The sequence below is a fragment of the Psychrobacillus antarcticus genome (genome assembly GCF_029533155.1).
Classification (GTDB): Bacteria; Bacillota; Bacilli; order Bacillales_A; family Planococcaceae; genus Psychrobacillus; species Psychrobacillus antarcticus.
In genome coordinates this window covers 1-57,671 of the sequence record NZ_JAIZDB010000018.1, presented here as the reverse complement: position 1 = coordinate 57,671, position 57,671 = coordinate 1, and the positions used below count along the sequence as shown (strand labels likewise).

Genomic DNA, 57,671 nt, shown 5'->3' with positions numbered 1-57,671 from the left:
TCCAACACAAAACATGCGATAGGTATTCGTACAAAAGATGATACCGAGGTGCTTATTCATGTCGGATTGGAAACGGTTACATTAAAAGGGGAAGGGTTTACTGTATTTGTAAACGAAGGTGACGTAGTTTCTGTGGGACAGAAGTTAATGGCCGTGGATTGGGACTTTATAAAAGATAAAGTGCCAAGTATTATTACACCAGTAGTAATTACGAATAGTGCAGATAAATCTGTAGAATATGTTGATGCAACAGATAGTGTTGCAGGGGACACATTAGTAATGTCTGTTTCTTCGAAGTAAGTGCAGGTTGGTAAGTAAGTGAAGGAGGCTGACTTTCCATTAAAATTACAAAGATACTTAATAATAACGCTGTGATTGTTCTACAAGATGGACGCGAGAAAATAGCAATTGGCTCGGGAATTGCTTTTCAAAAAAAACGCAATGACATTATCATTGCTTCCAAAATTGAAAAGATTTTTGTCATGCAAGAAAATGACAAGCTAGTGCAGTTATTAAGTCGAATTCCAGAAGAGCATTTTACTATCTCAGAAGAAATAATCACCTATGCAGAAGCATATTTAAATACAAGATTAAATGAGCATATTCATATAGCTTTGACAGATCATATCTCTTTTGCCATTGAACGAGCGAAGGATGGTATTAAACTTAACAATAGGTTACTTCATGAGATTCGTGTTCTATATAGAGCAGAGTTTGAAATCGGTCTTTGGGCAATTCAACATATAAATAATACGTGTAAGGTAGAAATGCCTGTTGATGAAGCGGCTTACATAGCGCTTCACATCCACACGATGAAAATTCAAGGGGGGGATTTACATCAGACGATAAGACAAACGAATATTATCAAGAGCATGGTTCTATCGATTAAAGCGTACTTGAACATTGAAATCGAGGAAAATGATATTTCCTATCACCGATTAATTACCCATTTACGTTTTGCATTAACAAGGTTAAATCAGTCTGAGCTTCATATGATGGATGAAGAAATGTTAGTAATGATTCAAAAGAAATTTCCAGTTGGCTATAGCTGTGCTAGCCAAGTAGCAAAAGAACTTAGGGCGGCACATGCTATTGAGTTTCCCGAAGAAGAGTTAGGTTATATTGCTCTGCATATTGAACGTTTAAGAAAACAAGTTTCATAATTCGGCATTATTTTATACTATTATCTTTTTTAAAGAATCAGAGAAAAGGAGATGAATAAATTATGATGAAATTTTTACAAAGGCTAGGGCGTTCGTTAATGCTTCCAGTAGCTGTATTACCTGCAGCTGCTATATTAATGGGTATTGGATACTGGATTGACCCGACTGGCTGGGGATCTGGAAACGTACTTGCTGCATTTTTGATAAAAGCTGGGAGTTCGATTATTGATAATATTCCTATTCTATTTGCAGTAGGGGTAGCGATAGGAATGTCTAAGGCAAAGGATGGTGCGTCCGCTTTAAGTGGATTAGTTGCTTTCCTAGTTGTGACAACGATGCTTTCAAGTGGGACTGTTTCATTGTTACAAGGAATAGATGTAGAGAATGTGGATCCTGCATTTGGCAAAATTAACAATGCGTTTATCGGTATTCTTTCAGGTATTATCGCTGCATTGATGTATAACCGCTTCAGTCACGTAAAATTACCAGACTTCTTAGCATTCTTTAGTGGAAAACGTTTAGTACCTATTATGTCAGCAGTTGCCATGTTAGTTGCTTCAGCAGCATTATTTTATATATGGCCAATTGTTTTTGGTGCTCTAGTTAACTTTGGTGAAACAATTAGTAGTATGGGAGCTGCAGGTGCGGGTCTTTATGGATTCTTTAATAGACTTCTAATACCAACTGGCTTACATCATGCACTAAATGCAGTATTTTGGTTTGATACTATTGGTATTAATGATATTGGTAAATTCTGGGCAAGTGAAGGTGTGAAAGGTGTAACTGGTATGTACCAGGCTGGATTCTTCCCAATCATGATGTTTGGATTACCGGCAGCAGCTCTTGCCATGTATCACACAGCTAAAACGAAACGGAAAAAACAAGCAGCCTCTCTTATGCTAGCAGCAGGTTTTGCATCATTCTTTACAGGTGTTACAGAACCGCTTGAATTTTCGTTCATGTTCTTAGCTCCAGCACTTTATGTAGTTCATGCGGCATTAACAGGTTTATCTTTATTCATCGCCGCATCCTTTAACTGGACAGCAGGCTTTGGATTTAGTGCAGGGCTTGTCGATTATCTGTTGAGTTTACGTATACCTATCGCTAATTTCCCTCTTATGTTATTGCTTCAAGGGTTAGTTTTTGGAGCTATTTACTATTTCTTATTCCGTTTCTTAATCGTGAAGTTTAACTTAAAAACTCCAGGTAGAGAAGATGATGAAGATGTGAATGAAGAAACTGATGTTGTTTCATCTGATGATAAGTATTCAAATATGGCATCTAGAATTTATGATGGTCTAGGTGGAGATGAGAATGTTGCATCTGTCGATCACTGTACAACTCGTTTGCGTGTAGAAGTATTAGATATGGATAAGGTCGATCAAAAGAAAATTAAGGCAACTGGTGTACCAGGTATTAATGTAGTTGGACCGAAAAGTATTCAAGTTATTGTTGGAACAAGTGTACAATTTGTTGCAGACGAAATTGAAAAAATTCGTAAATAGTTATTAATTGAAAAGCTGTTTAATTTGGGATTCCACATTAAACGGCTTTTCTTTATTTTGATGTTGATTCCTTATCATTTTAAGCTTTATTAATCTATACTGTTATTAAGCAAACTGCGGAGGTGTAGTAGTAAATGAACAAATCGATACTTATTTCGAATGTGACTATTGTGAATTATGACCAAGAGCATGTTGGAGATCTATTTATCCAAGAGGGTAAGATTGAGAAAATTGGACAAAGTCTACAAATAGAAGCAGATAGTTATATAGATGGAACTTCAAAGAATTGGGTAGTTATGCCAGGTTTCATCGATATGCATATTCATGGTTCTGCTGGTTTTGACATGATGGACGCCACGGAAGAAGCACTTAGAGGAATGGCACGTTCATTAGTAAAAGAAGGAACTACTAGCTATTTACCTACTACAATCACGCAACGGGTCGGTGCGATTGAAGCGGCACTCGAAAATGTAAATGGATTTGTAAATAATGCAGATGAAGCAGAGATTTTAGGAGTTCACGTTGAAGGACCATATATTTCGTCTAAATGGGCTGGAGCACAGCCAGTCGAACATATTACCGAGCCCTCTATTGAACAGTTTCAAAAGTGGCAGCAACTAAGTGGTAATCGTATTAAACAAGTTACAGTTGCCCCTGAAGTAGCTGGTGGTTTTGAATTTGTACAAAGTATGAGTAAGGAAGGTATTGTCGTGTCTATCGGACATTCAGATGCCAATTCAGAAGAAGTAGAAAAGGCAGTTCAATTAGGAGCTAAACAGGCTACTCATTTATATAACCAAATGCGCCCGTTTCATCATCGTGAACCAGGTGTAGTTGGATCGGTTCTGATGGAGGATCGAATGCAAGTGGAAATTATTGTAGATTATATACATAGTCATACGAAGGCGGTAAATTTTGCATACCGTTTGAAAGGTGCAGAAGGAATTATATTAATCACTGATGCGATGCGTGCCAAAGGATTAGAGTATGGGGAATATGATCTTGGTGGACAGACTGTTCATGTTACAGAAAAAGGTGCTCATCTGTCTAGTGGCGCGTTAGCGGGAAGTATTCTCACGATGGATCAGGCCGTTCGTAATATGAAGAAGTCGACTAATTGTTCGTTGAAGGAACTCGTGTCGATGTCCTCTACAAATGCTGCGAAGCAAATGAATTTATCTCATAAAGGATATATTGGTGAAGGCTTTGATGCAGATTTGGTTATATTGGATATGGAATTGAATGTTCAAAAAACGATCTGTCGGGGAAATATTGTATTTGAAAATTAAATGAAAACTGAGGTGATCAAATGCAGTCCTATTGGAAGGAAGTAAATAGTTTACTGGAGCAGGTTGCAGAACAAGAAAATGAGAGTCTAAAGAATGCTTCTAAGTTAATTGCTGAGCGTATTAAAAGTGGTGGGATTTTACAATTGTTTGGATGTGGACATTCTCATCTTTTGGCTCAGGAAGCCTATTACCGTGCAGGTGGGTTAGTGCCAGTCGCTCCCATTACATTAGAGCCTTTAATGCTGCATAAAGGTGCATTGACTTCTTCACGGAACGAGAAAGATCCTGCATTCATCGGGCGAAATAAGGATCAAATAAGCTTTGAACCAAATGACATTCTAATCGTTATTTCTACTTCTGGTCGCAATCCAGCGCCAATTGATATGGCTTTCTTGGGGAATAAAGCTGGAATTTTGGTCATTTCACTTCAGTCTTTATTGTACAAGGAACAGGAAGGCCGTCATGCGAGCGGTAAACGACTAGAGGAAGTAGTGGATATTGTATTAAATACACATGTCCCTGTTGGTGATGGTCTCTTAAGTAATAAGGGACTGCAATATGGACCAGCATCTACGGTTGTTGGTGCTGCACTTCTCAATGCACTCATAAGCCAAGTGATCGAGGAGATAAGTAAGGAGACTGAACAATTACCTGTTTTTAAAAGCGCAAATCTTTCGGATAGCAACCTTCATAATGAAGCGATGATGGAGAAATATAAAAATCGTATTGATTTTGAATAATTGTTAGAAACATCGCCTTCTTACATTGCATTAAAGATCGAAATTGAATTATAATAAAAGTTTACTAACTTAAAATGTAAATTCACGAAATATGCTAGGAAATAGTGAGTGTAGAAAATTTAGAATAAGGTGGTTTAGTATGACATTAAATTTAGAAGTATGGGAAGATCGGGATGCTTTATATAACCGTGCACTAGAAATATTTTCATCAGAGTTAAAGAATGGTGCAACTACATTTGGATTAGCAACGGGTGGAACTACGATACCTCTATATGAAAAAATGAGAAATAGTTCGTTGGATTTTTCTCATTGTACGAGTGTGAATTTGGACGAATATGTTGGAATTCCACAAGGCCATTCCCAAAGCTATTATACGTTTATGCAACAACATCTCTTTGAAGCAAAACCATTTAATACTACATATATTCCAAATGGAGAAGCAGAAAATGTAGATGCCGAAGCAAAACGATATGAGGACTTGTTGAAATCATTAACTGTTGATATGCAGCTACTTGGTGTAGGAGTGAATGGTCATATAGGTTTCAATGAACCAGGTACATCCTTTCAAAGTGAAACAGATGTGGTCGAATTAACTGTTTCCACAAGATCTGCAAACGCAAGATTTTTTGACACAATGGATGAGGTTCCCAAGCAAGCTATTACGATGGGCATTGCCTCTATAATGAGAGCAAACTACATTCTTTTAATAGCAGTTGGAGAAGAAAAAAGACCTGCCATTGAAGCATTGATAAAAGGCGATATAACGGAGGATATTCCAGTTACTAGACTTTGCAATCATCCGAATGTCATTGTTTTGACTGATTTGAAAATTAGCAAAGACCAATAGGAGTTTTATTTGAATATTTTCAACTCTGTGTGTAATATGATTTAAATGAATATCAAAATGTTTTCTAGGGTTCCGTAGCTATCGACACTGGTCTGGTCTGAGAGAAAACTCACAGCTCTGCTGTGTCACGGAAGGATAAAGGCCTGGGAGAAACTGTTTAACAGTTTTCTTCCAGGCTTTTTATTATCTTGAATTTACAATTTAAGTATAAAAAACTACCGATAAGTCAATTTATATGATGCTAAATTCACTTCATTATTGGCTTATTAGCTATTAAATAAAATAATTGTAAAGGATAAAATAAATTTGTTGGTGGTTCACCATTAAATTTGATATTTTCTATAAAGGCTTTTATATTAGCTGGAAATAGTACAATACATAACAAAATGCCAATAATACTTATTAAATGTTGTAGTGGATTTATTAATATACCAATGGCAATTAGTAATTCAACAAATCCTGTTAAATATACGACTTCTTTAGGGAAAGGGAATTTTGACGGTACCATTTTTATAAGACTATATCTGCTCGGATTCATTTTATCACCCACTATATCAATTTGATATAGTGAGTATAACTAAATTCCTAATTTCTAATAAATACTTGAAGCCTCTAAATATGAGCAACGAGATGTTAAGTGCAAGATAACGTTTAAGATCATTACAAAGCAACAATGAAAGTTACATAAATAAATAGCAAAATTCTTAGGAAAGGTTTTATATCACCCTTCTGAAAAAGAATATAAGTAAATACAGATGTGCAAAATAGTACTAAAAGTAGGTCAAATTATCTCCTTAATTGACATGTTTTCAAACCGTTCGTAAAAGTGTTCTTTTACGAACGGTTTCTATCCATTATAAGTTTAATACTTAAATTAATATAAAAAGTTCTGATTCTTTTAAAAATTTTAACTTTGACGTATAATAGAAAATTATGATTTTAAGGAGATAGTGAAAATGCCATTTACAACAATTGGTGAATTAAGATTTTACATAGAAGAGGTCGGAGAAGGTATCCCAGTTTTAATGATTCACGGATTTTCTCCAGATCATCGATTGATGAAAGGTTGTATGGAACCAATTTTTAATCAGAAAATAGGCTATCGAAGAATTTATTTTGATTTACCAGGGATGGGAAAAACTGAAAACTATCAAAAAATATCAAGTTCAGACGATATACTTGAAGCCGTATTGAATCTAATAGAGCACCATATACCCAACGAGCCCTTTCTGATAGTAGGGGAATCTTTCGGCGGTTATCTTGCACGAGGGGTTATCGAAAAGTTAAATCATCGAATATTGGGTGCAGCTTTTATTTGCCCTTTAATTAAGCCAAATCATAAGGAAAGAGAACTTCCACCTCATGAAGTCATAGAAGCGGATTATGAATTTCTAGATAGTTTAAATAGTGAAGAGCGCGAGGATTTTTATAATAATAACGTTGTTTTAAATGCCAGTGTCTGGGAGAGGTATCAAAAAGAAATTGTTGCAGGAGTAAAACTAGCGAATATTCCATTTCTAAATAAATTACAAAAACAGTATCCTTTGAAAACTCTTATTGATACAAGACCTTTTAGAATGCCAAGCATATTTATTTTGGGGAAACAAGATAGCGTAGTGGGTTTTAAAGATGCAATGAAATTAGATGATATTTATACCCATGCTAGTTTTGCTATTTTAGATAAAGCTGGTCATAATTTACAAATAGAGCAACCTTACTTATTCTCGTGTTTAATCGAAGAGTGGCTTACACGAACCAGCAGAATATAAATTCTATATTATTTCTTGAAAATAAAAGGTGAAAAGAAAAGAGTGAAAAATTATTTTGGTTAAATTAAAGTTCTTCGAACGTTCGGATTTTCAACAACTAATAAATTGGGTTGAAACTCCAGAATTCTTACTTCAATGGGGAGGACCCAATTTTAGCTTCCCTTTAAATGAAGAACAATTAGAAAACTACTTTAAGGATGTAAACAAGGTAAATTCAAGTACATGGGTTTACAGTGTCCTAGAGAATGAAACTGGTAATGTAATTGGACATATTTCATTAGGCAATATTGATAGAAAAAATAAATCTGCAAGAGTAGGAAAAGTGCTAGTGGGAGATAAAAATGTGAGAGGGAATGGTATTGGTCAACTAATGATGAAAGAAATTCTCAAAGTTGCATTTGAAGAACTTGCCTTGCATAAAGTTAGTCTAGGGGTGTTTGATTTTAACTCTATAGCAATTATTTCTTATGAAAAAGTAGGGTTTAAAAAAGATGGACTACTTAGAGATTCAAGAAAAATTGGTGATGAATACTGGAGTTTATGGGAAATGAGTATTTTGGAGAATGAGTGGATAGAAATAAATAAGAATTAGTATGCTCTGCTAGAAAATATACAATTTTGTTTGACATAACACCACATATCGGTAGCTGCCGTAGACTGAATATATAATTTTCAAGAACCCCTGTAACCTTAGTATTAAAAGGTTACAGGGGTTCTTGAGATTTAACGAAAAATAAAGCTCAAAATTGATGCAACCAATCTCTTATAGTTACAGCTATAAGTTTAAGTACAAAATGCATTCAACACATGTATGTAATGAATTTGTTAATTTATGTTAGAATTTTGGTAATAGATATTTGAAAGGCGGTTGAGTATGAATAATAAAGAGGTAAATACGACAAAGGTTTACAACACTTCTGTAGAAGCCACGTTAGAAGTGATCGGCGGCAAGTGGAAACCGGTTATCTTATTTTATTTAACCTTCGGCAAAAAGAGGAACAATGAGTTAAAGCGAATGCTGCCTAAGATAACGCAAAAGGTGTTGACAGAACAACTTAGAGAACTAGAGGAGGCAGGAGTCTTACTTCGGACTGTCTATAATCAAGTGCCGCCGAAAGTTGAGTATGAGCTGACCGATTATGGATGGACGCTTAAGGAAATCCTTCATTTGATGTGCCGCTGGGGAGATGACCACATTTCCAAAACCTATGGAGACAACGCAAAAGTGCTTGATTATCCACTTAAAGAAGAAAAGAGAAGAGCTGAGTAGTTATTCAGCATCTTCTCTTAAAATGATTAGTAGGGAAGAATCTTCCGTTCTTTAAAATTATCAAAAATCGTATAAAACATCTTCTCCGTATCCACGTATTCATGAAAACCTAATCTGCGAGCTTTGGAGCTGTCCGCAAAGAAATCATAATCCCACGCAAATACAAAGTCTCCAAATTTCCAAGAAGACACATCTGAATAGGGAAGCTCTTTTAAGTCATGCTTCTTCACCATAGAGTTCCAAAGCTCTTCTTTATCTGTCATGACGACATCAAGCGACATGGGTAATGGCGGCGCTGTTTCCAATCCGAAATAGTCCGCTATTTTTGGCCAAAGCTCTTCCCATCGGAATAAATCGCCGTTGGTAATATTGAAGGCCTGATTTTCGCATTTTTCGCTAGTGGCTGCCCATACGGTTGCTTTTGCCAGAAGACCGGCATCCGTCATCTCAAGAAGGCTAGAATAAGCGCCAGGCTTTCCAGGAAAGCGCAAAGGAAGACCTAATTCTTTGGAAATAGAAGCATAAATACCGATGACCATCGCCAAGTTCATTGGGTTTCCTAAAGCAAAACCGCAAACAACGGAAGGACGGAGTGCAGACCATGTCCAGGTTTTGCCTTTCTGGCGTTGTTCTAAAAAGTCTTGCTGATCAATGTTGAATTCAGGCGGCATATGGTTCGCATCTGTTTCCCGAGCTGGCGTCTTGAACGGCCCAAGATGTGCGCCATAAACTTTATATCCTTGCATGAGGCTGACATGTGTTAGTTGGGGAGTGATGCTTTCCATGGCTTCTACCACATTCACCAGCATAGAAAGGTTCGGTTGAACAAGCTCCGCCCAAGTCGGACGATCTTGGAAAGCGGCATAGAATATATGGGTCACTTCCGTATAGTCATGCAGCTTTTCACGTGTATTGGCTGCATCTAGCAAATCAACCGCTACATAGCGAACCCTTTTTGTATCTACTCCACCGCGTCGGGAAATTCCGATAATATCCCACTCCTCAAGTGAGACCAAGTGATTGATCAAGTTGCTTCCTATTACCCCATTCGCACCAACAACTAAAGCGACTTTACGAGTTTCTATAGTTTGATTGCTCAATGTGCTTCAACTCCTCTATGATTCTGTGTACATTCCTAGTTTGCATCCAGAAATGACATTTGAGAAGTACGCACCTTGAAGTGCCTAAGTCACTTTGAGGTAACGTAGCGTTTCATTACTCTGTGCGGTGTGAGAGATTATTTGCCAATTGAATGCCATCTAGCTCCTTTTCGTGAAAACAGATTTTTTCATCTAACTCTAATCCTCTAGTAACGGCAAAGGTGTTTCCCCAGTCACACATAACATTCAACACGGGCACAAAAGATTTCCCTAAATCCGTTAGGCTATACTCTACGCGTGGCGTTACCTCTCTAAATACTTTCCTCTGCACAATCCCGTCTTTTTCCAGTTGCTTTAATTGTTCAGTTAATACTTTTTGGGTGATGGTCGGTATGTGTTGATAAAACTCTTTTGTTCTCATCTCTTTCTGACTAAGCAGAAAGAGAATTAAGCATTTCCACTTTCCTCCCAAGGTGTTCATGAAAATATTGATTCCTGTATTTTGATTGCCCATTCTATATACCTCCTCAATAGGCACTAAGAAGTGGCTAAGCCACATTAAAGTGCGCTATTTTTTCTTTTGGCAAAGGTGCTTATACTTGCATAGGTAAGAGTAAAAATGTAGAACTGGAGTGAAAAAAATGAGTGTAAGAGAAATGTTGCTAAAAAGACGTTCTGTCCGGCACTACGATGTGGACTACCAAGTTAGTATCGAAACTTTATCTTCTTTGATCGAAGCCGCTGCTAAGTCCCCTAATGGAAATAACATTCAAGCGACGCGTTATCTGGTAATCAATGATCCTATTTTGCGAAACCAGATGCTGCCGGTAGCTTTCAATCAGCAGCAAGTAACAGAAGCTTCAGCCCTAATCCTTATCCTGGGTGATTACAAAGCATTTGAAAAGGAGAATATAATTCGTATACACGAGCAAGGGTATCAAGCAGGCTACTTTACTGACCAGCTTAGGGATTATTTAGCGAGTGCTGCCATCGATTACTACGCCAACAAATCACTGGAAGAATTAAAAATCGAACTGGTTCGTGACGCTAGTTTAGCTGCGATGTCTTTTATTTTATTGGCAAATGAAGCTGGTCTTGAAACCATTACCATGTCAGGATACAATTCATATCTTTTAAAGAAAGTATTAAAGATCCCAGATGGATTCCTAGACATCATGCTTATTGCAGTTGGAAAAGGCGTTAAATCAGGTCACCAAACAGTTAGGCATGAAGTGAATGAGATAGTCTACTTAAATACCATTTAATAAATAGCTGAATACTAGATAGATATTGCTTCAAAAATTATTTCTAATTCAGGGTATACAGATTAGAGCTAAGACAAATTCAAGAGAATTGTTCTGGCTCTTTTCCTATTTTATTCTCCACTCGGCAGGGAAGGGATGATAGGCCGGTTCTCCAACGGTGTTGACAAAACAACCAGAGTCGTCGAATCTCCAAAACGTCCCAAATCATTGATTTTTAACTCCAGCATTTCCAATGTCTCCGCAATCACTTTAACTAAAAAGTTATATTGGCCACTAATACGGTGGATTTCCAATACATCTTCAACCGTTTCACAATAAGCGACAAAATCATTACAGTGACGGGCTTGAAACAACAGAAAAGCGGAAACTGCCTTATTCACTTTTCTACGGTCAATGAGCGCTTGGTATCCAGTGATCACGCCCTTTTCCTCTAATTTTTTCACGCGCTCTGTCACTGCCGGCTGCGAAAGGGAAATTTGCTTCCCTAACTTCGTCATGGAAGATTTACTGTCCTGCTGAAGGGCAAGCAGAAGTTGCTGGTCAATTTTATCCATTTTAAGCTCCTTATGAATTATTTGTATTTTTAGTTAAATGCAAATGATTTCAAGTTTTTAATGCGATTATAAGAATAAAATCCCATTCTTTCAAGCGCTTATTCTTATTAAACTAAAATTAAGAAAGAAAGGGAAGAGGGATGGCAATGAAACTTTTAGAAACGGTAAAAATTAATCAATGGAATCTACAGTCAAGAGTGGTTATGGCGCCTATGACTCGCAGTTTTGCGGATCAGGAAACAGGTATTATTCATCCAGATACAGTTGCCTATTATGCCAAGCGTGTAAAACATGGTGTGGGCATGATTATTACAGAAGGTATTGCGATTAGTCCGGAAGCCCGCGGGACCATTGGAATCCCTGGGCTTTATATGGATGCACAGACAGAAGCATGGAAAGAAGTGACGGAACAAGTTCACCAAGAAGGGGGTATCATCATTGCGCAGCTTTGGCATGTCGGTCGCCTGAGCCATTCAGCGATTACTGGCGGTATTCAACCGGTTGCGCCTTCAGCTGTACAAGCGAATGGCTTGACCCATCGGGTGGGGCTTCCATATGAGATGCCGAAAGCCATGACCGTGGAAGATATTCGAAAAGTGGTTCAAGATTTCACTACGGCTGCAATAAATGCGCGACTGGCTGGATTCGATGGAGTCGAAATCCATGCGGCGCATGGTTATTTAATCGATCAATTTCATTTTCCCTGGGTGAATTTCAGAAAAGATGAGTATGGTCGAAATAGGTATCTCTTTCTTGAAGAAATTCTGCAGGCAGTCAGCGACTCGATAGGGTCTGAGCAAGTCATCGTCCGGTTTTCAGAGCATAAGGACGATGCGCCTTTGTTCTTCTGGGAAAAGCCAGAAGAGGAGATTAAAGAAATTTTGGAGGTGTTCCGAAGTACAGGGATTCGTATCATTCACCCTTCTGCCCGATCCTATCAAAAGGCGTTGGCTAAGCACGAATTGACTCTTCATGCCTTAGTCCGAAAATACTGGGATGGAGTGGTAATCGGGGTGGGAGAGCTAACGCCTGAAATCGCGGAAGAGTCGTTGGCGAATGGTGAAATCCAATTAGCGGCTTTTGGACGACCATTGTTGTCGAACGTCGATTTTGTAAGGCGGATAAAGGATAAGAAAGGAATCAAGGATTACAATTCAAAAGTGGATTTACAATATTTAAAGTAAAAACCATAAATACAGCTATAAAGTCAAAAATTCCTGCTTGTGCAGAGTCAACTCCAATCTGTTTATCGCAAACATGCCATTTTCCTGTTGGTTTCTTTTCCTCACAAAATACAAATAAGTTTTTAACAACTTTATCCGATTATGGTATTATAAGAGTATTCTAGAGTTTGTATTGAAGATACTGAATCCTAATTTAGTTACAAACAAGGAGGCTATCCTAATGAGTAAAAAAGAAATCTTGCAAAATGGAATCAATCAAGTTTTTTACGAAGAAGAATGGTACCCACCGATATCAGAAGCGTTAAAGAATCTTACCGCTGCACAAGCATGTTGGAAACCTAATGGAAAGGCCACTAATACGATTTGGGAAAATGTAAACCATTTACTAACCTTTAAAGAGCGCTTACTATCCCGCTTACATCAAGATGACACATTTGTTGTTCCACAAAATAATGATGATACGTTTGTCCAAGGTGGAGCTAATGATGAGGATGCTTGGCAAGAAACAGTGAAGCGAACGCTTCAAGTACATGATGCCTTATTATCTTCATTAACATCCCTTCAAGAAGCAGAATTAGATCAACCTTGTCCTTCTCTGCCAGTTTGGCAACAATATTTAAATCTCCTTTTGCACGATGCTTATCATACAGGACAAATTGTACAACTTCGTAAACTACAAGGTTCATGGCCAGCTAAGCGCTCATATTTATAAACGATTATTAAAATTGCTTGAGTTCGCACACAACAAAACGATTTTAAAAGCAAATCTAACTGTTATATCAAATAAAAGCCCAATTTCTCATTATTAAAAATTGAGAAATTGGGCTTTATTATTACCTTGAATTAACAATTTAAGTGCTAGTGTTTACGACGACAACTATTGTAAGGAATGAAAGCAATGTGCCTCTATAAACATCTTACCGGATCCGAAAGAGAACAGATATTTCTTCTTCATAATCAAGGTGAATCTATTCGAGAATTTGCGACAGTGTTAAACGTAACCCTTCTACAATCAGTCGTGAATTGGCGAGAAACACTGAAAAAGAAAATTACTCACCTACGATTGTTCAATCAAAATATACAAAAAGGAAATCGAATTGCGGACGAAATTTATTGTTTGATAATCCGCTTCAATACGATTTATAGAGCCATTTATCGTGGGATTTCAATGAAAAGAATTTAAAACACGATCATCGTGGGGCAATTAGGAAACTTTGACTTAAAGGAAAAACACGTCACACGAAGAACCATATCGAAAAACGGTTTACTTAGAGAATATTTTCCTAAAACGGAAGATATGACATCATGTTCTAAGCAATACATTAATACCTGTATCGAGAATTTGAATAAACGTCCGCGTAAATGTTTAGGTTGGAAAGCTTATGAGCTCTTCTTTGGCAAGGTATTGCGTTTAATTTGACAATTCAAGTTTTACTTTTCATAGGATTTGGAGCAAGTTTATATTGTCTAGCTTATGCGACGAAGACGTTACCCATGGGGATGACTTATGCGATTTGGACTGGAATTGGGGCTTCTGGTGGTGCCATAATAGGAATGCTTTTTTACAATGAATCAAAAGATGGAAACGTATTATTTTTATAGCAATGGTACTAGGGGCAGCAGTAGGATTAAAACTGCTTTCTTAGAATTTACTAAACGGAAGACCGAGTCTACTTCTTTTCATTCATTGACACTTGTTCTCTTAAAACATATTATTTATGTAAATAGATAGAAAATTTCGAATTAAAAGAGGCGGTGCCGTTTTGTATGAGAGTACTATATTAGACTATGCAAAAAAATTGGATGCCCAAGATGAATTGAGGATGTATCGACAGGAATTCTATATCCAACCAAATACTATTTATATGGATGGTAATTCCCTTGGACTGCTATCAAAGCGAGCAGAAAAGTCCGTATTAATATTACTAGATTCATGGAAACAATATGGAATAGACGGATGGACAAAAGGGCAGCATCCATGGTTTTATTTCCCTGAAACATTAAGTGAGATGTGTGCTCCTCTAGTAGGGGCTTCCAAGGATGAAGTAATCATAACTGGCTCTACAACGGTAAATTTACATCAGTTGGTCGCTAGCTTTTATCGACCGGAGGGAAAGCGTACGAAAATAGTAGCGGATGAACTTAACTTTCCATCCGATTTATATGCGATTAGTAGTCAGCTGTCTTTGCACGGATTTGATGCTGAGGAACATATGATATTGGTAAAAAATCAAGATGGTTATACATTACAGGAAGAAGATATTATAAAGGCGATGACAGATGATGTGGCCTTAATAGTACTACCGAGCGTGCTATATCGAAGTGGTCAGGTATTAGACATCCAGTTGCTGACTGAAGCAGCACATGAGCGTAATATTGTTATTGGCTTTGATTTATGTCATTCGATTGGGTCTGTGCCACATGAGCTAGATAAGTGGGATGTGGATTTTGCTTTTTGGTGTAACTACAAGCATGTGAACGGTGGACCTGGAGCAACGGGAGGCTTATATATAAACCGTAAGCATTTTGGGAGAATGCCTGGACTTGCAGGTTGGTTCGGCTCCGATAAAGAGAAACAGTTCGATTTGTCTACTCAAATGATTCCATCAGCTAATGCTGGTGCCTATCAAATTGGAACGCCGCATATATTAAGTAGTGCACCGTTACTTGGTTCCTTGGAAATGTTTGGGGAAGTTGGGATTGATGCTATTCGTGAAAAGTCATTAAAGCTTACTGATTATATGATGCTGTTAATAGATCAGGAATTGAGTGAGTATAACTTTATAATCGCAAATCCTCGTGAATCGGTAAAGCGAGGTGGTCATATCTTTTTAGTACATGAAGAAGCGGCTCGTATATGCAAAGCGTTAAAAGAGCATCATGTAATTCCCGATTTTCGTTCACCGAATGGCATTCGTCTAGCACCAGTTGCGCTGTATAACTCATTTGAGGATGTTTGGAAGACTGTGCAGATTTTAAAAAGAATTATGAAGGAAGAACTTTATAAAAAACATGAAAATAAACGTGATGTAGTTGCTTAAATAAGGAGGGATCGCATGCCAAATGAAAAAAAGGAAAGTGGAATCCATACAGATTTTAGCAATGATATGACATATGGAGAATACCTTAATTTGGATAGTTTATTGTCTTGTCAGAACAGATTATCGGGACATCATGATGAAATGCTATTCATTATTATCCATCAAGTTAGTGAACTTTGGATGAAGCTTATTCTGCATGAATTAACTAGTGCAATTCAGGCGATTCAAGCGGATAAAATGCAATCAGCCTTTAAAATGTTAGCACGAGTAACGAAAATACAGACACAGATTATTCAGGCTTGGGATGTTCTTTCTACACTAACACCTGCCGAGTATTTAGAGTTTCGAGATAAACTAGGAAAGTCATCTGGCTTCCAATCCTTTCAGTATCGAAAAATTGAATTTGCGCTTGGTTATAAGACGAAGCATATACTGAAGATTTACGAACAGGAGCAAGTACTATACGAGGAACTAGAAAGTGCTTTTCATGCACCGAGTATTTATGATGTTTCGATTCAAGCATTAGCTCGTGTGGGGTTTGATATAAATCCTCAGTTATTAAACCGGGATTATTCCATTACGTATGTTGGAGATGAATCGGTTGCAAATGCGTGGAAGGAAGTTTATCAAAACGTCGATCAACATTGGAATTTATATCAATTAGCGGAAAAGCTAGTAGACGTAGAGGACTGGCTCCAACAGTGGCGTTTCCGTCATATGAAAACAGTGGAAAGAATAATAGGGTTTAAAAAGGGCACTGGAGGATCATCTGGAGTGAATTATTTACGGCATGTGTTAGATCATCGTTTTTTCCCAGAGCTTTGGGATTTACGTACAAACTTATAAGGGGTTTTAGATATGAACAAACAATGGATTGATATTACACAAACTATCTCGACTAGAATAGCTACATGGCCAGGAGATACACTATTTGAATTTGAACTAACCGCTACAAAGGAAGAGGGTAGTGCTGCAAATGTTGGGACGATAACAGCAAGCTTGCATACCGGAACACATGCAGATGCACCATTTCATTATGAGAGTGAAGGAAAAACTCTAGATATGCTTGACGTTAATATGTATATTGGACGTGCAAAAGTGGTGAGTGTCGTTGGGGCTTCTGAAATTGGCAGGGAGGAGTTAGAAGGTTTTGATTTAACGGGTGTAGAGCGCTTGCTATTAAAAACGACGAATACAGCATCCCCCGAGAAATTTCCTGAAAGGATTAATAACTTGAAGGAAAATATTGGCCCATTTTTAAAAGAAAAGGGTATCTTCCTAATTGGCACCGACCAACCTTCAGTAGATGGCATAGAAAGTAAGGAGCTATTAGCACATCATTCGCTATTTAATAATGATGTATATATTTTAGAAAATCTTTTGCTAGAAAATGTGGAACCGGGTGATTATGATTTAATCGCTCTTCCATTGAAAATTGAAGGAGCAGATGGAAGTCCTATACGTGCTGTGCTAAGAAAAATATAAAAATAGAAATAAGTACAAAATGGAGGAGCAGAATGAAAAGGTTTTTATTTATTTTCCTTTCCACCGTAGTTATTGGTACTATTTTTTATCTTGGAATGAATTATCAAATGAGGTTAAGAGAACAATCCGCAATTAAATTTGATCTTAAACCTTATATAATATTTGCAAATATTTTTCCTATTTTCATTGGAATGTTATTACGATTACCTAAATTGATTATAGAAATTAAAGATAAAAAGAAATGGTCAATTGATTTGGTTAAGGCTCTCACAATCGGAATTCCATCTCTCTGTGTAGCAATGATTCCACTTCTCGCTATTCTTTTCGAAACAAACTTATTGTCTTCAAAAATGTTTATGTTTTTAGGAGCTACCACATTCACACCCATAGCGGGGCTTGTTTTTGGATACGTTTTGTTAGATAGCTTAAAAAGTAACATCTCCTCAACTGAAACAGGGCTTTAGAAAAGCCCTGTTTCTCAAGTTAATTATGATCAAAGAATTTAGGAACTAGTAATCTAATTGACGCAAATACAATAGTAGTTCATTTTCATTAATTCGTTTAATTTTATAGCTACGGATTTGATTTTCAATTTTCTTTTGATCAGCATCTTTACTACTGAATAGGCTTGCTAATTGAAAAGTAGCTTCTGCTAAAATAGCTACTATTCCTGCAGAACCTAATTGGAATCCTAAGGTTTCCATTTCTGAAAGTTGACCTCCTGCAAATTCCTCTATCTCCTTTTTATATTCACCCTTGATTACAATATGAGTTTCTTTATTTTTAAAAGCTAATAGTAAATCATCTACATTAAATGCTTCGAAGTATGCATTTTCTTTTTCCAACTGTACTAAGTCTTCTAAAACAGTACCTTCACTCTTCTCAACTGTTTTAGCAATTGCCTGTATCGTTTTAACAGAATAACTGCTTATACTTTTTTTGTTTACACTTCCGAGCATTTGCTGACTCATTCCAGTTTCTTTAAATACATCGTACCGTTTCTTCCCGTTTTTTTGTAAGTAAATATCTAAAAGACCCATTTTATATACCCTCCAATTACTAATTTTTTTTTTACTAAATTATATTTTAGTATATGTGAAGGATTAGTATAAATGCAAGATATTTAAATTGAATATTTAGAATAATTTTCTGTACAATAAAAAGGACCTTATAATTGGTCCTTTTTATTGTTTATTAACAAGATAGTTTAATACCTTTTTACAAGAATGCCCAAATAGCTAGTAGCGTACAAATAGCCGCTAAGATAAATAAGACGTTAGAAGTTTGTCGATTTCTTCGAGTGTTATATCCCCAGAGCCAAAAGAATATTGCTCCGGCCAGTTTGGAAATGCCCTCATAATTGTCATTTCCCGAAAAGTAGGTACTGCTGAAAATAATTGACACAAGAAAAGTAATAATGATCACCAATTTAAACCAGCCTGGCTGTTTTAAAAATTGTCTCCACATAAACTTAATCCTCTGCATTCGTGTTATCTCCTCCTACTCATTTTACTACTGAGCGACTTCTTTAGAACTACCTTCTCTATTTGTTCATAATTACCTTCTAACCGTGAGGTAAATCATATCCGATATTTTCAAAAACACTTATACTAGTTGTATGAATGGATATAAGGAGTGGTTACGTTGAAAAAAGTAGTTGTCATAGGTGGGGGAATTACAGGGCTTTCTACTATGCATTATTTGCAAAAACTTAAAAACGAAAAGTCTTTAGATATAGAGTTAGTATTAGTGGAAGCGAATGAGTATTTAGGTGGGAAAATCCATACGGTGCAGGAAAAGGACTTCATCATGGAGGTTGGTGCTGATTCGATCGTTGCGAGAAACGAATCCATCACACAATTAATAGAAGAGCTTCAGCTGGAAGAGGAAAAGGTGTATAACTCTACTGGCATTTCATATATTTACACAAACAATGAGTTACATGCGATTCCAGCAGATAGTGTCTTCGGTATTCCTGCAAGCATCGAATCGCTAAATAGTAGTACGTTAGTTTCGGAAGCAGGGAAAAAAGAAGCACTAAAAGATCTAGTATTACCGAATGAAACCTTTACGAAAGAAAGCTCGGTTGGGTCATTTTTAGAATATTTCTTAGGGAAAGAATTAGTTGAAAAACAAATTGTACCTGTATTATCAGGTGTATATTCTGGTGATATAAATAAGCTCTCTATCGCTACAACACTGCCATATTTAATCGACTACAAAAATAAGTATGGCAGTATTATTAAAGGATTTGAGGAAAATAGCGCGCAATTCCAGGCAGCGGCAAATAAGAAGTTTATCTCCTTTCAAAGCGGACTTTCTACTGTTATCAATCGCTTGGAGGAAGTGCTAGGAAAATCAACGATTATTAAAGGTGTGGCTACAAAGAAAGTAGAGAAGAATGGTGAGCGATATTCGGTTTTATTGGCTAATGGAGAAACGATTGAAGCAGACAGTGTAGTGCTAGCTACTCCTCATAACGTGGCGCAGTCAATTCTTCAAGATGAACAGTTAAATACTGATTTCGATAAGCTAAAAAACTCCTCGCTTATTAGCGTTTATCTTGGCTTTGATATTCCAGATGAGCAGCTTCCAGCAGAGGGCACAGGTTTTATCGTATCTGAAAATAGTGATGTGAAATGTAATGCGTGCACATGGACAAGTCGTAAATGGACACACACGTCAAAAGATAATAAATTACTAGTCCGAATGTTCTATAAGAGCTCTAATCCAGCTTTTGAAAGTTTGAAGGAAATGACGGAGGAAGAGCTAGTAGAAGTTGCACTCAAAGATATTGAAATGAGCCTGAAGTTAACGGGCAAGCCCACAGCGATAGAAGTAACAAAGTGGAACGAGCAAATGCCAAACTATCATTTAGAACATGGCGAGGCGATTCAATCATTAACAGCTAAAATGGCTGCTGATATGCCAAATGTTTTGTTGGCCGGTTGTTCTTATTACGGAGTTGGAATAGCCGCTTGCATAAAGAACGGTAGAGAAACTGCGGAAATTATTATAAATTCAATAGTGGAGTAAGTTTTCGGACCAAAATTCAATTTTGGTCCTTTTTTTGTGGGGAAAATGGAGTAGTTGCATATTTAGTGAAATTTACATTTTCTTTTGTTGTGCTACGATGCGGATGGAGGTGATTTATTGATAATGAAAGTGCGTTCGGAAGAGTATAGCTATGTTGGTTTGCAGTTGTTGGATCTGCGATTACCAGAGGCGCATGAAATGAAGGAATTGATTCGTTCGAAAATGAATATGGCCAAGGCTGGAATTAGTGGAGAAGTTAGAGTGGACCGAGTGTTTAATAAGTATTCATTTCCGTTTGAGTATGTGGTATTGCATGATGTAAGTTTGGAGTTGTATGGTAAGTTTCAGATGGATACATTGTTTTTGACGCCGTATTTTGCGGTAATTTTAGAGAGTAAAAATATAGGAGGTAAGTTGAGTTTTAAAGAGAATCCTTCTCTACTAGAAAGAGCAAATGAGGAAGGAAAAGTGGATGTATTTGAGAGTCCCGAGGTGCAGATTGAACGGAATACCTATTTACTCGACGAATGGCTGAAACAAAAAGGAGTGACGATTCCTATTTACGGGGTAATTGTGTTGACCAACTCCAAAGTTAGAGTCATAGAACCTCCCACAAAATATAATGCTATTCTTCATCAAACAATTCCTGTCTATCTACGTAATATTCCTCGAGAAAAACAGTGCATATCTAGTAAGGATATGAATGCATTGAGCAAAGAAATTATTACAAATAACAAACCTTATTTCCCATACCCCATGTGTAGCAGATGGGGCATCCATCCGAATGATTTATATACTGGAGTGTTATGTGAAAAATGTGAAACGTTTGGAATGGGGAAAAGGAAGAATGGCTGGAACTGTATGCGCTGTGGTCATGTGGATCGGCTTGCCCATGAGAAAGCGATTCGAGAGTGGTTTGTTTTGGTTGGGGAGACCATTAATAATAGGCAATGTAGAAAGTTTCTTCACATAAATTCTCATCATGTAGCATCCAGACTTCTCCAATCTATGGATTTAATAAGAACAGGTACATCCCAAAGTAATATAGAGTATAAATGGAAATGGTGACACTTACTATTGATGAATCGATCGATTGGGTGGAATTATCGATCGATCACCATCGAAAATCCATCGACCAAAAGCAATAATCGATCCATCGTCGTCTATAATCGATCGATCATCACGATTAATCGATCAATGGAATCGGTCGAATCATTCGACTCGTTCAATAAAGATAACGGAAAATTCAAAACATTTCTTGACGCTTTAGTGCAATAAAGGTACGATAAGTTTAATTAGAAAATTGAATAGTGAAATTCTTATCTAGAGAAGTCGAGGGACTGGCCCTATGACACTTCAGCAACCACCAATTTGGTCAGGTGCTAAATCCAGCAGACTTTGCAAAAGTTTGACAGATGAGAAGGTGGTATCTTGCATACTCGTAAAGCCTTCTTTTCATGGAAGGCTTTTTTATATGGGAGAGGATGGATTAAAATGGGTTTATTAGAGGAATTACAGAAGTCTATACTGACAGCAGATGGGGCAATGGGCACGCTTCTTTATTCGTATGGAATTAATTATTGCAATGAGGAATTGAATATTCAGAAGCCGGAAATTATTGAGAAGATACATCAGGATTATATTGCGGCCGGAGCAGATATCATTCAAACGAATACATATGGAGCGAATGCCATTAAGCTCGCGCGCTACGGATTAGAAAATCAAGTAAAAGAAATAAACGAAGCGGCAATCCAAATTGCGAAAAGAGCTGCTGCACCGGGCAATCAATTTGTCCTCGGTACCATAGGAGGTATTCGTGGAATACGAAAAAGTGATGCCACCCTCCAGGAAATTATCGATTCACTCGATCAGCAGGCAATCCAATTATTAGCGGGAGATCCAGATGGCTTATTACTCGAAACCTATTATGATTTGGAAGAATTAAAGACTACGGTGACTTATCTTCGTACACTAACGGATATTCCGATTATTGCCCAGGTTTCTATGCATGAACCAGGTATTTTGCAAAATGGACTGCCACTAAATGATGCGCTAAATCAGCTTGAAGCAATTGGAGCAAATGTTGTGGGAGTCAACTGTCGATTAGGTCCCCATCATACAATTCAAGCATTTGAAGGAGTAAAGTTGCCGGAAAAAGCATTCCTATCTGCATATCCAAATGCAAGTCTGCTTGATATAGATGAAAGCGAATTGTCTACGAGTCAGATGCAGATTATTTTGGAAAAGCAGCATTATATCTAAGGGATGCAGGAGTGCGATTAATAGGGGGCTGCTGTGGGACGACACCAAAGCATATTGAAGCAGTGAAGAAATATATTGCTCATCTACCTCCAATTACGAGTAAGGTAGTCGCGTTGGAAAAGCCAATTATTATTCAAGATGCCAAGCCGACCAACACGCAAGCTCTCCATGAAAAAGCGAGAACAAAACGAACAATTATAGTTGAATTAGACACTCCTCGTCATTTAGATACGTCTACTTTCATGGAAGGTGCGGAAAAGCTATATGCTGCTGGAATTGATGCAGTGACGATGGCAGATAACTCATTAGCATCCCCGAGAATTAGCAATATGGCTATGGGCTCGATGTTAAAGCACCAAAAAGATATTAGACCACTTACTCATATTACATGCCGTGACCGTAATTTAATCGGCCTCCAATCTCATTTAATGGGGCTGGATGCACTTGGCATTCATGATATTCTTGCAGTAACTGGAGACCCAACGAAAATTGGTGATTTCCCTGGTGCGACGAGTGTTTATGATGTATCCAGTTTAGAATTGATACAATTAATCAAACAATTAAATGAAGGTATTTCTTTCTCCGGAAAGTCACTTCGTAAAAAAGCTAACTTCTCTGTGGCTGCCGCATTTAATCCAAATGTTCGTGTGCTTGACCGTGCAGTGAAGCGACTTGAGAAGAAAATTGAATGTGGAGCAGATTATTTTATCACGCAGCCGGTTTATTCCAAAGAAAAAATGCATGAAATATATGAAGCAACTAAACATTTATCAACGCCTATTTTCATCGGAATTATGCCACTGACTAATAGTCGAAATTCTGAATTCCTTCACAATGAAGTGCCAGGTATCAAACTGTCCGAGGAAGTGCTGGAACGTATGCGTTTATGTGGGGAAGATAGAGAGCGTGCTACGGCAGAGGGTATTCAAATTTCGAAGGAATTAATCGATACAGCAGCGGAATTATTCAATGGCATTTATATTATTACACCATTTTTCCGCTACGATATGTCTCTTGAATTAATTCATTATATTAAAGAGATTGATCGAAAGAAAGAGAGAGGTTTCAGCTATGTCCAAACATCTAATTGAGCAGCAACTCCAACAGAGAATACTAATTATTGATGGTGCAATGGGAACGATGATTCAAAACGCGGATCTTAGTCCCGAAGATTTCGGAGGGGAAGAATACGACGGCTGTAATGAGTATTTAAATATCGTCAAACCGGATGTCATTGAGCATATTCATCGTGAATATTTAGCTGCTGGAGCTGATATTATATGTACGAATACATTTGGTGGAACGCCAGTCGTGTTAAATGAATATGATCTTGGTTATCAAGCACATGATATCAACTTTCTTGCAGCTCAGTTTGCTAAAACTTGTGCAGAGGAATTTTCTACATCTGATTGGCCACGGTTTGTAGCGGGAGCGATTGGACCGACGACAAAAACATTATCTATCACTGGTGGTATTACGTTTGATGAACTTACGAACGACTTTTATGTGCAGGCAAAGGCTTTAGTAGAAGGTGGAGTAGATGTTATCTTACTGGAAACAAGCCAGGATATGCTGAACGTAAAAGCTGCAACAATTGGAATCAAGCAAGCATTTGAGGAATTGAAGATAGAGCTACCTATTATGATTTCAGGAACCATTGAACCAATGGGAACGACGCTTGCCGGGCAAAGTATCGAAGCATTCTATATTTCAATTGAACATATAAAACCACTTTCTGTTGGCTTAAACTGTGCGACAGGACCAGAATTTATGACGGATCATATCCGCTCACTATCTGAGTTATCGGACGGCTATGTTAGCTGTTATCCAAATGCTGGCTTACCAGATGAGGAAGGACATTACCATGAATCCCCAGAGTCACTTTCTAAAAAACTTCGTGGCTTTGCAGAAAAAGGATGGTTGAATGTTGTTGGTGGATGCTGTGGGACGACACCTGCTCATATTCAGGCTGTACGCGAAGCAGTAAAGGATCTTGCTCCACGTAAACCAGTTGAGGCAGGTCACGGGCATGTAGTGTCTGGTATTGAACCTCTTCAATATGATGAATCCATGCGTCCGCTATTCATAGGAGAGCGAACAAATGTGATAGGCTCTCGGAAGTTTAAGCGTTTAATAGTAGATGAAAAGTTTGAAGAAGCATCTGAAATTGCACGTGCACAGGTTAAAGGTGGAGCTCATGTGATTGATATTTGTCTAGCAAATCCTGACCGTGATGAACTAGAGGACATGACCAACTTCATGAAAGAAGTAGTAAAAAAAGTGAAAGTACCTCTCGTTATTGATTCGACGGATGAAAAAGTAATAGAAGTAGCACTGAAGTATTCCCAAGGCAAAACAATCATCAATTCTATTAACTTAGAGGATGGCGAAGAGCGGTTTGATGCAGTAATGCCTTTAGTGAAAAAATACGGTGCGGCAGTAGTGGTTGGAACAATTGATGAGATAGGAATGGCAGTTACTCGAGAGCGGAAGTTAGAAATTGCGGAACGATCTTATGATTTATTAGTAAATAAATGGGGAATCGCGCCGGAGGATATAATTTTTGACCCACTAGTATTCCCTGTCGGAACAGGGGACCAGCAATATATCGGTTCTGCAGTAGAAACGATTGAAGGCATTCGTCTAATAAAAGAAAAATTGCCACGTGCACTGACTGTTTTAGGAGTAAGTAATGTATCATTTGGTCTTCCACCAGTTGGTCGCGAAGTATTGAATGCTGTCTATTTATACAACTGTACACAGGCCGGTCTAGACTACGCCATTGTAAATACGGAAAAGCTTGAAAGATACGCTTCCATTCCTAAATCAGAAATCGATATGGCAAATGAACTTTTATTTACAACGACTGACAAAACACTTGCTGATTTTACCGACTTTTACCGCGATAAAAAGAAAGAAAAGACGGAAGATGATATACCGAAAACTGTACCAGAGCGGCTTGCCTATTATGTTATTGAAGGCACTAAGGAAGGACTTATCCCTGACTTAGAAGCGGCACTTCAATTGTATGATGCACCACTAGATATCATAAATGGTCCATTGATGAAGGGCATGGCTGAGGTAGGGAAACTGTTTAATGAAAACCAGCTAATAGTTGCAGAGGTTCTTCAAAGCGCAGGAGTTATGAAGGCGTCTGTGTCCTATTTGGAGCAGTATATGGAGAAAAAAGAGGACGATTCTGGTAAGGGTAAAATCGTACTGGCGACTGTTAAAGGCGATGTGCATGATATCGGAAAAAACCTAGTTGATATTATATTGAGTAACAATGGATATAAAGTAATAGATGTTGGAATTAAAGTAACGCCAGCCACTTTAATAGAGGTTATTCGGAAGGAAAAGCCCGATATGATTGGACTTTCTGGACTACTTGTAAAATCAGCACAGCAAATGGTTATCACTGCGCAGGATTTTAAAGAAGCAGGTATTGATGTGCCTATATTAGTAGGTGGAGCAGCGCTTTCTCGTCGTTTCACAGAAACAAAAATTTCGGCTCAATATGATGGACCTGTCCTATATGCGAAAGATGCCATGCAGGGACTTGATCTTGCCAATCGATTGCAAAATGCAGAGGATAAAGAGACTTTATTAGTCGAGCTTGGTATTCAACAGGAGAAACGGAAAATTGCAGAAGCTAATCGCTCAGCTAAGCAGGCGGTGGCCGTTTTAGAAAAACCAGTGAAAACAGTTCGCGAGGATGTGCAGATATACGTACCAAAGGATGTTCGTAGACATGTACTAAAGGATTATTCGGTCGCACATTTGCACCCATATGTGAATATGCGCACATTGATCGGTCATCATTTAGGATTAAAAGGATATAACGAAAAACTATTAGTAGAAGGTGACGAGCGTGCTACTGAGTTGCATGAGTTAGTCACAGGATATTTAAAGTCAGATATATTGAAACCACAAGGTGTCTATCAATTTTTCCCTGCGCAAGCGGATGGAAATGATGTAATTATCTATGACCCAGCCGATGCGAAAATAGAAATCGAGCGATTCACATTCCCGCGCCAATCCGTGGAGCCATTCCTTTGTTTAGCAGATTATATCAAATCTGTGGACAGTGGAGAAATGGATTATGTAGCGTTTATGCTAGTAACTGCAGGACATGGTGTTCGTGGGCAAGCAACTTTACTTAAAGAACAAGGGAAATTCCTAGATAGCCATGCACTACAGGCAACTGCACTTGAAGTGGCAGAAGGATTCGCCGAACGCATTCACCAAGAAATCCGCGACCAATGGGGATTCCCAGACGCAACGGACTTTACAATGCGCGACCGTTTTGCTGCAAAATACCAAGGCCAACGCTTCTCCTTTGGCTATCCAGCCTGCCCGAATTTAGATGACCAAGCAAAACTGTTTGGATTGTTAAAACCTGAAGTAATTGGAGTAGAACTAACCGAAGAATTTATGATGGAACCGGAAGCGTCTGTCTCCGCGATCGTATTTGCACATCCAGATGCACGATATTTTGTCGTAGACTAAAATGAAACACTGCCGTTCTGGGCAGTGTTTTTTATGTTGAAGATGGCGAATCGGTCGAATAAGGGAAGAAATCGGTTGAATGTGAGTGATAATCGGTCGAATAACACACAACATCGGTCGAATCAATCAATCAATCAATCAATCACTTGATAACAAAGATGAACGATTCTTAACTCGTTTCAATTGTGCAACGATAATTACACTTATAATGACTAGTAAAAACCACGAGCTAATTTTCCCAATGTGGACAAGAGACCAAGTTTCCTCTTGGTTAGGGTATTGCCACGCTCCTAAAAAGGTTACGATATTTTCAGCAATCCAAATAAAAAATCCAATCAAAATAAAAGCAAGAATCATAGGCATTTTAAAAACCTTTTCCTTCAATTCAAAAGTCACTAACGTGCGGAAAAAAATAAAAAAGAGCAAGCATTTCAGAATCCAACGAATATCATAAGTGAAATGATGGGTAAAGAAATTGAAATAAATAAGCATGCTAATTCCCACTGCCCAAATTGGTTTCGGCCAATTATACAGATGTAGATTCATTCTCCGCCAACTTTGACAAATATAGCTCGCAACACTTGCGTACATAAACCCGCTGTATAAAGGCACTCCCCCAATCTTACTAAATGCTTCCTCTGGATATGACCAAGAACCCATATGTACTTTATATAATTCTAAACCGAGACCAATAATGTGGAATAAACATATAACCTTGAACTCATCCCATGTTTCTAATTTGGAAACGAGCATAAATGCTTGCCCAACTATACAAATAAGTAATATAAAATCGTATCTGGGAATAAATGGTATACTCGAAAATTTAGAAATGGCTAGTGCTCCAAATATGATTACAGGAAATATACAAGAAAGTGCCTGTAAATAAGTAAATAGTAGAAGGTTTCGCATACTAGTACTCCTTTTAAATAGATATAGGAATATGGACGAACTTAAAAGATTTTGGTTCAAGTGTGACGTATAATTTTCACTATGTATAAAACTAAGGGGGAATTGCTCATGAATTCGGAAAATCAGCTTTTTCTTCATCATTTATAATATCTTTGTCGAGGCTTTAAATTCTTATAATATTTGTCCAATTGCACTACCTAATTGAAGAGGCTTTGATGGACAAAAGATATAATAAGGAACACCTAGTTTAATAGCACCTGCGCCATTTTCATCTTCAGGAAATATAACTTCTGTAGCCGCACCTAGCGTTTGAAGTCTTCTTGACGCGTGAAAAACTGAAGAGCTTCAGTTACTTTTGTATTTGATCATATTTATGAACAATAGGACCATTTTTTTCTGGATAACAAACAACCTATTCTTTGAGATAGCTCAAGGAATAGGTTGTTTCAATTTTACTAGAAATCACTTTCTAATTCATTAAAGTGGATTTGATAAACTTTTGTTGGTCGCCCCCGAAGTTTCTTCTGTTGTAGCGTGGAGACGGTTGCTGCTCCGTGTTCCTCTAATTTTTTCAGAATACGATTGGCAGCTCTTGAGGTAATCCCTAAATGGGTGCTTAAGTCTTCTGACGTGATTGTGTTAGATTGCATTTTATCCATAACAGCGAGTATCTTTTGAATTTGTAAGGTAGTCGTGTTGAATTTAGTGCTTAATTGGTCAATCACTGAATCGTATTGTGTAACAACTTGTATTGAGTCTTTGTCTCCTAGAGGTCCAATTAATGCCTCCTCTTTCGACAAAATGTATGCCTGTGTTTCTTGGTTTGTACACATTTGTGCAGCTTTCTCAGCATTACTCTGCGCTTCTTGAATAGAATGCCCAATTCCCCAACCAATTTTCACAGGGAAATGTAATTCTTGAGATAGAAATGCAGCTATCTGACAGCTTTTCATCTCATTTGTAATCACTTTGAAGTCGCTGTAATTTGTAATGATTTCATAAAGAAAAACGTTTTTATGGATAATAAAGGTCATCTGATTTTGTTTACTAAAATCTAGAATAGCTTTATATAAGGACATCTGTCGATATTCTAAGTCGAAAACATTGTTCTTGTTAATACTCATCTCTAAATGAGCAATAACTACTTGGTTTTCAATCAATTGAATGAGTTGAATCTCTTTTAAAATTGCCTCAATTTTCAATTTCATACTGCGCTCAGAAGGGACAATTAATAAGGGCGTAATACCATATGGTTTTAGAACTTCTGGTAAATGACTTAGTCGTGTAATGCCTATATCTATTTTTTTTTCTTGCCACAATTGTATATGAAGATCCTGTATTTTGTCATATATTTCAAAGTCATCAAATGCTTGAATACTTCGCTCAAAAATATATGGAAAATCATCTTTAGTAGTCCATTCATATACACCTAAAAAATTATTTTCTTTATACAAAAAATCTACTAAACAACGTTTCATCTGAAATTCTTTGTGATTGTAAATATATTCAGATAGAGTTCTATAAAAGTCATCTTGCGTGACATCAAAATGTAACATTGGTATAAGAATATCCGGGAAATGTTGCTTGATGAAAAAATAAGGGATTTCCCCACTAAATAATATGCCATCCACAAACTGGATTTTATCTAAAAATATTTGTTGTAAATGCGTTAATGAATCATAGATTGTAAAGATAAACTCACATTGCTCTAAGTCTAAACTTTCTACCTTCTTTGCCCATGGTAATGAGTTTTCTGTCGTGACAATTAAAATACGCACCATTATCTTACTTTTCCCCCTTTTCAAAAAATATGTTGATATTTATATTAATTTAGTTTACCTTAGTTTAAAGACATGTAATAAATAGGTCTTTTAATTAGTTAGAAGAGGGGGCTTAAAATGAAGACAAACCAGAATTCCAACGTAATTGAAGAGAACAGGTTCTCCAAGTTTTTAAGTATTGTTGAGAGAGTAGGGAATAAACTTCCCCATCCATTTATTTTATTTTTTTATCTAACAATTGCTCTAGTCTTAATATCTTTTGTTTTAAGCTTGTTCAATGCCGCTGTTGTCCATCCAAGTACTGCTGAAACAGTGGTAGTTAAAAGTATTTTATCCTACGAAGGAATACAATTTATATTACTTAATACTTTAACAAATTTTACTAGTTTTGCACCACTTGGTCTAGTGTTAACAATTATGTTAGGGGTCGGACTAGCGGAAAAAGTTGGGTTATTAGAAACACTGATGAAAAGTGCAATTGTTAGTGCACCCAAGAAGTATCTTACGTTTGTAGTGTTTTTTATTGGTATTTTAGGAAATGTCGCTTCAGATGCTGCATTTGTTGTTATTCCACCACTTGCTGCACTTATGTTCTTGTTGGTTGGTCGTCATCCACTAGCTGGTTTGGCTGTTGGTTTAGCTAGTACGGGAATTGGTTTCTCAGCAAATATTTTGATTGCGGGTACTGATGCTCTACTATCTGGTATTTCTACTGAAGTTGCAAAAGGATATATGGAGGGAATAGTTGTAACACCACTTGATAACTGGTACTTCATGAGTGCTTCCACATTTGTTTTAGCTTTGGTGGGTACTATTGTTACAGAGAAATACGTTGAGCCTCGTTTAGGTGTTTATAAAGGCGAGCAATCTTTAGAAAATATTAATACTAGCCCACTTGAAAAACGCGGCTTACGAAATACATTAATTGCGACTATTATTTTTATTGCCATTATATTAGTGGGGGTGCTAATTCCTAACTCACCATTATTGAATGAGGATGGTTCTATTTTACGCTCCCCATTTCTATCAGGTATTGTCCCTGTAATTTTTGCATTCTTCTTAACTATAGGTGTTGTCTATGGTATAACAACGAAAAAAATCACTTCTACAGCTGATATTCCAAAGGTTATGACAGAATCAGTTGGTAGTTTATCTGGTTATATTGTTTTAATATTTATGATTTCACAATTTATTGCTTATTTTAACTGGACTAATATAGCAACATATTTAGCTGTTAATCTAGCTAGTATTTTAAATACACTAAACATGACAAATATATTTGTCATAGTGTTATTTGTTTTATTAGTAGCGGTATTAAGCTTATTTATCTTAAGTGGTTCAGCATTATGGGCATTGGTAGCACCAGTATTCATACCGGTCTTTATGGAACTTGGCTACCATCCAGCGTTTATTCAATTAGCTTATCGTATAGGTGAATCTTCAACAAATATGGTAACACCTTTAAATCCTTACTTTGCGATAATTTTGTCCTTCATGCATGTGTATGATAAAAAAGCAGGTATAGGGACATTAATGTCGCTTATGATCCCATACACAATTGTGTTAGGAACTGTGTGGGTTATTTTAATGTTAATCTTTGGATTCTTCAATCTACCAATTGGACCTGGAATTTTTATGAAAATGTAACTACTAACTTTTAAAGAGGTGGAAAAATGGGTAAATTTACGATTGCTTCTAATTCATTGGAACAAATGATTACCTGGAGAAGAGATTTTCATCGTTTTCCTGAAGTTGGTTGGACGGAGTTTCGCACAGCCTCTATTATTGCTCATGAATTAGATCAATTAGGTTTTGAGGTCCAAGTCGGAAAAGATGTTGTATCTGAGGAGAGAATGGGAGTTCCCTCAGAAGAGCGAATAGCGGCTTGCTATGAAAAAGCAAAAGGTAATGGTGGATACAAAGCATATATGGAAAAAATGGTTGGAGGATATACAGGTGTGGTTGGCACAATTAATGGGAAGAGGAAAGGTCCAACTATAGCTTTCCGTTTTGATATGGACGCTTTAGATATTTTAGAAACACTCGAGTCTTCACATTTTCCGCAAGAAATTGGGTTTCGATCAGAAAATGAGGGAGTAATGCATGCTTGTGGACATGATGCTCATAGTGCCGTTGGTTTAGGTTTAGCGACAATATTGGCAAATAATTTGGACCAAATTGAGGGAACTATTAAAATCATTTTTCAGCCAGCTGAAGAAGGTGTACGCGGTGCGAAATCAATGGTTGAAGCTGGAGTAGTAGACGATGTGGATTACTTTTTGGGCATGCATGTAGGAACAGGTGCCCCATTGGGAACTGTTGTTGCAGGAACGGATGGATTTTTAGCAACAACTAAAATAGATGCAACATTTAAAGGAATAGCGGCACATGCGGGGGCGGAGCCTGAAAAGGGAAGAAATGCTTTACTTGCTGCTGCTTCTGCCATTCTTAGTCTCCACGCTATTCCACGTCATAGTGCAGGCACATCACGCATAAATGTGGGTACTTGCAAAGCGGGAGACGGTCGTAATATTGTGCCAGCACACGCTTTCTTACAGCTTGAAACGCGTGGTGAAAATAGCGAGGTGCATTCGTATGTTCATCAGCAAGCTATTTCTGTATTAGAGGGAGCAGCCCTAATGTATGGGACGGAACTTTCATACAAAATAGTGGGGGCAGCTAAAACTGCAACATCTTCTGAAAAATTAATAGAAATGGTTGCTCATTCAGCTAAGATAGCTAACGGGGTCGAGGAAGTTATCCCACGTAGCAAGTTTGCAGCTGGATCAGAGGATGCCACTTATATGATGAGTCATGTACAACAGCAAGGAGGACTTGCAACATATGCTATTTTTGGCACAACTTTAGCTGCAGGACATCATCATGAAAAATTTGATATCGACGAGGCTGTTTTTTCAATCATTGTGGACACATGGCTAGGCACAATCGAAGAAATCTATAAAGAAGAAAGTAGAGAGATCTAAATGGATAATATATCAGATTTAATCGCTACATTAATAGATGGATATAGTAAAGAAATTATTGAACTAAGTGATAAAATTTGGGAAACACCGGAAACGCGATTTAAGGAATTCCAATCATCCAAGATATTAAGCGATTTTCTAGAACAGAAGGGTTTTTTAGTAGAACGAGGAGTGGGCGGTATTGAGACTGCCTTTACAGCTTCATTTGGACAAGAAAAACCAGTTATCGGAATACTTGGGGAGTTTGATGCACTTTCCGGGCTTAGCCAAAAAGAAGCTTCTGAAATTCGAGAGCCATTACAAGAAAATGGAAATGGACATGGATGTGGCCATAATTTACTAGGAACGGCTGGAGTTGCTGCTGTTCTTGCTTTAAAGGAACTCATTCAGCAAAAGAAAATTACGGGTTCTATTAAATACTTTGGCTGTCCGGGTGAAGAAGGTGGATCTGGAAAAACCTATATGGTTCGCGACGGTGTTTTTAAAGACATTGATGCTGCACTTACTTGGCATCCAAATTCATATACAGGTATTTTTTCATTCTCATCCCTTGCAAACTATCAAGTATATTTTGCATTCGAGGGAAAGGCATCTCATGCTGCGAATTCTCCTCATCTAGGACGAAGTGCACTTGATGCAGTCGAGTTGATGAATGTTGGTGTTAATTATTTGCGAGAGCATATTATCTCAGAAGCAAAAGTTCACTATGCTGTTACTAATTCTGGAGGGACTTCTCCAAATGTTGTACAGTCAGACGCAGAAGTGCTGTATCTAATACGTGCACCACATATCAAAGATGTAGAGGAAATCTATCAACGTGTCATCAAAATTGCTAATGGAGCAGCTTTAATGACAGAAACGAAAGTCACTGTCCGCTTTGATAAGGCTTGCTCTAATTACATACCAAATCACACATTAAATGTTTTAGTGAATGAAAAACTACAACATTACGGGTTGCCAGATTATGATGAAAAAGAATTAGCGTATGCAAAAAAAATGGCCAAAACCATAACAGCTGAAGAAGTAAATTCGGCAATATTAGATGCAGAAAAACTATCTAACTATCAATTAACAGACCAATTTTATAGAGAAGATAATCCGTTTTTCGGGGAAGTTATCCCTTACGCTAAAGGTCGTGAGGTAATGCAAGGATCTACAGATGTAGGGGATGTAAGTTGGATAGTACCGACAGCTCAGTTTTTTACAACATGTTTTGTAGCCGGAACACCACTTCATACATGGCAATTAGTCTCACAAGGGAAAACATCACTGGCTCATAAGGGGCTTTTGTCTGCCGGAAAAGTCCTTGCTGCTAGTGCAGTAGGAATTTTTGAGCAGCCTACTATAATAGAAAAAGCGAAGGAAGAACTAGCTTTATTAACAAAAAATAATTATCGGAACCCATTACCAGCAGACCTTAAGCCAAGTATGTAATAGAAGATTAGAATTATTTCATGCAAATACGAAAAAATAACCTATCCTGGAGTTACTTGAGGATAGGTCGTTTTTCGTTATAAAATATTAGGGACCTAAATAAATGTAACTACCTAGCAATAAGGGTAGAAGGTTGCGCATACTAGTACTCCTTTATATAGATATAGGAATATGGACGAACTAAAATAGTTTGGTTCAATTTAATGGACTTTAATTGATTTTTCCCTATAAAAAAGGTTGGTCGTGACTGAAGTCAGGACCAACCAAAATATCATTTATTTCTTGTCTAGATCTACTTCAGATGCTTCGACTTTATTTTCATCTTTTTCTTCATCATTTATAATATCTCGAGTCGAGGTTTTGAATTCTTTTAACGTTTGTCCAACTGCTTTGCCTAGCTGAGGTAATTTAGATGGACCAAAGATAATCAAGGCAATAATTAATACAAGTATTAAACCGGGTACTCCTATGTTTGGCATGGAATCTCCTCCTTCTATATGTAGAATCGATTTAAATATAACACATTCCGCAGTAAAATGAAAAATGAAGGTTCTGACCTTGTAGCTAGTTATTTAGAAACAAGTGGACCGCCGCCATTTTCCAAGTATTCAATTATGCCTTCAGCCCACCAGCAGTTAGTTGGAGTTGGATTCGTATTCATAGGACCGAAGTGAGGGAATGCCGAAGCTCACAAACGAATAATTTCTCTAAATCCCACATTTCTATGTAATTATTGACTGCATAGTTTTCCCACCTACAAATTAAGAATGCATTATATCAGTCATCTACGCCTTAGGTCTTAGTCATTTTCCACCTTAAGTACGTATGTAATAATCACCGGAAAGAGGATGATTAGAATAATAGATTCGAGGCAAACATGTCTCTTATGAACGAGGTGGAAAAATGGGCAAAAGGATTTACATCATTCTTAGTAATACAGGTACATTATTATCGAAGGCCATTGGCATGTATACAAAAAAAGAGTTAAACCATGCCTCCATTGCTTTTGATGAGGAGTTAAATGAGATGTATAGCTTCGGACGGAAAAGTATTCATAATCCATTCAATGCAGGTCTCATTAAGGAAAATCCTATGGAAGGACTGTTCCAAAGAGCAACCTGTGCCATTTATGCGTGCGAGGTGACTGATTCCGAATATATGCGGATGAAAAGTAAAATTAGCCAAATGGAACAGCAAAAACAACTATATAAATATAATTTAATAGGTTTGGTGTTGGTTGCAATAAATATTGAAATAGAGCGTGAGAATGCATTCTTTTGTTCTCAATTTGTCGCAACGATTATGAAAGAATGTCCATCTTCGCAACTACAGGTTGCACCCCCTTTGGTGCAACCGCATCATTTTGAACAACTTTCTGCATTAACCTTAAAATACAAAGGAAACTTACAAACATATGTAAGTAGTAGAAGGGAAATAGAGCAACCCATTCATATATCTGATTGGAGAAAGAATGTATTTTCAATAGCTAACTTTATGTAATACTGGAATATTTACTCTCTGTTCTGGACAGTATAGAGAGGAATGCAAATTCTATCTTGTGCTAAGGAGGATGAAGAGTGAAAGAAGAACAACCAAACTACGATTCCAATGTGGAAAATGAGGAGACACTCACGAATAGGCAGGGGCATCCTGTAACGAATAATCAGCATATGAGGACGGTCGGAAATAGAGGACCTGCAACTTTAGAAAACTATGACTTCATTGAAAAAATAAGTCACTTTGACAGAGAACGAATACCTGAGCGAGTAGTACATGCAAGAGGTGCCGGAGCTCACGGTTATTTTGAAGCATACGGTGCTGCTGGAGACGAGGCAATCTCTAAATATACTCGAGCTAAATTGTTTCAGGAAAAGGGGAAGAAAACTCCAGTATTTGTTCGATTTTCTTCCGTTATTCATGGAGGACATTCTCCAGAAACATTGCGTGATCCTCGTGGATTTGCCGTTAAATTTTATACAGAGGATGGAAACTGGGATTTAGTAGGAAACAATTTGAAAATATTCTTTATTCGTGATGCGATAAAGTTCCCGGATATGATTCATGCGTTTAAGCCGGATCCTGTCACGAATATTCAGGATTCTGAGCGTTTCTTTGATTTCTGTGCGAGCTCTCCTGAGTCATTCCATATGGTGACATTCGTCTATTCGCCATGGGGGATACCTGCAAATTATCGGATGATGCAAGGATCTGGTGTGAATACGTATAAATGGGTAAACAAAGAAGGAAAAGCAGTACTCGTAAAATATCACTGGGAGCCGAAGCAAGGTATTCGTAATTTAACTCAAAAGGAAGCAGAGGAAATCCAGGGGAAAAACTTTAATCATGCAACGCAGGATTTATATGACGCAATTGAAAAAGGCGACTTCCCTGAATGGGAGTTACTAGTGCAAACGATGAGTGATGATGATCATCCAGAGCTAAATTTTGATCCGTTAGATGATACAAAGTTATGGCCAGAGGATTTATTCCCCTGGAAGGCCGTTGGAAAAATGGTGTTAGATCGAAACCCTGAGGACTATTTTACGGAAGTAGAGCAGGTGGCATTTGGTACGGGTGTGTTAGTAGATGGGTTGGACTTTTCAGACGATAAAATGCTACAAGGTCGGACATTTTCGTACTCCGATACGCAAAGACATCGTGTTGGAGCGAACTATTTACAGCTTCCGATCAATGCGCCAAAAAAACGTGTCGCAACCAATCAAAGCGGTGGGCAAATGGCATACCGTCTAGATAGAGGCCCTTTCCAAAATCCACATATCAACTATGAACCTTCTATATTAGATGGCTTAAAGGAAGCAACACAGTTAGGTAAAGAGTACACGCCAATGATCAAAGGAAACTTAGTTCGCGAGTCCATCGATCGCCAAAATAATACAAAGCAAGCAGGAGAAACCTACCGCCAATTTGAACAATGGGAAAAAACAGAGCTCATCGCTAATCTTGTCAATGACCTCTCCGCCTGTGATCCACGGATTCAGGAAAAGATGATTGCCCTAGCAGAGGAAGCAGATGAAGACTATGGTCGACATTTAAGAGAAGGACTTGCTCACGCTAAAAATAACGGCTCTTCTCAAAAACCATTGGGAAATAAAGACGGAGATAAAGCACCAGAACAAGCAATCAATAAAAGTAATGAAGCAGATCCATATTAATAGCAATCACCCTGCCCAACCTGGAGCAGGGTTTTAAATTGTGGTCTCAAACTTTGCTAGTATATAATAATACATAGTAGTTTAATAGGAATAGTAAGCAGAGGAGCGGATGATTTGTCTAAAATATATATAATCCATGAAAATGATGAGTGGACAGTACATTTAACAAAACGATTAGAAGAATTGAATCTTCCCTATGAGTCGTGGCATCTAGATCAAGGAATTGTGGATTTAACAACAGCTCCCCCGAGAGGTGTTTTTTATAACCGAATGAGTGCATCTTCTCATACTAGAGGGCATAGATACGCACCAGAGTTAGCTGGTGGAGTACTGTCTTGGTTAGAGCTTCATGGAAGAACAGTATTTAATGGAACAAAAGCTTTAAGTTTAGAGCTAAGTAAGATCAATCAATATACAGCGCTTGAAGCAAGCGGGATTAGAACACCAAAAACTATTGCGGCTGTTGGCAGTGAACAAATTATATTAGCTGCTCAAAAACTTGAGAAAACGCCATTTATCACGAAGCATAATCGTGCTGGTAAGGGACTAGGTGTACAATTATTTCAAACGGTAGTAGCATTGGAAGCTTATGTGAATGGGCCGGCCTTTGAAGAACCTGTAGATGGAATAACCCTTATCCAAGAATATATCCAATCACCAGAGTCCTATATTACGAGAGCGGAGTTTGTTGGTGGAAAATATATTTACGCTGTTCGAGTAGATACGTCGGAAGGTTTTGAATTATGTCCTGCAGATTCTTGCCAAATTGGAGATGCTTTCTGTCCAGTAGGTGAAGAACCTGCAATGAAATTTGAGATTAAGGAAGATATAAGCGCATCTTGGATTGAGCGCTATGAAGCGTTTTTGAAAGCAAGTAAAATTGATGTTGCAGGTATTGAATTTATTAGCGATGCAAATGGAGAAGTATATACGTATGATGTGAACACAAATACGAACTACAATGCAGATGCGGAAGCTAAAGTAGAGAAATACGGCATGCTTGAGCTTGCGAAGGTTTTAGGTACTACTTTAGAAAATTCTAAAATAAACGTTTAATAGCATGGACTGTCTTTTTGGTTGTTGTCTAACCAAAAGGACAGTCCTATATTTGTTTATCAATGAATTCGTTGAGTTTACATAGTATCGAAAAAGGAAATAGATTAGGTTAGGAGGTTTTATAATGAATAAATTTGATGCAGTTATTATTGGCTTTGGCAAAGGTGGAAAAACGTTAGCTTCTGAGCTCGCAAAAAATGGTAAAAAGGTTGCCGTGATCGAGAAGTCTTCTGAAATGTATGGGGGAACATGTATAAACATTGCGTGCATCCCAACAAAATCGCTAGTTCATTCTGCGGACAACAGAAAATATTCCAACATAGCTAGAAAGGAGTTTTATACAAATGCTGTTCATCAAAAAGATGAGCTAACTTCTTTATTGCGAAATAAAAACTTTCATATGCTGGATGACCAGAATAATATAACGGTAATTACAGGGGAAGCAACTTTCTTAAGTGATGAAAAAATAGAAGTGAAAACTTCAGAGGAGCAATTTGAAGTTACAGCCGAACAGATTTTCATTAACACTGGTGCCACACCAATTGTGCCACCAATCGACGGCTTGGAAAATACTAATTTCGTTTATAATTCCACAACTTTACAAGAGTTGGAGCAGCTTCCTGAAAAACTAATTATTATTGGTGGTGGGTATATCGGATTAGAGTTTGCTTCCATGTACGCAAATTTTGGATCAGAAGTGACAGTCATAGATGGCAATGAAGAGTTCCTACCGAATGAAGACAGGGATATTGCGGCAGAAGTGAAAAAAGTATTAGAAGCAAAAAGTATGAAAATTGTACAAAATAGTAAAGTAGAATCCGTAAAAAATCAAGACGGAGGAGTTCTTGTCACTTACAAAGAGGGAGATTCGCTTCGTGAAGAATATGGCAATGCTACCCTTCTTGCGACAGGGAGAGTGCCAAACACAGAAAACCTAGGATTAGAAAATACTTCCGTAGAAGTGAATGATCGTGGAGCTGTTGTAGTGGATGACGCATTAAAAACGAAAGCGAAAAATATTTGGGCATTAGGTGACGTCAATGGAGGTCCACAGTTTACATATATCTCATTAGATGACTTTCGTATTGTAAAGGATCAGCTTTTTGGAGATGGCTCCTATACAAAAAAAGAAAGGACTAACATTCCATACTCTGTTTTCATCGACCCTATATTGTCTCATGTCGGGCTCAATGAAAAAATGGCAAAGGAAAAAGGAATTGAATATAAGGTATTATCCATGCCAGCAGCTGGAATTCCAAGAGCTCGAATATTGGAGAAAACAGATGGCTTGTTAAAGGCATTAATTGACCCACAAACGAATGAAATATTAGGTTGCACACTTTTTTGTGCTGACTCCAGTGAAATGATTAATATAGTAAAAGTGGCAATAGAGGCTAGGTTACCCTCCACATTTCTACGTGACAACATATTTACCCATCCAACGATGAGTGAATCCTTGAATGATTTATTTAAGGAATGATATAGGACGATGACAAAGTGAAACGGTCGTATAAAGGGAAGAGTGGGCGCATAATCGATTGCGGGCGGATAGGGCAAACTGTCGGGCGTTCAGCATACACTCCTGGTGCTCGTACCTTTTGTCCATTAACATGTGGCCTCCTTGTGTAATTCCAATAAAGAAATATAATAGAGGAATAGAAGCAACTAAGGGGGTATACATATGAGCTTATTTGCATTTGGAGCTATCTCATTGGTTATTTTGTTTGGGTTATTTGCACTGGCTATCGCAATATTTGTGTTATTGAAGATGTCTAAAAAATAAAAGAGTGATTTATCCATATTAAAATGACTATCTGATCGTAAATCGATTGGATAGTCATTTTTTATGGATAGCTTGCTTCGATTATATTTTGTGGGGTTCATACTAATATCGAAATGTTTAACGTTTTTTAGTAGTAGATTTATTCTAACCCAAATTCATACGTTGATAGCGTCCGCGGATAATCTGATAGACACCATATAAAATTAGTCCAATTGCTACTATAGCTAGCAAAAACTTTCCGAAGGGCTGGTTTGCTAACTCTGTCAAAGCACCCCCAAACCCTTTAGATTCTTCGGAATTATTAGTATATGCTGTGCGAATAAAGAAAAATCCGATCATACTTATAACAGTCCCTCTTGAAATAAGACCAATTTTCCCTGTTATTCTAGCAACATTTCGTTCCATACCATTCATTTCATAGGTTTTGAATTCAGACATGAATTTCTCTTTAATACCACTATAAAGTTCGAAAGCACCACATCCAATAATTATTGCACCAACTATTCCAACTAACCATATACCAAATGGTTGTTCCAGTAACTTAATGGAAACGTTTTTCTCTGATTCACTATTACCAGCATTTCCCGTATGGCTCGCCAGTTTTATAGCTCCATATGATAAATTTGCATAAATGACTCCACTAATGAAGTAACTCGTTCTTTTTATTAGACCTTGTACATCAGTTCCTATATTATTAGGATCTTTAATTGCTAATATAAAAACCCAGAGGATATAACCGAATAAACCTATTCCAATAATCCATAAAGCAATTTCCCCGAATGGTATTTCAGAGATTGATTGTAGTACACCAGACGTTCCGGTCATCTCTCCTCGGGGTCCAAATGCAGCTAAAGCTGCGAGAATGCCGATCATTCCATACACAATACCTATAGTCATATAACCGAAGCGACCAAAGCGTCGTACCCAAGGTTTCGCTTCTCTCATTTTATGTTTTGGCCCGGATGATTTTAATGATACATCCATATATTCGACACTTCCTCTACTATTCTCTTATTTATAAAGTACCCTTTTTCTCACTAAATAGAAACCCAATCTAGCAACCAATATATGCTAGATTGACAGAATTCTTAACCAAAAGAGGATTGATATATTAATCAGCATAACTCTGGAGTTATAAAAGTTCCCATTGCTTGCCTACTCATTGTTTTTAAAAGAGATAACACTTTGTTATAATTAACATAAAACTAGTTACATAAGTTTCTATCTTGGAGGATATAAAATGAAGTTGGTTTCATGGAATGTGAATGGCATAAGAGCCTGCGTGAAAAAAGGATTTCTCGAATATTTTAATGAAGTAAACGCTGATATTTTTTGTTTGCAAGAAACAAAGCTGCAAGCTGGCCAAATTGAGCTACCCCTAGACGGCTATGAACAGTATTGGAATTATGCCTTGAAAAAGGGCTATTCTGGTACTGCAATTTTTACGAAGATAAAACCGATTTCTGTTAAATATGGTGTTGGTGATAACGTTTCAGATGACGAAGGTAGAATTATTACGCTGGAGTATGATCAATTTTACTTGGTGAATGTATACACTCCGAATGCTAAACGAGATCTAACAAGACTTCCATATCGACTGGAATGGGAAGATGAAATGCGTACTTACTTAATAACACTTAATGCTATAAAGCCTGTAATTATGTGTGGGGATTTAAACGTGGCTCATGGCGAATTAGATTTGAAAAACGCTAAATCTAATAGAGGTAACTCAGGGTTTACAGAACAAGAACGTGGCAAAATGACAGATTTACTTGCAGAAGGATTTGTAGATACATTTCGTTATTTTTATCCGGATACAGAAGGTGCCTATAGTTGGTGGTCCTATATGAATACGGTAAGAGAGCGTAATATTGGCTGGAGAATTGATTATTTTATTGCGTCAGAAAAACTTGCGGCTTTATTAAAGGATGCTTCTATCGATTCTCTTGTACTTGGAAGTGATCATTGCCCTATCATTTTAGAGTTGAAGCAGGGATGAGGGTAGAACAATATATTTCTTCAAAGGGTATAATACTTTAGTTAAATAGAGTACAATACTTTTAAATCAAATATTATGGAGGTACTAATAGATGAATGCTTTAGCAACGCAATTAAACGAGAAAATACAAAAAGAAAATCCTGCAATTTACGATATGTTATCGGATTTAGGTAAAAATTTGTACTATCCAAAAGGAATTTTAAGTCAAAGTGCGGAAGCAGGAAAAAAAGCACATCGATTTAATGCTACAATAGGTATTGCAACGGAGAATGGCGAACCGATGCATTTCCGTCATATTCAAAAGAAATTAGATTATAAACCAAGTGATATATATCCATATGCAGCTCCTCAAGGTAAAGAGGCTTTACGTTCGTTATGGAAAGATAAGCTATTGGTAGAGAACCCATCGATGAAAGGCAAATCGATTGGTAGACCGATTGTAACTAGTGCACTAACACATGGCTTAAGTATCGCAGCAGATTTGTTTATGGATGCTGGAGATGTGTTAGTAACACCACAGCAATACTGGGGTAATTATAATACGGTATTCCAAATAAGAAGAGGCGGCCGTGTCGAAACGTTCCCTTTATTCAATGAAGCTGGTGGTTTCCATGTAGATGCTTTCCGTGAAACACTTGCGAAGCAAACGGAAAAAGCGATTGTTTTGTTAAACTTCCCTAACAATCCTACCGGTTTTACCCCTTCTGTAGAAGAAGCAGAAGCAACCGTTCAGGTGTTGAAGGATGCTGCTGAAGGTGGCTTGAAATTAGTTGTTTTACTAGATGATGCATATTTCGGATTATTTTATGAGGATTCTATTAAAGAATCTTTGTTCGGTTTATTAGCTGATAGCCATGTAAATATCCTGCCAGTAAAAATTGATGGTGCCACGAAAGAAAATTATGTTTGGGGTTTACGCGTTGGGTTCATCACGTATGCAGCGGCTCCCGAGACATTAGATGCTTTAGAGCAAAAAACGAAGGGTATTATTCGTGGAACTGTTTCCAGTGGATCTCATATTTCTCAAACGATTATTTTGGAGTCACTTCAATCCGAAGAGTTTTTACAAGAAAAAGAAGAGAAATTCCAAATCATGCTTGGTCGAGCTGTAAAAACGAAGCAAGTCCTTGCGGATGAAAAATTCGCACAGCATTGGACTTATTATCCATTTAACTCAGGATACTTCATGTGCTTGAAGTTAAATACCATCGATGCTGAAACGTTACGACTGCATTTACTCGATCAATATGGTGTAGGTGTAATCGCAAGCAATAAAACAGACATCCGTGTAGCGTTCTCCAGTGTAGAAGAAAACGACATTCAAGCGTTATTTGATCTGATTTATGAAGGCTGCAAGGATTTAACTAAATAAGATTTGATAAGCAAACTGTTCAAGAGCCTAAACTCTTGAGCAGTTTTTTTTGTCTCAGAATATAAAAGGGACGGCATTTCTTCAAAATTTGAAACATAAACTATTTAACTAGGATTTATTAATAGATTGGAAGGAGAGTCAGATGAAAATTAAAGGGTTATCGGTATCCGCACTAATATTTATAGGTACATTAATTACACTTGTAGCTTTGTTTATGATATATCTAGTAGTAAGTTTTGAAAACTTGGGTGGAGGGAACGAAGAAGTTCCATATGCAAGCATAATAGTAAAAGAAGTAGCAGAGAAAGAAGAAACAGAGAAAGAAGAACCAGAGAAAGAAGAACCGGAGAAAGAAGAACCAGAGAAAGAAGAACCAGAAAAAGAAACCAAAGTTGTACCTAGTCCATCTAATCCAGATGAAAAAGTAAAGTATGCTTCAACAGAATGGACAACACATGGTGGAGATTACTACAACAGACGTTATTCCATGCTAAACCAAGTTACTACAGAAAATATTGGAGATCTAAAACCTACTTGGGTTAGTAGCTTAGGAGGATCCGGAGCAGAAGGTAAATACTCAGGTGAAGCAACTCCACTAGTAGTGGATGGTGTCATGTATATTGCAACGGGAGCAAATGACGTATTTGCAATAGACGCAAAAACAGGGGAACAAATCTGGGCATATAAACCAGATATTCCACAAGAGATGGATACAGTATGTTGCGGATGGACAACACGAGGTGTTGCCGTTGGTGATGGTAGAGTATACGTGGGATTACTTGATGCTCGCTTAATCGCACTTGACCAAAAAACTGGTGAATTACTATGGGAAACAGTGGTAGCAGAGTGGGAAGAGGGTTATACCATTACTAGTGCACCACTTTATTACAATGGAAAAGTCTATACAGGGGTGTCTGGTGGAGAGTATGGAATTCGAGGCCGAGTGATGGCATATGATGCTGATTTAGGCTTTGAGGTGTGGCGTTTTTATACAATACCAGGTCCAGGAGATATTAATGGGGATACTTGGCCTTCTGATAACGATGCTTGGTTAACTGGTGGAGGACCAGTATGGAACACACCGGCAGTCGATCCAGAGCTTGGGTACATTTACTTTGCAACTGGAAATACTGCTCCAGATTTAGACGGTAGTAACCGAGAGGGAGATAATCTATATGCGAACTCTATCGTTGCGGTGAATGCGGAAAATGGGGATTATGTATGGCATTTCCAAGAAGTACATCATGATATTTGGGATATGGATCCTACTAGCCCAGTTATTTTATTTGATGTAGAAATGGACGGAGATATGCGTAAAGGTCTTGGGCAAGCGGGTAAAACTGGTTGGGTTTATCTCCTAGATCGTGCAGATGGAACACCATTAGTTGGGATTGAAGAAAAACCAGTGCCACAAGATGAGCGTCAAAAAACAGCTGCTACTCAACCGTTTCCAGTCGGGGATTCATTTGTCCCACAAGGTGTAACGGAAGAAGACGTGAAAAACGATTTAGACCCTGCATTTACAGGTGAAATTGGTAGTATTTTTACTCCGTTTTGGGATGTACCAGTAACACTTAAACCCGGACCGTTTGGAGGAGCAAACTGGCCACCTTCCGCATACAATCCTGATACTGAGTATTATTATGTATTAGGTAATGATCACTACATGTCATTTGAAAGAAGTGAATTAAGTGAGTTTAAGGAAGGTGACGCTTATTTTGGAAGCGTTTTTGGACCAGTTCAAAATGCACCAACAAGAGGGACAGTTACTGCAATTGATGTAAAAACTAATAAAATTGCTTGGCAACAAAATTGGGATGCCCTAGCTTATAGTGGAGTCTTAACTACGGCTGGAAATCTAGTATTTGTTGGTCATAACGACGGACGTTTAATCGCATTTGATGCGAAAACAGGGGAGCAAGTTTGGGAATATATGATGGATGCAGGTGCAAATGCTCCATCTGTCACTTATGAAATAGATGGTGAACAGTATATTTCAATCTATGCTGCAGGTAATGCCCTTGCTGGAACAACGCACGGCGACAAAATTTACACATTTAAATTGGGAGGAACTTTACCTGAAGGGCAAGTGATTGATGCTTCAGCTAAAGGTAAAGCTCCAGTTCCTGAAAAAGAGACAGGTGAAACAGTTAGTGCCGATGCTGGGCTTACTGCATACAAAAATAGTTGTATTGCTTGTCATGGAGACCAAGGCGCAAATGGTCACAATGGCCCAAACTTACAAAATAGTAAAGTAGCAGAAAATAAAGAAGACGTTCTTGACCGAATTACAAATGGTAAAGGTGCAATGCCATCATTTAAGGATACACTTACAGCAGAAGAGATAGATGCAATAGCAGAATACGTTGCAACTATCGTTTCTAAGCTAGACGATAAAAAATAAATCAAAAGAGAAGGGACAATACAGGCAAGAGGAAAAGCCCATGTCCATATTATAATAAAATGAAGAAAGTGAAATTGCCTTTGCGATTTCACTTTTTTCATTGATTGAGGCTACTTCCGTCCCAGCCACTTTTTTATTTCCCTACAGAAATGTAATCGTTAACAACTATTGTAAAAATAATCTGATTTATATTGCCATTAGTAAATTAGTAGGAGTATAATAGGTTTGTAAATTATGTCTAAAATGTGAACTATGGGGGTACTTAGTATGAGGAAAGAAAGTTCAGTCTGGAAACAAATCTTTATTGGTTCGATTATTACTTTTGTAATAATCTTTGGTCTATATTTTTTAGCTAGTGAAGACGAAGAGGAAGTAGCAGACCAAGGGGTTTCAGATGTAGAAAAAGTTGTTGTCGAGGATGACAAAGATGGTTCAAAAACTGATGGTAAAGAAGCACCTAGTCCATCTCGACCAGATATAGAGGTAGAATATGCGACTAATGAATGGACTACGAATGGTGGAGATTACTTCAACAGACGTTATTCCATGCTAAACGAAATCACTACTGAAAATATTGGGGATTTAAAACCAACTTGGGTTTCAAGTTTAGGATCTGGTGCAGAAAATAAACATTCTGGCGAAGCCACTCCACTTGTAGTGGACGGAATTATGTATATTAATACTGGGGCTAACGATGTTTTCGCAATTGATGCTAAAACAGGTGAACAAATTTGGGCCTATACACCAGATATTCCACAAGAAATGGATACAGTATGCTGTGGATGGACAACTCGTGGGGTGGCAGTCGGTGATGGTAAAGTATATACGGGTTTACTTGATGCTCGTTTAGTAGCACTTGATCAAAAAACAGGTGAAGTCTTATGGGAATCTAAAGTAGCTGAATGGGAAGAAGGCTACACGATTACTAGTGCACCACTTTACTATAACGGTAAAGTTTATACAGGTGTTGCGGGTGGAGAATATGGGATACGTGGTCGTGTTATGGCATATGATTCAGACCTAGGTTCAGAAATATGGAGATTTTATACAATTCCGGGACCAGGTGATATAGATGGAGATACTTGGCCATCTGATAATGATGCTTGGTTAACCGGGGGTGGACCTGTTTGGAACACTCCTTCAGTCGATCCAGAGCTTGGGTACATTTACTTTGCAACTGGAAATACTGCTCCAGATTTAGATGGAAGTAACCGTGAAGGGGATAACCTTTACGCCAACTCTGTAGTCGCAGTAAATGCCGAAAATGGGGACTATGTATGGCATTTCCAAGAAGTGCATCATGACATATGGGATATGGATCCGGCAAATCCAGTTGTTCTATTTGATGTTGAAAAAGATGGAGAAATGCGTAAAGGTCTAGGACAAGCTGGTAAAACTGGTTGGGTTTATTTCTTAGATCGTACTGATGGGACTCCACTTGTAGGAATTGAAGAAAAACCAGTTCCACAACTAGCTGAACAAAAAACAGCCGCTACACAACCAATTCCTATTGGGGATGCATTTGTTCCACAAGGTGTTACTCAAGAAGATATTGATCGTGATTTAGGGGATGAATTTGAAGGGCAAGTAGGAGATATCTATACTCCATTTTGGGAGGAACCAATTACACTTAAACCAGGACCTGCCGGTGGTGCTAACTGGCCGCCATCTGCTTATAACCCAGACACGGAGCTATTCTATGTTTTAGGAAACGATACTTACTTTTCTTTTGCTAGGCAAGAAGAGGAAGCATATGAGGAAGGGTCTATGTATATTGGTAGTATAATGCAACCAGTATCGAATGCCCCACAACGTGGAACAGTAACTGCTTTGGACGTAAAAACAAATAAAATTGTGTGGCAACAAAATTGGGATTCTCAAGCATACAGCGGTATCTTAACAACGGCTGGAAATCTAGTATTTGTTGGTCATAACGATGGGCGCTTAATCGCGTTCGATGCAAAAACAGGCGAGCAAGTTTGGGAATATATGATGGATGCAGGTGCAAATGCGCCATCAGTCACTTATGAAATCGATGGTGAACAGTATATTTCTATTTATGCTGCAGGTAATGCGCTTGCAGGTAGTAAACACGGAGATAAAATATACACATTTAAATTAGGTGGAACTTTACCTGAAGGACAAGTGATTGATGCTTCAGTTAAAGGTAAAGCTCCAGTTCCTGAAAAAGAGACAGGTGAAACAGTTAGTGCCGATGCTGGGCTTACTGCATACAAAAATAGTTGTATTGCTTGTCATGGAGACCAGGGCGCAAATGGTCACAATGGTCCAAACTTACAAAATAGTAAAGTAGCAGAAAATAAAGAAGACGTCCTTGATCGAATTACAAATGGTAAAGGTGCAATGCCATCATTTAAGGATACACTTACAGCCGAAGAGATAGATGCAATAGCGGAATACGTTGTAACTATCGTTTCTCCGTTGGGAGATTAATAATAAAGGTTTGACCAGTCATCCTCGGATGGCTGGTTTTCTTTTGTGATAGAGGATTCCTCCGTAGGACGTGTATGCGCAACTTACATCGTACTATCCGCAGCATCTAGCCGTGTATGCGCAACATTGGAAGGATTACGTACAACATTCAACGCTATATGCGCAACATTACCGGAGTCGTTACTGCACTTCAAAGTAAGCCTTTTCAGGTTGATTGAGTCACACTTTGAGAGTAGGGTTACTTGGCAAGAAAAAGGGTAAATAGTGTATACTTAGTTCAATAGTTATGAAAAAGGGGATTTTTATGAAAAAAATTTATCCGGATGACGGTTTAGCATTACATACTGATTTATATCAAATAAATATGATGGAAGCCTATTGGGCAGATAATATGCATGAACGCAAAGCGGTGTTTGAATTATTTTTCCGCAAGCTACCATTCGGTAATGGTTACGGTATTTTTGCGGGACTAGAGAGATGTCTTGATTATTTACAGAATTTTCACTTTACCGACAGTGATTTAGAATATTTGCAGGAAGAGCTTGGGTACAAAGAAGACTTTATTGCGTATTTGCGTACTATTCGTTTTACTGGAAATGTATATTCGATGGTGGAAGGGGAGCTAGTATTCCCAAATGAACCGATTATGCGAATTGAATCTACTCTTGCGGAAGCACAGCTAGTAGAAACAGCCTTACTTAATATCGTCAACTATCAAACGCTAATAGCGACTAAAGGTTCTCGTATTAAACAGGTGATAAAGGATGAAGTTGCAATGGAATTTGGTTCTAGACGTGCCCAAGAGATGGATGCGGCGATTTGGGGAACTAGAGCTGCATACATAGGCGGAATAGATGGAACTAGTAATGTTCGTGCAGGGAAAATGTTTGGAATTCCTGTTACCGGGACGCATGCCCATTCATTAGTACAATCGTATAAAGATGAATATGCAGCTTTTCATTCCTATGCGAAGCGCCATAAAGATTGCATATTTTTAGTGGATACATATAATACACTGAAAACGGGAGTGCCTACAGCTATAAAAGTAGCGAAAGAGCTTGGTGACAAGATTAACTTCATCGGTATCCGTCTCGATTCAGGTGATATTTCATTTTTGTCGAAAGAAGCAAGGAAAATGTTGGATGAAGCAGGTTTCCATAATGCGAAAATTATTGTTTCCAATGATTTGGATGAATATACAATTCTAAACTTAAAAGCACAGGGGGCCAAGGTAGATAGCTGGGGTATCGGAACGAAGCTAATCACCGCGTATGATCAGCCTGCACTTGGCGCTGTTTATAAAATTGTTTCGATTGAAAATGAAGCAGGGGTAATGGAAGATACGATTAAGATTTCCTCCACTACTGAAAAAGTTACAACTCCTGGTCAGAAAAAACTTTATCGAATTATCGATAAAGAAAATGGTAAGGCAGAAGGTGACTATATCACGATGCACGATGAAGATCCAACGCATGAGGAACGTTTAAAAATGTTCCATCCAGTGCATACATTTGTCTCCAAATTTGTGACGAATTTTGAAGCAAGGGATTTACATGAAAAAGTGATAGAAAATGGCCAAGTAATTTATGAAATTCCTGCGTTAACTAAGGTTCGTGAATACGCATATGATAACCTTGATTTATTATGGGATGAGTACAAACGCTCTTTAAATCCAGAGGAGTACCCAGTGGATTTAAGCCAAAAATGTTGGAATAACAAAATGCGTAATATACAAGAGATCAAGGAAATGGAACATAATATTATTGATCAAAATGGAGGAAGGTACTAATGTCAGCTAAACAACAAGAAATTATAGCAGCGTTAAAAGTGAAACCGACCATTGATGTACAAAAAGAAATACGTATTAGTATTGATTTTATGAAGGACTATTTAAAAAAACATCCATTTTTGACAAGTATGATTCTAGGTATTTCAGGTGGTCAGGATTCTACCTTAGTAGGTAAACTTGCACAACTTTCAATAGAAGAATTAAATAAAGAGCTTGGAGAGGAAAAATATTCCTTTATAGCAGTAAGTTTACCTTATGGTGTTCAATTTGATGAAACCGATCGGCAGGATGCACTGGATTTTATAAAGCCGAGTAAGCGTGTCACGATAAATATAAAAGAAGCAGTAGATGCTAGCAATAAGGCTTTAGAAGAGGCTGGTATTATCCTATCAGATTTTGCTAAAGGGAATGAAAAAGCTCGAGAGCGTATGAAAGCACAATACTCTATCGCAGCAATGTACAATGGAGTTGTTCTTGGAACGGATCATGCAGCAGAAGCTGTAACTGGTTTCTATACAAAATTCGGAGATGGCGGAGTAGATATTACCCCAATCTTCCGCTTAAACAAGCGCCAGGGTAAGCAGTTATTGAAGGAATTAGGATGTCCTGAGCATCTTTATACTAAAATTCCTACGGCTGATTTGGAAGAAAATAGACCCGCTCTACCTGATGAAGTTGCGCTTGGAGTAACATATGAAGAAATTGATGATTATTTAGAAGGTAAAAAAGTATCGAAGGAAGCTCAAGAAAAAATGGAAGGCTTCTATAATCGATCCATGCATAAGCGTCATTTACCAATCACCGTTTTTGATGATTTTTGGAAATAACACCTAAGCCAGAATAATAAAAGTCGAGCTGTCGATTATAAAGACAGCTCGATTTTTTGTTTTCTATTTGTACTGAAGGCAAATTTTGGTTATGCTTATACTGTATTGTATAAATTTTCACGCAAGTCTATTTATAAGAGATCTGAGGGGGAAAATGGATGAGAGAACGAGCGCAGATAGCAGCAATTATTGAAAATATAGAAAAAGTAATGATTGGTAAAAAAAATATTGCAGAACTCGCAGTAGTTGCATTATTGGCGCAAGGGCATGTGTTACTAGAGGATGTTCCAGGTGTAGGTAAAACGATGATGGTTCGTGCACTTGCCAAATCAATCGGAGCAGATTTTAAAAGAATTCAATTCACACCGGATTTATTGCCTTCGGATGTATTAGGTGTATCTATTTACAATCCAAAGGAAATGGAATTTGAATTTAGACCAGGTCCTATTATGGGAAATATTGTGCTTGCAGATGAAATCAATCGTACGTCTCCTAAAACGCAATCTGCGCTTCTAGAAGGTATGGAAGAGGCCTCCGTTACAATCGATGGCGTGACGATGCCAATTCCGAAGCCATTTTTTGTTATGGCAACGCAAAATCCGATTGAACATGAAGGAACCTATCCACTACCAGAGGCACAGTTAGATCGCTTCTTATTAAAATTAAAGATGGGCTATCCGCATCCTAGCGAAGAAATTGAAGTATTGAATAGATTAGAGCATGCATCACCAATTGATACACTAATGCCTGTCATTTCTCTGGAAGAATTAATCGAGCTGCAAAGACAAGTGAAGCTAGTAAAAGTAGATGAAACGATGAAGAGCTATATTGTTGACCTGTCAAATCGTACAAGACAGGATACATATATTTATCTTGGGGTAAGTCCTCGTGCATCTATTGCACTTATGCGTGCATCACAGGGTCTTGCCATGCTTTATGGTAGAAATTATGTTACTCCTGATGATATTCAGTATTTGATGCCTTTTGTTTTTGGACACCGTATCATTTTACGCCCAGAAGCACGATACGATGGGATTTCTTCTGAAGAAGTGCTTAATCGAATTGTGAAGCGAACACCAGTCCCTATCAAGAGGAAAATAAGTCAATGACGCAATTGCTTAATCGGTGGAAGAAGATTCGAGGAGTAGTAGGCGTACTATTTCTACTAGTAGTAGCATTTGTGTATGCCATGTTTCAAGGGGGATTTGTTAGTTGGTTTTTGTTTTATTTAATCATTCCTATTTCTTTATACTCGCTGCTGTTATATATGAATTCGTTGGCCGATATCGTTGTGGAGCGAATAATTGAAACGCGTAAAGTTCAAAGTGGTGGTAGGTTTTCAGCAACCATTCGCGTGATCAGAAAAAGTCGTTTTCCGCTTATGTACGTTCAACTCGAGGAGAAGGTCAGTTCTACTCTTGCTACAGAGGCTTCTTGGAAACAGCTTACCTTTTGGGGAATGAAAAAAGAATTTACATGGACCTATGAAATAGAACATATTCCACGTGGTGAGCATGTTTTAGAGGGGACGAGTATTCAAGTAAGCGACTTGTTTGGGTGGGTGAAAAAGGAAGTTTTTATAGCCAATCCTAAAACGATTTTAGTATTTCCTAATTTGACAGATATGGTCTATATACCAATTGAAACGAGCTATGACCAAGGAGCAGCTGCTTCTAGAATTCAGGCAGTGAAAGATACATCAATGGCGACTGGAATTCGATCGTACCAACCTGGTGACCGGGTATCGTGGATTCACTGGAAATCCTTTGCAAGAACACAAACGTTAAAAACAAAAGAATTTGAAGATCGTCAATCACAGGAAATGTTCGTGTTGGTCGATAGAACTCCTTCCCCTTTGTTTGAGGAAGTGGTCGATTTAACGGCTTCCATTATGCAGGCAATCGTTAGACACCAAGCATCCTCGGCATTTTTGTCAGTTGGAGTGGATCGAATGTTTTTACCTGAAGTTCAGACGGACCAACATCTACAACGAGTGCTATACCATTTAACAAAAGTAAGAGATGACTTAAAGAAACCGATAGATCAGGTGATTTTGCATGACCAATCGCTATCTAATGCGACCTCCCTTTTATATGTGACTAGTAAGTTAACTTATGAATGGATGGATAGTGTACAGAAGAATGCAACGAACCTCCGAGTTTGTACTTGCTTTGTCATAAAAAACAAAACTGAAAAAAACACCAGTGATGAGAATGCCATGTACAAATATGCAGCAAGTAGAGGCTTTCAAGTACAGTCCATTACAAAAGATCGCTTTGCCCAAGCCTTTTTGGAGGTGAAACGCTCATGACTAAAAAAACACAGCAAACGATCGTTTCTATATTTATTTATTTATTTGTTTTTATCCTAATGATGGAATGGTTAAAGCCGGTAATCGACCTAACAGATACAGGATTCTTAGCCTTATTTGGTTGGTTTTTAATGATCTCCTTTGCATTTTACCTATTAAAATTGAAATGGGTGTACGCATTTCCAGTTAAGGTAGTATATATTTGTTGGGTAATTGTACATATCTATACAGATTTATCTTTCTTATCATTAGAAACTTTTAAGTTCATTTGGGGCATGTTCGTAGAAAATATTGTTTCTCTTCTAACACAAGATTGGGTACAGGTTACGAATCCCTTCCGAACATTTTTGTTTTTCATCTTACTATGGATGACTACTTACTTATTAAACTATTGGATTCGAATACGCAAAAACTTAATGGTATTCTTTCTATTTACGGTTATATTTATAACGATTTTAGATACGTTTAGTCCATATAGTGGTGAGAAAAGTATCGTTATCGTATTAACTTCTGGTTTTATCATTTTAGGTTTGTTATATACTCAAAAAATAATGCATGAGCAAGAAGGAAAGCTTCCCGGTGCGTTTTTAGTAGCATGTATTGGAAGTTTGTTAAGTATCGTAGTTCTTAGTAGTGCCATTGCCTATGCATTGCCGAAAGCAGGTCCAAGTTGGCCAGATCCAGTGCCTTTTCTGCTGTCAACTAGTCCAAATGCTTCGAATGGGGATGATGGACGAGGCTTAGGTGGAGCTATGCAAAAAGTTGGATATGGGGAAAACGATGAACGCTTAGGAGGAGCTTTTGCCGACGATGATACCCCGGTATTTTACGCAACTACTCCAACGAAGCAATATTGGAAGATTGAAACGAAGGATACGTACACTTCAAAAGGGTGGGTTAATTCACCAACTGAATCTCCAATTATTACGATTTACAAGTTGGGAGAACCGATAAAATCTGATATTGCACCTGGAACTGAAGATGAATCATTAGTGGCAAAAATTTTAATGTCCCGGTCTTATCCTTTTATCATGCAGCCTTATGGAATCGAGCAGGTGGACTCAGAGCAGCCGGTTACTTTATCGTTGAATGAAAGAAATCAAAAGCTGAATACATTTAACGGGGCCGATGAAACACCTGTTGGAGCATATAATGTAACGTACAATGAGCCGACTTATAGCTTAAAAGCACTTAGGGAAACGGTACCTACAAACTTAGAAGGGTTACCTAGTGAATTCGATCGCTATTTGCAGCTTCCTAAAACGTTGCCAACAAGAGTAAAAGATTTGGCAACTTCTATTACTTCAGATAGTGATAGTTTATATGATAAAGCAAAAGCAATTGAACGATATTTTCGATTAAATGGTTTCAGCTATAATCAGGACATGGTCGCTGTTCCTGACGGCGACACGGATTATGTGGATCAGTTTTTATTTGATACAAAGGTAGGCTATTGTGATAATTTCTCGACTTCGATGGTTGTGTTGTTGCGTTCGGAAGGAATTCCTGCTCGTTGGGTGAAAGGCTTTGCGTCAGGAGAAGTGATCGAACGCCAAAATGGACTTCCTGTTTACGAGGTAACCAATAATAATGCGCACTCATGGGTAGAGGCTTATTTTCCAAATGTCGGTTGGATGACATTCGAACCAACCATTGGATTTTCGAATGCCGTCAATCTCAATTATGATATAGATACAGAAGCAGATGAATTGGAAACACCTGAAAATACCCCAGAGGAAACTCCCAAAAAAACTCCGTCTGACAAAGAGGAGAAGGAAGTTTCTAAAAGCTTCACAGAAATCATGAGCACTATTGCTAAATGGATCTCTGATAACAAAGCACTTATTTTTTGGACGATAGTTGGGTTGGCATTATTATCTATGTTTGCGTATCGGCACCGGAGAAAGTGGTTATCAAAAATATTAATACCGGTTAACCGAATGAGGAAAAATGATTGGGATACGTTTGAAAAAATGTATCATCAGTTATTAAAACAATTGGATTCATATGGAATAAAAAGAGAGCAAGGACAGACGTTATCTGCATATGCAAAATATGTAGATGCCAACTTTGGAGAAACACATATGCGCAAACTAACGGCTGTATACGAAAAAGGTTTATACGGTAATAATCGCGATGGTATAAATTATGAAGTATTGAGAGAAAGTTGGGAAAATTTAATCAATCAGCTTAGCGGTTGATTTTGAGGGCAACTACCTGTAAACTAAAGTCAAATAAAATGACCAATGTTGCCCTCGTATATGTCCGATAATATGGTTCGGATGTTTCTACCAAGTTGCCATTAACAACTTGACTATGAAGGTGGATGCAGTCATGTCTTTTTTAGACATATGCATTCACCTTTTTGATGTAGAAAACATAGACGCGTAGAAAGAGGTATGCTTTCTAACGCGTTTTTTATCATTAATTAGGACCGGGGTACAAGTTGGATTACTTAGAAGAAGAGGTGGAGCTAATGTCTTTAACACCATTGTTAAAAGAGCAAGAAAAAATTGTTGTTCTAGATTTCGGAAGTCAATATAACCAACTAATTACGCGTCGTATTCGTGAGTTTGGCGTTTATAGCGAACTACTACCGCATACAGTAACTGCGGAAGAATTGAAAAAAGTGAATGCAACAGGAATTATCTTTTCAGGTGGTCCGAATTCCGTTTACGATGAAAATGCATTTCATATTGACCCAGCAATTTACGATTTAGGAGTGCCGATTTTAGGTATTTGCTACGGAATGCAGTTAATGGCTCAGCACTTCGGTGGAAAAGTAGAAAAAGCTTCTCATAGAGAATACGGTAAAGCGGAGATCAATGTAAAAAACGCAACGTATTTATTTGGACAACTTCCAGAAAATCAAGTTGTGTGGATGAGTCATGGAGACCATGTAACAGTGGCACCTGAAGGCTTTGAAGTTATTGCAACAAGTCCATCTTGTGAAGTGGCTGCAATGGCAAATGAAGCGAAAAACTTCTATGCTGTACAATTCCATCCAGAAGTTAGACATTCTATTTACGGAATTGAGTTAATTCGCCAATTCGTATTTAATATTTGTCATGCTAAAGGTGACTGGTCGATGGAAAGCTTTGTTGAAATGCAGATTCAAAACATTCGCCAAGAAGTTGGGGACAAAAAAGTTCTTTGTGCATTAAGTGGTGGAGTGGATTCATCCGTTGTTGCGGTATTAATCCATCAAGCAATTGGTGACCAGTTAACATGTATGTTTGTAGATCATAACTTAAACCGTAAAGGTGAAGTAGAACAAGTTATGAAGACTTTCACAGAAGGCTTTAACATGAACGTTATTAAAATAGATGCACGTGAGCGTTTTATGAATAAATTAGCTGGTGTTACCGATCCAGAGAAAAAACGTAAAATTATCGGAAACGAATTTATTTACGTTTTTGATGAAGAAGCTTCTAAGTTAGACGGGATGGACTTCTTGGCACAAGGTACTCTCTACACAGATATTATTGAGTCTGGAACGGCAACAGCGCAAACGATCAAATCTCACCATAACGTTGGTGGACTTCCTGAAGATATGCAGTTCAAACTAATTGAGCCGCTAAAAACTTTATTTAAGGATGAGGTACGCGCATTAGGACTAGAACTTGGTATTGACGAAAAAATCGTTTGGCGTCAACCTTTCCCAGGCCCGGGTCTAGGAATTCGTGTATTAGGTGAAATTACAGAAGAAAAATTAGAAATCGTTCGTGAATCTGATTTCATCCTTCGGGAAGAAATTGCAAAAGCTGGACTTGACCGTGATATTTGGCAGTACTTTACAGTGCTTCCTGACATCCGCAGCGTTGGAGTAATGGGCGATGCACGCACGTACGACTACGCAATCGGTATCCGTGCAGTAACATCTATTGATGGAATGACTTCTGACTGGGCACGTATCCCATGGGACGTTCTAGAAAAAATAAGTGTCCGTTTAGTCAATGAAGTTCCTCATATTAACCGCGTAGTGTATGACATTACGAGTAAACCACCTGCAACTATTGAGTGGGAATAGGACTGACATTTTAGATACTTAATATGTCTTGTAAATCCCTATAAATCAACGTTTGTTGTAGGTTACTCTAAAGTAATTCTTACTAACGTGCTACTATTTATTATTAAAATAAACTCTCTTTTATTCGTGTATTTTTGCGAATGGAAGGGAGTTTTTTTGTGACTAAAATTCTAGAACTAATAGATGACTTCCAACTAAATCAGCAAATAGAAGGAAGAAAAGAAGAGTACATTTACCTTTGCACTTACCGTTTGAATAGGTGGAACAATTATATGAAGAGTGAGTTTCACGTTGAAGATGCAGAAGAAGTTAAACCAATTCATATAAAAAAATATATTCAGTTATG

General features: G+C 37.8%; 47 protein-coding genes, 5 pseudogenes and 3 riboswitches (1 of these 55 running past the window's edge). Of the genes and pseudogenes, 41 read left to right on the top strand and 11 right to left on the bottom strand.

All coding sequences use genetic code 11. The annotated features are described in order from the left end of the window. The 6 genes from LDK52_RS11600 to LDK52_RS11575 all read left to right on the top strand — a co-directional run. Nucleotides 1-300, top strand: partial view of a PTS sugar transporter subunit IIA gene (locus tag LDK52_RS11600; RefSeq protein WP_277586133.1) — the 3' portion only. Its footprint begins 183 nt before the window's first position; only the last 300 of its 483 coding nucleotides appear in the window; its start codon lies off the left edge, out of view; the stop codon is at nucleotides 298-300. Nucleotides 301-338: 38 nt separating this feature from the next. Next, nucleotides 339-1,163, top strand: coding sequence for a PRD domain-containing protein (locus tag LDK52_RS11595; protein WP_277586148.1), 825 nt, complete (start codon nucleotides 339-341; stop codon nucleotides 1,161-1,163). 62 nt (nucleotides 1,164-1,225) lie between these two features. Next, nucleotides 1,226-2,668: an N-acetylglucosamine-specific PTS transporter subunit IIBC gene (nagE, locus tag LDK52_RS11590; RefSeq protein WP_277586132.1), complete on the top strand. Its 1,443-nt coding sequence runs from the start codon at nucleotides 1,226-1,228 to the stop codon at nucleotides 2,666-2,668. Nucleotides 2,669-2,802: 134 nt separating this feature from the next. Next, nucleotides 2,803-3,957 (top strand): N-acetylglucosamine-6-phosphate deacetylase, encoded by a 1,155-nt coding sequence (gene nagA / locus LDK52_RS11585; protein ID WP_277586131.1) that lies wholly within the window; start codon nucleotides 2,803-2,805, stop codon nucleotides 3,955-3,957. A 20-nt stretch (nucleotides 3,958-3,977) separates the two neighbouring features. Further along, nucleotides 3,978-4,697, top strand: coding sequence for an SIS domain-containing protein (locus tag LDK52_RS11580; protein WP_277586130.1), 720 nt, complete (start codon nucleotides 3,978-3,980; stop codon nucleotides 4,695-4,697). Nucleotides 4,698-4,836: 139 nt separating this feature from the next. After that, entirely contained in the window at nucleotides 4,837-5,544 is a 708-nt protein-coding gene (locus LDK52_RS11575) for a 6-phosphogluconolactonase (protein ID WP_277586129.1), read from the top strand. Between the two features lie 53 nt (nucleotides 5,545-5,597). After that, nucleotides 5,598-5,696: riboswitch (guanidine-I (ykkC/yxkD leader) on the top strand. Nucleotides 5,697-5,791: 95 nt separating this feature from the next. Here LDK52_RS11575 and LDK52_RS11570 read toward each other — a convergent pair. Beyond that, nucleotides 5,792-6,082 (bottom strand): DoxX family protein, encoded by a 291-nt coding sequence (locus tag LDK52_RS11570; RefSeq protein ID WP_277586128.1) that lies wholly within the window; start codon nucleotides 6,080-6,082, stop codon nucleotides 5,792-5,794. 418 nt (nucleotides 6,083-6,500) lie between these two features. Between LDK52_RS11570 and LDK52_RS11565 the strand changes: the two genes are divergently transcribed. The 3 genes from LDK52_RS11565 (at nucleotide 6,501) to LDK52_RS11555 (ending at nucleotide 8,583) form a co-directional block, all read left to right on the top strand. Next, nucleotides 6,501-7,313: an alpha/beta fold hydrolase gene (locus LDK52_RS11565; protein ID WP_277586127.1), complete on the top strand. Its 813-nt coding sequence runs from the start codon at nucleotides 6,501-6,503 to the stop codon at nucleotides 7,311-7,313. A 55-nt stretch (nucleotides 7,314-7,368) separates the two neighbouring features. Continuing rightward, nucleotides 7,369-7,905 carry a GNAT family N-acetyltransferase gene (locus tag LDK52_RS11560; RefSeq protein WP_277586126.1) on the top strand — a complete coding sequence of 179 codons (537 nt, stop codon included), beginning with the start codon at nucleotides 7,369-7,371 and terminating at the stop codon, nucleotides 7,903-7,905. 282 nt (nucleotides 7,906-8,187) lie between these two features. Then, the gene (locus LDK52_RS11555; RefSeq protein WP_277586125.1) at nucleotides 8,188-8,583 is read left to right on the top strand and encodes a winged helix-turn-helix transcriptional regulator; all 396 of its coding nucleotides are present in this window, start codon (nucleotides 8,188-8,190) and stop codon (nucleotides 8,581-8,583) included. A 26-nt stretch (nucleotides 8,584-8,609) separates the two neighbouring features. On the opposite strand, the gene LDK52_RS11550 is transcribed toward LDK52_RS11555, so the two are convergent. Further along, nucleotides 8,610-9,683: an SDR family oxidoreductase gene (locus tag LDK52_RS11550; protein ID WP_277586124.1), complete on the bottom strand. Its 1,074-nt coding sequence runs from the start codon at nucleotides 9,681-9,683 to the stop codon at nucleotides 8,610-8,612. Between the two features lie 115 nt (nucleotides 9,684-9,798). Beyond that, nucleotides 9,799-10,197 (bottom strand): winged helix-turn-helix transcriptional regulator, encoded by a 399-nt coding sequence (locus LDK52_RS11545; protein WP_277586123.1) that lies wholly within the window; start codon nucleotides 10,195-10,197, stop codon nucleotides 9,799-9,801. A gap of 127 nt (nucleotides 10,198-10,324) precedes the next feature. Here LDK52_RS11545 and LDK52_RS11540 point away from each other — a divergent pair, with 127 nt between their 5' ends. Beyond that, nucleotides 10,325-10,948, top strand: a complete 624-nt coding sequence (locus tag LDK52_RS11540) for a nitroreductase family protein (RefSeq protein ID WP_277586122.1) — start codon at nucleotides 10,325-10,327, stop codon at nucleotides 10,946-10,948. A gap of 110 nt (nucleotides 10,949-11,058) precedes the next feature. Here the strand turns inward: LDK52_RS11540 and LDK52_RS11535 are convergent, their stop codons facing one another. Next, nucleotides 11,059-11,502 carry an Lrp/AsnC family transcriptional regulator gene (locus LDK52_RS11535; RefSeq protein WP_277586121.1) on the bottom strand — a complete coding sequence of 148 codons (444 nt, stop codon included), beginning with the start codon at nucleotides 11,500-11,502 and terminating at the stop codon, nucleotides 11,059-11,061. Nucleotides 11,503-11,648: 146 nt separating this feature from the next. Here LDK52_RS11535 and LDK52_RS11530 point away from each other — a divergent pair, with 146 nt between their 5' ends. The 8 genes and pseudogenes from LDK52_RS11530 (at nucleotide 11,649) to LDK52_RS11500 (ending at nucleotide 17,676) form a co-directional block, all read left to right on the top strand. Continuing rightward, a complete protein-coding gene (locus LDK52_RS11530) occupies nucleotides 11,649-12,686 on the top strand; it encodes an oxidoreductase (protein WP_277586120.1) in 1,038 nt (345 codons plus the stop codon). A 220-nt stretch (nucleotides 12,687-12,906) separates the two neighbouring features. Beyond that, a complete protein-coding gene (locus tag LDK52_RS11525) occupies nucleotides 12,907-13,398 on the top strand; it encodes a DinB family protein (protein WP_277586119.1) in 492 nt (163 codons plus the stop codon). A 186-nt stretch (nucleotides 13,399-13,584) separates the two neighbouring features. Then, a pseudogene (locus tag LDK52_RS20175) lies at nucleotides 13,585-14,106 on the top strand (transposase). Beyond that, nucleotides 14,091-14,332, top strand: a pseudogene (locus tag LDK52_RS11520) (DMT family transporter). Before LDK52_RS20175 ends, LDK52_RS11520 begins: the two co-directional pseudogenes overlap by 16 nt. Before the next feature lie 117 nt (nucleotides 14,333-14,449). Continuing rightward, nucleotides 14,450-15,727, top strand: coding sequence for a kynureninase (kynU, locus tag LDK52_RS11515; protein ID WP_277586118.1), 1,278 nt, complete (start codon nucleotides 14,450-14,452; stop codon nucleotides 15,725-15,727). Nucleotides 15,728-15,742: 15 nt separating this feature from the next. After that, on the top strand, nucleotides 15,743-16,573 hold the full coding sequence (kynA, locus tag LDK52_RS11510; RefSeq protein ID WP_277586117.1) for a tryptophan 2,3-dioxygenase: 831 nt from the start codon (nucleotides 15,743-15,745) through the stop codon (nucleotides 16,571-16,573). Between the two features lie 12 nt (nucleotides 16,574-16,585). After that, nucleotides 16,586-17,212, top strand: coding sequence for an arylformamidase (kynB, locus tag LDK52_RS11505; RefSeq protein WP_277586116.1), 627 nt, complete (start codon nucleotides 16,586-16,588; stop codon nucleotides 17,210-17,212). Nucleotides 17,213-17,244: 32 nt separating this feature from the next. After that, entirely contained in the window at nucleotides 17,245-17,676 is a 432-nt protein-coding gene (locus LDK52_RS11500) for a hypothetical protein (protein ID WP_277586115.1), read from the top strand. 45 nt (nucleotides 17,677-17,721) lie between these two features. Here the strand turns inward: LDK52_RS11500 and LDK52_RS11495 are convergent, their stop codons facing one another. Both LDK52_RS11495 and LDK52_RS11490 read right to left on the bottom strand, forming a co-directional pair. Beyond that, complete coding sequence (locus LDK52_RS11495) at nucleotides 17,722-18,252, bottom strand: hypothetical protein (protein ID WP_277586114.1); 531 nt, start codon at nucleotides 18,250-18,252, stop codon at nucleotides 17,722-17,724. A 178-nt stretch (nucleotides 18,253-18,430) separates the two neighbouring features. Then, nucleotides 18,431-18,697: a hypothetical protein gene (locus LDK52_RS11490; protein WP_277586113.1), complete on the bottom strand. Its 267-nt coding sequence runs from the start codon at nucleotides 18,695-18,697 to the stop codon at nucleotides 18,431-18,433. Between the two features lie 159 nt (nucleotides 18,698-18,856). Here LDK52_RS11490 and LDK52_RS11485 point away from each other — a divergent pair, with 159 nt between their 5' ends. The 5 genes and pseudogenes from LDK52_RS11485 to metH all read left to right on the top strand — a co-directional run bounded on the left by LDK52_RS11485 (nucleotide 18,857) and on the right by metH (nucleotide 27,019). Further along, nucleotides 18,857-20,248, top strand: a complete 1,392-nt coding sequence (locus tag LDK52_RS11485) for a protoporphyrinogen oxidase (protein ID WP_277586112.1) — start codon at nucleotides 18,857-18,859, stop codon at nucleotides 20,246-20,248. A 123-nt stretch (nucleotides 20,249-20,371) separates the two neighbouring features. Further along, nucleotides 20,372-21,316: a nuclease-related domain-containing protein gene (locus LDK52_RS11480; protein ID WP_277586147.1), complete on the top strand. Its 945-nt coding sequence runs from the start codon at nucleotides 20,372-20,374 to the stop codon at nucleotides 21,314-21,316. Nucleotides 21,317-21,325: 9 nt separating this feature from the next. Further along, entirely contained in the window at nucleotides 21,326-21,526 is a 201-nt protein-coding gene (locus tag LDK52_RS11475; protein ID WP_277586111.1) for a hypothetical protein, read from the top strand. A 38-nt stretch (nucleotides 21,527-21,564) separates the two neighbouring features. Then, a riboswitch (SAM riboswitch) is annotated at nucleotides 21,565-21,670 on the top strand. Between the two features lie 72 nt (nucleotides 21,671-21,742). Further along, nucleotides 21,743-23,601: pseudogene (locus tag LDK52_RS11470) on the top strand (bifunctional homocysteine S-methyltransferase/methylenetetrahydrofolate reductase). Next, nucleotides 23,582-27,019, top strand: a complete 3,438-nt coding sequence (gene metH, locus LDK52_RS11465; RefSeq protein WP_277586110.1) for a methionine synthase — start codon at nucleotides 23,582-23,584, stop codon at nucleotides 27,017-27,019. Before LDK52_RS11470 ends, metH begins: the two are co-directional and overlap by 20 nt. A gap of 138 nt (nucleotides 27,020-27,157) precedes the next feature. Here the strand turns inward: metH and LDK52_RS11460 are convergent, their stop codons facing one another. Next, the gene (locus LDK52_RS11460) at nucleotides 27,158-27,928 is read right to left on the bottom strand and encodes a DUF817 domain-containing protein (RefSeq protein ID WP_277586109.1); all 771 of its coding nucleotides are present in this window, start codon (nucleotides 27,926-27,928) and stop codon (nucleotides 27,158-27,160) included. Nucleotides 27,929-28,383: 455 nt separating this feature from the next. Further along, nucleotides 28,384-29,709 carry a helix-turn-helix domain-containing protein gene (locus LDK52_RS11455; protein ID WP_277586108.1) on the bottom strand — a complete coding sequence of 442 codons (1,326 nt, stop codon included), beginning with the start codon at nucleotides 29,707-29,709 and terminating at the stop codon, nucleotides 28,384-28,386. Between the two features lie 117 nt (nucleotides 29,710-29,826). On the opposite strand from LDK52_RS11455, the gene LDK52_RS11450 reads away from it, so the two are divergent. Genes LDK52_RS11450 through LDK52_RS11440 form a run of 3 tightly spaced genes read left to right on the top strand, consistent with a single transcriptional unit; the run spans nucleotide 29,827 to nucleotide 34,127 of the window. Further along, nucleotides 29,827-31,356 carry an AbgT family transporter gene (locus LDK52_RS11450; RefSeq protein WP_277586107.1) on the top strand — a complete coding sequence of 510 codons (1,530 nt, stop codon included), beginning with the start codon at nucleotides 29,827-29,829 and terminating at the stop codon, nucleotides 31,354-31,356. Nucleotides 31,357-31,382: 26 nt separating this feature from the next. Continuing rightward, nucleotides 31,383-32,693 carry an amidohydrolase gene (locus LDK52_RS11445; protein WP_277586106.1) on the top strand — a complete coding sequence of 437 codons (1,311 nt, stop codon included), beginning with the start codon at nucleotides 31,383-31,385 and terminating at the stop codon, nucleotides 32,691-32,693. Then, nucleotides 32,694-34,127: a M20 family metallopeptidase gene (locus tag LDK52_RS11440; RefSeq protein ID WP_277586105.1), complete on the top strand. Its 1,434-nt coding sequence runs from the start codon at nucleotides 32,694-32,696 to the stop codon at nucleotides 34,125-34,127. Between the two features lie 275 nt (nucleotides 34,128-34,402). Here LDK52_RS11440 and tatA read toward each other — a convergent pair whose 3' ends face one another. Then, entirely contained in the window at nucleotides 34,403-34,606 is a 204-nt protein-coding gene (gene tatA, locus LDK52_RS11435; protein WP_277586104.1) for a twin-arginine translocase TatA/TatE family subunit, read from the bottom strand. A gap of 424 nt (nucleotides 34,607-35,030) precedes the next feature. Here tatA and LDK52_RS11430 point away from each other — a divergent pair, with 424 nt between their 5' ends. From LDK52_RS11430 to LDK52_RS11415, 4 genes are all read left to right on the top strand, one after another. Further along, the gene (locus LDK52_RS11430) at nucleotides 35,031-35,627 is read left to right on the top strand and encodes a hypothetical protein (RefSeq protein ID WP_277586103.1); all 597 of its coding nucleotides are present in this window, start codon (nucleotides 35,031-35,033) and stop codon (nucleotides 35,625-35,627) included. A gap of 77 nt (nucleotides 35,628-35,704) precedes the next feature. Continuing rightward, a complete protein-coding gene (locus LDK52_RS11425) occupies nucleotides 35,705-37,300 on the top strand; it encodes a catalase (protein WP_277586102.1) in 1,596 nt (531 codons plus the stop codon). A gap of 114 nt (nucleotides 37,301-37,414) precedes the next feature. Next, complete coding sequence (locus tag LDK52_RS11420; RefSeq protein WP_277586101.1) at nucleotides 37,415-38,356, top strand: ATP-grasp domain-containing protein; 942 nt, start codon at nucleotides 37,415-37,417, stop codon at nucleotides 38,354-38,356. Between the two features lie 124 nt (nucleotides 38,357-38,480). Further along, nucleotides 38,481-39,836 (top strand): FAD-containing oxidoreductase, encoded by a 1,356-nt coding sequence (locus LDK52_RS11415; RefSeq protein WP_277586100.1) that lies wholly within the window; start codon nucleotides 38,481-38,483, stop codon nucleotides 39,834-39,836. A 447-nt stretch (nucleotides 39,837-40,283) separates the two neighbouring features. On the opposite strand, the gene LDK52_RS11410 is transcribed toward LDK52_RS11415, so the two are convergent. After that, complete coding sequence (locus LDK52_RS11410; RefSeq protein ID WP_277586099.1) at nucleotides 40,284-41,123, bottom strand: DUF1206 domain-containing protein; 840 nt, start codon at nucleotides 41,121-41,123, stop codon at nucleotides 40,284-40,286. Between the two features lie 256 nt (nucleotides 41,124-41,379). Between LDK52_RS11410 and LDK52_RS11405 the strand changes: the two genes are divergently transcribed. Then, nucleotides 41,380-42,138, top strand: coding sequence for an exodeoxyribonuclease III (locus tag LDK52_RS11405; RefSeq protein ID WP_277586098.1), 759 nt, complete (start codon nucleotides 41,380-41,382; stop codon nucleotides 42,136-42,138). A gap of 91 nt (nucleotides 42,139-42,229) precedes the next feature. Then, nucleotides 42,230-43,510, top strand: coding sequence for an aminotransferase class I/II-fold pyridoxal phosphate-dependent enzyme (locus LDK52_RS11400; protein WP_277586097.1), 1,281 nt, complete (start codon nucleotides 42,230-42,232; stop codon nucleotides 43,508-43,510). Nucleotides 43,511-43,648: 138 nt separating this feature from the next. Here the strand turns inward: LDK52_RS11400 and LDK52_RS20120 are convergent. After that, nucleotides 43,649-43,849: pseudogene (locus LDK52_RS20120) on the bottom strand (hypothetical protein); the annotation flags it as partial. Between LDK52_RS20120 and LDK52_RS11395 the strand changes: the two are divergent. From LDK52_RS11395 to LDK52_RS11355, 9 genes and pseudogenes are all read left to right on the top strand, one after another. Next, nucleotides 43,755-45,914, top strand: coding sequence for an outer membrane protein assembly factor BamB family protein (locus tag LDK52_RS11395; protein ID WP_407081815.1), 2,160 nt, complete (start codon nucleotides 43,755-43,757; stop codon nucleotides 45,912-45,914). The pseudogene LDK52_RS20120 and the gene LDK52_RS11395 overlap by 95 nt on opposite strands. A 267-nt stretch (nucleotides 45,915-46,181) precedes the next feature. Then, entirely contained in the window at nucleotides 46,182-48,368 is a 2,187-nt protein-coding gene (locus tag LDK52_RS11390) for an outer membrane protein assembly factor BamB family protein (protein ID WP_277586095.1), read from the top strand. A gap of 304 nt (nucleotides 48,369-48,672) precedes the next feature. Then, nucleotides 48,673-50,157, top strand: coding sequence for a nicotinate phosphoribosyltransferase (locus LDK52_RS11385; RefSeq protein ID WP_277586094.1), 1,485 nt, complete (start codon nucleotides 48,673-48,675; stop codon nucleotides 50,155-50,157). After that, a complete protein-coding gene (gene nadE / locus LDK52_RS11380; protein WP_277586093.1) occupies nucleotides 50,157-50,984 on the top strand; it encodes an ammonia-dependent NAD(+) synthetase in 828 nt (275 codons plus the stop codon). Before LDK52_RS11385 ends, nadE begins: the two co-directional genes overlap by 1 nt. 158 nt (nucleotides 50,985-51,142) lie before the next feature. Next, entirely contained in the window at nucleotides 51,143-52,093 is a 951-nt protein-coding gene (locus LDK52_RS11375; protein ID WP_277586092.1) for an AAA family ATPase, read from the top strand. Further along, the gene (locus tag LDK52_RS11370) at nucleotides 52,090-53,295 is read left to right on the top strand and encodes a DUF58 domain-containing protein (RefSeq protein WP_277586091.1); all 1,206 of its coding nucleotides are present in this window, start codon (nucleotides 52,090-52,092) and stop codon (nucleotides 53,293-53,295) included. The genes LDK52_RS11375 and LDK52_RS11370 overlap by 4 nt, the downstream gene beginning before the upstream one ends. Then, on the top strand, nucleotides 53,292-55,496 hold the full coding sequence (locus tag LDK52_RS11365; RefSeq protein WP_277586090.1) for a transglutaminase domain-containing protein: 2,205 nt from the start codon (nucleotides 53,292-53,294) through the stop codon (nucleotides 55,494-55,496). Before LDK52_RS11370 ends, LDK52_RS11365 begins: the two co-directional genes overlap by 4 nt. Nucleotides 55,497-55,530: 34 nt before the next feature. Beyond that, nucleotides 55,531-55,632, top strand: a riboswitch (purine riboswitch). Nucleotides 55,633-55,771: 139 nt separating this feature from the next. After that, nucleotides 55,772-57,325, top strand: coding sequence for a glutamine-hydrolyzing GMP synthase (gene guaA, locus LDK52_RS11360; RefSeq protein WP_277586089.1), 1,554 nt, complete (start codon nucleotides 55,772-55,774; stop codon nucleotides 57,323-57,325). Between the two features lie 158 nt (nucleotides 57,326-57,483). Further along, nucleotides 57,484-57,671: pseudogene (locus LDK52_RS11355) on the top strand (tyrosine-type recombinase/integrase); the annotation flags it as partial.

Bases quoted from the DNA above. Each gene is read 5' to 3' on its own strand.
- nagE (WP_277586132.1), top strand. From the start codon at position 1,226: ATGATGAAATTTTTACAAAGGCTAGGGCGTTCGTTAATGCTTCCAGTA.
- nagA (WP_277586131.1), top strand. From the start codon at position 2,803: ATGAACAAATCGATACTTATTTCGAATGTGACTATTGTGAATTATGAC.
- LDK52_RS11580 (WP_277586130.1), top strand. From the start codon at position 3,978: ATGCAGTCCTATTGGAAGGAAGTAAATAGTTTACTGGAGCAGGTTGCA.
- LDK52_RS11575 (WP_277586129.1), top strand. From the start codon at position 4,837: ATGACATTAAATTTAGAAGTATGGGAAGATCGGGATGCTTTATATAAC.
- LDK52_RS11570 (WP_277586128.1), bottom strand. From the start codon at position 6,082: ATGAATCCGAGCAGATATAGTCTTATAAAAATGGTACCGTCAAAATTC.
- LDK52_RS11565 (WP_277586127.1), top strand. From the start codon at position 6,501: ATGCCATTTACAACAATTGGTGAATTAAGATTTTACATAGAAGAGGTC.
- LDK52_RS11555 (WP_277586125.1), top strand. From the start codon at position 8,188: ATGAATAATAAAGAGGTAAATACGACAAAGGTTTACAACACTTCTGTA.
- LDK52_RS11545 (WP_277586123.1), bottom strand. From the start codon at position 10,197: ATGGGCAATCAAAATACAGGAATCAATATTTTCATGAACACCTTGGGA.
- LDK52_RS11540 (WP_277586122.1), top strand. From the start codon at position 10,325: ATGAGTGTAAGAGAAATGTTGCTAAAAAGACGTTCTGTCCGGCACTAC.
- LDK52_RS11535 (WP_277586121.1), bottom strand. From the start codon at position 11,502: ATGGATAAAATTGACCAGCAACTTCTGCTTGCCCTTCAGCAGGACAGT.
- LDK52_RS11530 (WP_277586120.1), top strand. From the start codon at position 11,649: ATGAAACTTTTAGAAACGGTAAAAATTAATCAATGGAATCTACAGTCA.
- LDK52_RS11525 (WP_277586119.1), top strand. From the start codon at position 12,907: ATGAGTAAAAAAGAAATCTTGCAAAATGGAATCAATCAAGTTTTTTAC.
- kynA (WP_277586117.1), top strand. From the start codon at position 15,743: ATGCCAAATGAAAAAAAGGAAAGTGGAATCCATACAGATTTTAGCAAT.
- kynB (WP_277586116.1), top strand. From the start codon at position 16,586: ATGAACAAACAATGGATTGATATTACACAAACTATCTCGACTAGAATA.
- LDK52_RS11500 (WP_277586115.1), top strand. From the start codon at position 17,245: ATGAAAAGGTTTTTATTTATTTTCCTTTCCACCGTAGTTATTGGTACT.
- LDK52_RS11495 (WP_277586114.1), bottom strand. From the start codon at position 18,252: ATGGGTCTTTTAGATATTTACTTACAAAAAAACGGGAAGAAACGGTAC.
- LDK52_RS11490 (WP_277586113.1), bottom strand. From the start codon at position 18,697: ATGCAGAGGATTAAGTTTATGTGGAGACAATTTTTAAAACAGCCAGGC.
- LDK52_RS11480 (WP_277586147.1), top strand. From the start codon at position 20,372: ATGAAAGTGCGTTCGGAAGAGTATAGCTATGTTGGTTTGCAGTTGTTG.
- metH (WP_277586110.1), top strand. From the start codon at position 23,582: ATGTCCAAACATCTAATTGAGCAGCAACTCCAACAGAGAATACTAATT.
- LDK52_RS11460 (WP_277586109.1), bottom strand. From the start codon at position 27,928: ATGCGAAACCTTCTACTATTTACTTATTTACAGGCACTTTCTTGTATA.
- LDK52_RS11455 (WP_277586108.1), bottom strand. From the start codon at position 29,709: ATGGTGCGTATTTTAATTGTCACGACAGAAAACTCATTACCATGGGCA.
- LDK52_RS11450 (WP_277586107.1), top strand. From the start codon at position 29,827: ATGAAGACAAACCAGAATTCCAACGTAATTGAAGAGAACAGGTTCTCC.
- LDK52_RS11445 (WP_277586106.1), top strand. From the start codon at position 31,383: ATGGGTAAATTTACGATTGCTTCTAATTCATTGGAACAAATGATTACC.
- LDK52_RS11440 (WP_277586105.1), top strand. From the start codon at position 32,694: ATGGATAATATATCAGATTTAATCGCTACATTAATAGATGGATATAGT.
- tatA (WP_277586104.1), bottom strand. From the start codon at position 34,606: ATGCCAAACATAGGAGTACCCGGTTTAATACTTGTATTAATTATTGCC.
- LDK52_RS11430 (WP_277586103.1), top strand. From the start codon at position 35,031: ATGGGCAAAAGGATTTACATCATTCTTAGTAATACAGGTACATTATTA.
- LDK52_RS11415 (WP_277586100.1), top strand. From the start codon at position 38,481: ATGAATAAATTTGATGCAGTTATTATTGGCTTTGGCAAAGGTGGAAAA.
- LDK52_RS11410 (WP_277586099.1), bottom strand. From the start codon at position 41,123: ATGGATGTATCATTAAAATCATCCGGGCCAAAACATAAAATGAGAGAA.
- LDK52_RS11405 (WP_277586098.1), top strand. From the start codon at position 41,380: ATGAAGTTGGTTTCATGGAATGTGAATGGCATAAGAGCCTGCGTGAAA.
- LDK52_RS11400 (WP_277586097.1), top strand. From the start codon at position 42,230: ATGAATGCTTTAGCAACGCAATTAAACGAGAAAATACAAAAAGAAAAT.
- LDK52_RS11390 (WP_277586095.1), top strand. From the start codon at position 46,182: ATGAGGAAAGAAAGTTCAGTCTGGAAACAAATCTTTATTGGTTCGATT.
- LDK52_RS11385 (WP_277586094.1), top strand. From the start codon at position 48,673: ATGAAAAAAATTTATCCGGATGACGGTTTAGCATTACATACTGATTTA.
- nadE (WP_277586093.1), top strand. From the start codon at position 50,157: ATGTCAGCTAAACAACAAGAAATTATAGCAGCGTTAAAAGTGAAACCG.
- LDK52_RS11375 (WP_277586092.1), top strand. From the start codon at position 51,143: ATGAGAGAACGAGCGCAGATAGCAGCAATTATTGAAAATATAGAAAAA.
- LDK52_RS11370 (WP_277586091.1), top strand. From the start codon at position 52,090: ATGACGCAATTGCTTAATCGGTGGAAGAAGATTCGAGGAGTAGTAGGC.
- LDK52_RS11365 (WP_277586090.1), top strand. From the start codon at position 53,292: ATGACTAAAAAAACACAGCAAACGATCGTTTCTATATTTATTTATTTA.
- guaA (WP_277586089.1), top strand. From the start codon at position 55,772: ATGTCTTTAACACCATTGTTAAAAGAGCAAGAAAAAATTGTTGTTCTA.